We start from the raw sequence: 57671 nt of genomic DNA on the forward strand, positions 1-57671 counted from the left end.
AACTGGAAAAAAATGCCAGAGTGCAGCTCTCAAACATTAGTACTGATGAAGTTTCTCCCGATGGACGTTTTCGTGCCCGTGTCGAGAAAGCTATACGAAAAGGACTCAGGCCACTGGGATATTATGAGCCTACAATTGAATTCACTTATCAGGAAAATACGCCTCCTTCCCGTCCGGTTTTAACAGCAAAAGTCACTTTAGGAGAACCGGTTCGGATTGCCGGTGTTAAGGTTGATTTGGAAGGTGGAGCCAGAACCGATCCTGATTATGCTGCAATGATCAAAAAAAATATGCCGAAAGATGGGACGATCCTGAATCATGGTGAATATGAAAGTTTTAAGAGTGCGCTGAATAATCTTGCTCTCAGGAAAGGATATTTTGATGCCGAAATGAAAAAAAGTGAGCTGGAAGTCTCTAAAGAACGGCATGTATCTTACTGGGATTTTGATTTCGATAGCGGGCAGCGTTATCGTTTTGGCCCTGTTAAATTTCAGGGTTCACAAATCCGCGAAAACTACCTGAATAATCTGGTGCCATTTAAAGAAGGTGATTACTACTCTTCGGAAGAGCTGGCAGAGCTTAACCGTCGGTTGGCAGATACCGGCTGGTTCAATTCGGCAGTTGTCGTACCTGATTTTAAAACGGGTCGCGAGAGTAAAGATAAAATATTACCACTGGATGCTTCACTAGTTCCCCGCTCTGCCAACTATGTTGAGTTAGGTGGAGGGTATGCAACAGATGTCGGTCCCCGTGTTCAGGTAAAATGGAAAAAACCGTGGCTGAATTCCCGGGGGCATAGTTTAAGCACCAGTATCAATGTTTCCAGACGTGATCAGGTGATTGATGCGTCTTATAAAATGCCACTTAAGGCTAACCCGCTTGAGCAGTACTACGAATTGCAAACCGGTTATAAACGTAAAGAACTTAACGATACCACTTCTGATACAGCAACTTTAAACCTCTCCCGCAACTGGGATCTCTCCACCGGCTGGCGGTATGGTGTCAACCTGCGCTGGAGCCTCAGTCACTTTACGCAGGCTAATGTGACAAACACCACTGCGTTGCTTTATCCGGGAGCTAATATCAGCCGAATCCGCCAGCGTGGAGGCACGATGCCTTACTGGGGGGATAGCCAGCGCTACTCAATTGATATCTCTGATACAACCTGGCATTCAGATGTCGACTTTATGGTTTTACAGGCTCACCACGTCTGGGTCAGGACGTTACGTGATAAACATCGTTTTGTTGTGCGCGGCGATCTTGGCTGGATAGAAACCAATCAATTTGAGAGAGTGCCACCTGATTTGCGTTTCTTCGCTGGGGGCGATCGTAGTATTCGTGGTTACAAGTATCAGAAAATTTCACCTAAAGACAGTGATGGTAAATTGACGGGTGCATCAAAACTGGTTATTGGCTCGCTGGAGTATCAATACAATGTTCATGGTAATTGGTGGGGAGCTATGTTTGTGGATACCGGCGAAGCAGTCAATGATATCAAAAGGAGTAACTTCAAAACCGGTGCAGGTATTGGCGTGCGCTGGGCTTCTCCCGTCGGGCCGATTAAGTTCGACCTTGCTTCTCCTGTAGGGGACAAAAATAATCATGAGGTTCAGTTTTACATTGGCTTAGGGGCTGAACTATGAGGTGGGTAAAAAGAGTTAGTATTGCTTTCCTGCTGATTGTTGGCCTGTTGCTCATCACAGTTGTGGGATTGGTGACTACACAAACCGGCCTGCATTTTATGATCAACAGTGCAACGCGTTTGGTTCCGGGGCTGGAGATAGCAAATGTCAGTGGCGGCTGGCGTGATTTAACACTGAAAGGCATTAAATATAAGATGCCGGGTATTGATGTTAATGCTGATAATTTTCACCTCTCACTACGGCTTTCCTGTTTACATCGCAGCCATATCTGCGCCAATGCCCTGACAACGGAAGGCGTATCTGTTCTGGTTAATACCGCTGAACTCCCGCCGTCAGAAAAATCGCCGGATTCTGAGCCATTAACTGAATTGAAAACGCCGTATCCTATCGAGTTGGATCTCCTTTCTTTAAAGAATATCCACGTCCAAGTCGACGATATCGCGATTGATTTAGGTGAATTTAATGCAGGAGCACAGTGGCAGGAAAAGCATCTGACGTTAAAACCAATACAAATCAGTAATCTTTTGATTGCACTACCTAAAAAGCCTATTGAGCCTACTGAACAAAAACCCCGGCCAAAAACTGAATCTGAACAATCATTGGGTGAAGTTTTAAAGACGCTGTTTGCCAAGCCACTTTTGGCAGACTTGCCTGCGGTTCCTATTCCTCTTGATATCACAGTAGAAAATATTCACGGCCGCCAGCTTCGTTTGGCGGGAGATACTGATATCACCATCAATGATGTGGAGCTGAAAGCCAGTAATCAGGGGCAGGATGTAGATATCAAAAACTTTAGCGTGAGTGCGCCGGAAGGCTCTCTGGTAATACAGGGGACGGCAAAACTTGCTGAACAGTGGCCGGTTAAATTGTCAGTTAAGGGTAGTACTACGCTGGAACCCGTAAAAGGACAACATTTTCAGGCAAAACTGAATGGTGCTTTGCTACAGCAACTTAATCTGGCATTAAAGCTTGCAGGGCCCGTGGATGCGGATCTGAATGTTCAGACGGAATTAGCTAAAGCAAATCTGCCTATGCGCCTGACACTGGTAAGTCATCACCTACAGTGGCCATTGACGGCAAAAGCAGAATATCAGCTGAATGATGTCAGGTTACACCTGAATGGTAAAGCCAGCGATTATGACCTTTCCCTGCGTTCTGATATTAAAGGGAATGAACTTCCTCCGGCCTTATTGGTTCTGGATGCGAAGGGAAATGAGGAGCTGCTCCGGCTCACTCGTTTGCGCCTGTCTGCATTACAGGGCAATGCCGAACTCACTGGTGTGGTTGACTGGAGTAAAGCCATTAGCTGGAATGCTCAGTTGCACCTGCATGGTATTGATACTGAAAAACAGTGGCCGGAATGGCCTGCCAGAATAGATGGCAAGGTAGCGGTTCGAGGTAGCTTATATGGCGGGAGCTGGCAGCTTCAGCTTCCTGAAATCGCCCTTGATGGTCATGTAAAACAGAACAGCATCAAAATGCATGGCAAAGTTTCCGGCAATGCAGCGGGGCAATGGGATATCCCCCAATTTAACGTCATATTTGGTCGTAATACGCTGGATGTTAAAGGCCGTCTTACTGATGAAAAATGGGAGTTGGATGGTGATATTCATGCACCACAACTAAATGGCCTGTTGCCGGGGCTGTCTGGTGTGGTTATGGGGGATTTGAAACTCCGTGGCAACCTAAAAGCACCTCAGGTCGTTGCAGACTTAAACGCGCGTGGTGTGCGTTGGCAAAATGATTTGTCGGTAGATAGCGCGGTTATTAAAGGTGATTTACGGTCAACGGATCAAATTGAAGGCCGGTTATCAGTCACTATTCAGCAGCTGAAACAGGCCGATTTGGCCATCAATAATCTGGAGCTTAACGCCAAAGGCACAGAAAGACAGCATGAGCTGCAATTACGGGTGGATGGAAACCCTGTATCAGGCCGTTTGGCCCTGAATGGCAGTTTTGACCGCAAACAGGAACGCTGGAAAGGTAATATCAATAATACCTATTTTGATACACCTGTTGGCGAGTGGCGTTTAAGTAAAGCACTGACGTTTGATTACCAAAATGCACAGCAGAAAGTGATCGTTGGTACTCACTGTTGGCTGAATCCGAATGCTCAGCTCTGTATTCCGAAACCGATAGAAGCAGGTAGCAGCGGACAGGCTGATATCGTACTGGAGCATTTTGATCTTGCTATGATCCAGCCATATCTGGATAAGACAACTCAGCTAAAAGGGATATTCAGTGGTAATGCTAATGTTAAATGGACGGAAGGGCATCAATTACCGCAGGTAAAAATGGCGCTTGAAGGTGATGGGGTTCAGCTTCGACAGGTTGTGGAAGGTTCTACGTTACCCGTTGATTTCGAAAGGCTGACTCTGAATGCGGGCCTGAAAAACGGAAAGGTTGATTTATCGTGGTTGTTTAAACTGGTCGGTAATGGTCAATTAGATGGTCATGTTCAGATAGATGAACTGGATGGACGGCGTAAATTATCTGGTAATGTCGATGCCCGTTTTCTTTCTCTTAATCTGATTAAGCCCATTTTGGATAAAGGTGAAAAAGCTGACGGAACTTTGAATGCAAACTTGAATCTTGGCGGGAGTGTCAAGAATCCATTGTTATATGGTTTTCTGAAGGCTGATGTTTTTCAGGTTAATAGCCACTGGTTGCCATTTGATATTAACCAGAGTCAGTTATCCGTTTATTTTGATGGTGTTCGTTCTGGTTTAGAAGGGGTCATTAAAACGCCTCAGGGACAGCTTAATCTCCATGGGAATGCAGACTGGCGTAATTTAAATGCCTGGTCTGCCAGAGTCGCTGCTTATGGGGATAAACTGCGGGTTACTGTGCCACCCATGGTTAAAATAGATGTAAGTCCTGATTTGGTTTTTGAGGCAACACCTCATTTATTGAAACTCAATGGTAGTGTGGGTATCCCATGGGCCCGGATTACTGTACAAGAGTTACCTGAATCTGCTGTAGGTATTTCTTCTGACGAAGTAATGTTGGATAAAAATCTTCAGCCGATAGAAAAGAAAAAATCTTCCATTTTGATTCAAAGTGACTTAAATATTCACATAGGTAATGATGTTCGCTTGAATGCATTTGGCTTGAATGCCCAGTTGAAAGGAGATCTGAAAGTTATTCAGGATCAACAAGGTCTGGCGCTGAATGGTCAAATTGATATTCCGGATGGTCAATTTCGTGCTTATGGGCAGGATTTACAGGTGCGCAAGGGGCTGATTATGTTCTCTGGCCCACCGGATCAACCACTGTTGAATATTGAAGCAATCCGCAATCCTGAATCGACAGCGAATAATGTCATCGCTGGGGTGAGGGTAATGGGGCTGGCAGATAAGCCTAAAATTGAAATTTTCTCTGAGCCGGTTAAATCGCAACAGGAAGCACTTTCTTACTTGTTGCGTGGTGAAGGCTTAGAAAAGGGAGGCTCTGACAACTCCCAGATGACTTCTATGTTGATCGGCCTCGGCGTTGCCCAGAGCGGTAAATTAGTAGGCAAAATAGGTGAAACCTTTGGTGTCTCTGATCTGGCTCTGGATACACAGGGAGTTGGTGATAAATCGCAGGTTGTTGTGAGTGGTAAGATTACCAACGACTTACAGGTGAAATATGGTGTTGGGATTTTTGACTCACTGGCAACTCTGACCCTACGTTATCGGGTGATGCCAAGATTGTATCTGGAAGCGGTATCTGGTATTGATCAGGCTTTAGATCTGCTCTATGAGTTTGAGTTTTAACGATGCGAGTTATTGTTTATGGTAGCCTGAGGCGCAAACAAGGCAATCACCACTGGATGACCTATGCCCAACTTTTAGGAGAGCATCGGCTTGAGGGGTATGAAATTTATGACCTGGGGCATTATCCCGCGGTAGTCCGCGGCGAAGGCACTCTTGAATGTGAAGTTTATCGCATTACATCATCCATTTTGACTGAACTGGATGATTTGAAAAAGAACACTCAGGAATATCAAAGGGAATTGATCAAAACCCCCTACGGCAGTGCATGGATTTATTTGTATATGTTATCTGTCGAGGGGCTTACCCGAATAGAAAGTGGTGACTGGCTGAAACGTCACGAAGAAAAATAACGATCTGTATAGTATTTTTTAGGATCACTTTAATTGACTAACTAAAAAAAAGCCTCTGTGCCGATAAGAACACAGAGGTTTTTTACGATCAAAACTTGCTGTTATCCGTCAGGATTATTTTTTGGCAGCACGTTCGAAAGAAGTCAGGATTTCAGCTTTAGCGGCTTCAACATTTTCCCAGCCGTCAACTTTTACCCACTTGCCTTTTTCCAGATCTTTGTAGTGTTCAAAGAAATGGGTAATCTGGGAGCGCAGCAGTTCTGGCAGATCGTTCACATCTTTAATGTGATCGTATTCTTTGCTCAGTTTAGTATGAGGAACAGCAACCAGTTTAGCATCTTCACCGGATTCATCGGTCATTTTCAGCATACCAACTGGGCGGCAGCGGATAACGGAGCCTGGCTGCAATGGGTATGGAGTTGGAACCAGTACGTCAACCGGGTCACCATCAAGGGACAGAGTATTGTTGATGTAACCGTAGTTGCACGGATAGAACATAGCCGTTGACATGAAACGGTCTACAAACAGAGCGCCGGAGTCTTTGTCGACTTCATATTTAATTGGATCAGCATTTGCTGGGATCTCAATGATAACGTAGATGTCTTCTGGCAGTTCTTTACCCGCCGGTACGTTGTTCAGGCTCATAAAAGGTTTCCTTCAATTTCAAACCAAAATGGAGTGCGGGGTATTATAGCCAAAACAGGCCTAAAGTAATTCCATTTTTCTGATTCGTAGAGTGAACCATAATTTATGAAAGGTGTATTTCTTTATAAAGAAGAGACGAAACACGCCTCTTCAATTAACCATTTAATAAATCGATTTATTCTTCGGGAAATTCAGCCATAAAACTTTCGGCTTTTTCCACCATCGATTTGGTTCCGACAAACAGTGGAACGCGCTGGTGCAACTCGCTTGGTTTGATATCCAGTATCCGGCTTGTACCGTCACTGGCTTTACCGCCAGCTTGTTCAGCCAGGAATGCAATCGGGTTGCACTCATACAGCAGACGTAATTTACCGGTCGGATGGCTGGCTGTACTTGGGTAAATGTAAATACCACCTTTCAGCAGGTTGCGATGGAAGTCAGCAACCAGTGAGCCAACATAACGGGTAGTGTAAGGACGCTGAGTTTCTTCATCCTGCTCCTGACAATATTTGATGTACTTTTTCACACCCAGAGGGAATTTAATGTAGTTCCCTTCGTTAATGGAGTACATATTGCCTTTTGCCGGGAACTGAACTTTTTCATGAGTCAGGCAGAAGACACCCAGAGAAGGATCATAAGTGAAGGTATGAACACCACAGCCAGTGGTGTAAACCAACATGGTGGATGAGCCGTAGACGACATAACCAGCCGCAACCTGACGATGGCCCGGTTGCAGAAAATCTTCTTCAGTCACCGGTTGCCCGATCGGTGTAATTCGGTGATAAATGGAGAAAATAGTACCGACGGAAACGTTTACATCAATATTCGAAGAACCATCCAGTGGGTCCATCAAAACAACATATTTTGCATTTTCTGCCCGGTCGCCATCAAAGATGACGATATCGTCTTCTTCTTCAGAAGCGATACCCGCTACTTCACCGCGAGCTTTCAGTGCTGCCTTGAGTTTTTCATTGGCATACAAGTCCAGCTTCATCTGAACTTCACCCTGAACATTTGAAACACCGCTGGTGCCCAGAATATCCACGAGACCCGCTTTATTGATGTCCCGATGAATGATCTTGGCACCCAGTTTGATAGCAGAAAGTAATGCGGTCAATTCACCTGTAGCATGAGGAAAGTCGTGCTGTTTTTCGACGATGAATTCGCCTAATGTTTTCATGACGAAGGCCCTGATTTGGTTATGATTTTAAAAGAGTGCATCACATATGTGTTGCACTTAAGTGCAGGCAGTTTAGCTAAAGAATAGAATGATTGATAGGTCATTGCATTTCTAATCTATGATTTGATGGTTAGAATAGTGATACACTTCATGATATCGGATAGAAATAAATGCGTATTCATATTCTTGGCATCTGCGGAACTTTCATGGGAGGGCTGGCCATCCTCGCTCGCTCGTTAGGCCACGAAGTGACCGGTTCCGACGCCAATGTGTATCCTCCTATGAGTACTCTGTTGGAAAATCAGGGTATTGAACTGATCCAGGGATACGATCCTTCACAACTCAATCCTGTGCCAGATATGGTGATCATCGGTAATGCCATGACACGGGGCAATCCTTGTGTTGAGGCGGTTTTGGATCGTGGTATTCCTTATACATCCGGTCCGCAATGGCTGCATGATCATGTTTTGCCGGAGCGTTGGGTTCTGGCGGTTGCAGGAACACATGGCAAAACGACAACAGCCGGAATGCTGGCATGGATTCTGGAAGCTTGTGGTTATAAACCGGGGTTTTTGATCGGCGGCGTACCGGGTAATTTTGAAGTTTCAGCACAACTGGGTGAAAGCCCGTTTTTCGTAATTGAAGCGGATGAGTATGATTGCGCTTTTTTTGATAAGCGTTCAAAATTCGTTCACTACAGCCCCCGCACGCTCGTTATGAACAATCTTGAATTCGATCATGCTGATATATTCGAAAATTTGGCTGCGATTCAAAAACAATTCCATCATCTTGTCAGAGTCGTGCCGGGAACCGGTAAGATCCTGGCCCCCGACCATGACATTAATCTGAAACAGGTTATCGGCATGGGATGTTGGAGTGAACTGGAATATACCGGTGAAACAGGGAGCTGGCAGACAAAAAAAACGACTCAGGACAGCAGCACTTATCAGGTGTTCCATCATGGTGAGTTGGTCGGTGAAGTTAGCTGGTCATTAGTGGGTGAACATAATATGCATAATGGCTTGATGGCCATTGCAGCAGCTTACCATGTTGGAGTGCAACCTGCGGACGCTTGTCAGGTATTGGGTGACTTTATCAATGCTCGTCGCCGTCTGGAGTTAGTAGGTGAGGTGAATGGCATCTCGATTTACGATGATTTTGCCCATCACCCAACAGCAATTCTGGCAACGCTGGAAGCGTTGAGAAGTAAGGCCGGGGGTATGGCTCGTATCCTTGCTGTTCTGGAACCTCGCTCAAATACGATGAAACTCGGCATGAGCAAAAATGAGATAGCTCCTTCTCTGGGCCGTGCAGATGAAGTATTCCTGTTTCAGCCTGGTAATATTCCGTGGCAAGTTGCTGAGATTGCTGAACAATGTATTCAACCCGCCCGTTGGTGTTCTGATATCGATGCGTTGGTACGGATGATCGTTGAATCAGCACAGCCCGGCGATCATATATTGATTATGAGCAACGGTGGTTTTGGTGGTATTCATGAGAAATTACTGGCGGCGTTGAACAAAAAGGAACAGGCGGCCTGATTGTTCATGTGAGAGGATCGCAATGATCGGGCGATCCTCTGTGTGGCTAAACAGCGTTTGATCTATTATTAATTTACAGTTCTTGATCAAACAAATTGAGTATAGCTTCATAGAGCTGTGCCGTTGTAACAGCCTTTGTCGGGGTAGAAAAAACCGTATCATCCCCTGCTATGCTGCCAAGTATCCCTTCCGCTTTACCTAATGAATCCAGTAAGCGTGCAATCAACTGAGCTGCGCCGGGGCTAGTGCGAATAACCACGACTGAATGATTATAATCGACATCCAATACCAGATTTTTTAATGGGCTGGTGGCAGTAGGAACGCCTAATTCAGCTGGCAGACAGTAGACCATTTCCATTTTTGCATTGCGGGTTCTGACTGCACCAAATTTTGTCAGCATTCTGGAAACTTTAGACTGGTTAATGTTTTCAAAGCCTTCTTCCTGAAGTGCTGCAACAATCTCACCCTGAGAACTGAATTTTTCTTCTTTCAGTAATGCTTTGAACGCTTTTACCAAATCTTCCTGTTTCGAAGGAATTCGCATATTTCACCATCGTTAAATCCGTTATGAAGTCAATATTATGCAAAAGTGTGAATTTTTATGCAAGGAAGGGACGGAAAGACCGTGACAGGATGCATAATTACATGATTGAACAAGGTAAATGTATTGTTAATAAAATGGAATCACTAGCAGTAAAAGAGAAGAACAGATTAATTAACTCATTAATTCATAAGATAGCAAGAATAATTCCTAAAAAAGTGCCCGTTATCTCATTAACAGATAAGCATTTTGTCTAAAATAAAGAACTTTGGTGTTCCATCCTCAGGCTATTAGGTAGATAATCTGGCTGTTAACAGATTGTTTTTAATACGTAGTGATGAGTAAGGCAGAAGGCTTATCCCATACCTGTATTGAATAGGGTAAATTGAGCCTCTTAACCAGACAGATTTCAGTTTATTACAGCACTTAATTTTTAAAGGAGTATCAGGATGAAAGTTGCAGTTCTCGGTGCAGCCGGTGGTATTGGTCAGGCACTTGCCCTTCTACTCAAGACCCAGCTTCCTTCAGGTTCAGAACTTTCTTTGTATGACATTGCCCCAGTAACCCCAGGCGTTGCTGCCGATCTGAGCCATATCCCGACAGCAGTGAAGGTCACTGGTTTTGCGGGTGAAGATGCAACTCCTGCATTGGCAGGCGCAGATGTTGTATTGATTTCTGCTGGTGTAGCGCGTAAACCTGGTATGGATCGCTCTGATCTATTTAACATTAATGCAGGCATTATCCGTAATCTGGTTCAGCAGATCGCTAAAACATGCCCGAAAGCATTAATCGGAATTATTACTAACCCTGTGAACACGACTGTAGCAATCGCTGCTGAAGTTCTGAAAAAAGAGGGTGTGTACGATAAAAACCGTCTGTTTGGTATAACAACACTGGATATTATCCGCTCTAATACCTTCATTGCCGAACTGAAAGGTAAGAAACCAGAAGAGCTGGAAGTTCCTGTTATTGGTGGTCACTCTGGGGTAACTATTCTGCCATTACTGTCTCAGATTCCTGGTGTTAGTTTCACTGATGAAGAAGTTGAAGCTCTGACAAAACGTATCCAGAATGCCGGTACTGAAGTTGTTGAAGCAAAAGCGGGTGGCGGATCTGCAACTTTGTCTATGGGACAAGCAGCTGCCCGTTTCGGCCTCTCCCTGATCCGTGCTTTGCAGGGTGACAGCAATGTTATCGAATGCAGCTATGTAGAAGGTGATGGCAAACACGCTCGCTTCTTCGCACAGCCTATTCGCTTAGGTAAAAATGGTATTGAAGAACGTTTAGATATTGGTCAGCTGAGTGAGTTTGAACAAAACGCACTGAATAATATGTTAGACGTTCTGAAAAAAGATATTGAATTAGGCGAAAAATTTATTAATGGTTAATTCAATTAATTTTTAATTTATTAATATACGAATTAACTTAAATATATTAGATAACTAAAACCGCTAACTTAAATACAGTTAGCGGTTTTTCTTTTCAATAAATATATTGATAGCTAATTATTCTTTTTTCTCTCTGATTTTCCTTTCTAATAATTCTCCGGTATGAGGGTCGAAATAACGGCTGGGCCATATTTCAGACGGATGAATACCTAAATAATTTGCTATTATCCATTCTCCCTTGGGCCATGGGCGAGAAAGAGTATTCGCCAAAGTTGATGAGCTTAATCCTGATTCACGGGAAACAGCGGCCAGAGTTGTTCCACGTTTACGTAAAGCAGCAATAATATCAGCAGGATGCCAATCCGATTTCATAGAAATCATTTTTTTAATCCTTTCCTATTAAATTTAGAGCCACATTAGTGGTATAACTAAAGCGTTAGAGTGAAATTAATAACGAACATGGATCTGTTATTAAGAAAATAAAATAACATTATTTTTTCTAAAAATATTTCTAATTTTTTCTTAATAACTTCTTTTTTGAACTTGGTTACAAAAATAGAGAAACATTATGAAAAAAGAGTGGTATACGGCAATGGAGTTGACCGGTGTAGGTGAGTTACCTAGATCACCACAAGGAGTGAATGCCAGAGCGAAACGTGAAGAATGGATGAGACAAAAGCGAGCGGGTGTTCAGGGTAGGGCAATTGAATATCACTATTCTTGTTTTCCTGAAACAACATTAGCCGCTCTGGAACTTAATGAAATATCGCCTGAATATCAGGTTCAGAAACAAGACCCTCTATCTATTTGGGTAAGTGCATTTAATTTACTCACGGATGAAGAAAAGGAGGTAATTACAGAAGTGATACTAAGAGATGGTATAAGAAGTTTTTTGGAAAAAATTCTAGCTACCTGAGCCAGCTTTTGAAAAGCCAAATTGAAAAACAAAGGGTATAAAATTTGGTTTTCTCTTTACTGCTCCGGTAATAAGCGAGGAGAGAGAGATGAAAAAAGAATGGTATTCTGCAAAGGAGCTCATTGGCCTCGCTGGTCTGCCATCATCCCCTCAGGGGGTAAACTTGATGGCAAGACGTGAAGGTTGGGAACAGCGTCGTAAGCGTGGGGTGCAGGGAAAAGCGCTCGAATATCATGTCAACAGCCTGCCTGAAGATGTTCTGAATGTACTGGCCGTGAGTGAAAGCTCGGTTGAGTATTACCGGAACAAACGGCAAGATCCGTTTATGATTTGGGTGGAAGCTTATTATCAACTGACCAAGCCCGAAAGGGAGCGCATGGTTAAGTTCATTTTACGGAAAGGACTAGCCAGTCTTGTCCAATACACAGGAATTCAAGAAGTTGAAAACAAAGGCAGTATCTCAGACTGAATAGTCTGAGATACTGATTGCATAAGCTCAGGAAAGTCGCTGCACAGCGATATGGGCAAGTCCCACAAGGGCCGCTTTGTATGGAGACTCATCAAGTACTTGTAACGCTGAAATTGCCTTATCAGCTTCTTCCTCGGCCCGTTGGCGGGTGTAATTGAGTGAACCACACTGTTTCATCGTTGTAAGCACAGTATCCAGCAAATGGCGGCCATTACCTTTTTCAATCGCCTCGCGGATCAATGCTGACTGCTCAGGAGTTCCGTGATTCATCGCATGTAAGAGCGGAAGAGTCGGCTTACCTTCATTCAGATCATCCCCGGTATTTTTTCCGAGCGTGTTATCATCGGAATCGTAATCTAAAAGATCATCGATCAACTGGAATGCAGTACCAAGATAGCGACCATAATCGCGTAGTGCTGCTTCCTGTTCCGGGGTTGCATTGGACAGAATAGCGGAAGAATGTGATGCCACTTCAAACAGGCGCGCCGTTTTGCTGTAAATGACGCGCATGTAATCATCTTCTGAAATATCCGGATCATTACAATTCATCAACTGCATCACTTCGCCTTCTGCAATGACATTCGTGGCATCGGACATCAGTTTCAGCACGCGCATTGAGTTGAGATCAGTCATCATTTGAAACGAACGGGTATAGATAAAATCACCGACCAGTACGCTGGCTGCATTGCCATACATGGCATTAGCCGTTGCCCGACCGCGACGCATATCGGATTCATCTACGACATCATCATGAAGCAGGGTTGCTGTATGAATAAATTCTATCAGGGCAGCAACTTTGATATGTTTCTCTCCCTCATGACCCAGTGCCTTAGCGACCAGCACGGCAATCATTGGGCGAATGCGTTTGCCACCGCCACTAATAATGTAATAGCCAAGCTGGTTGATAAGCGCAACATCAGAATTTAATTGGTTAAGAATGGTTTCATTAACCGCTGCCATATCATCAGCTGTAAGTTTAATTATCGATTCTAAGTTCATGTTTTGGCTTCGGACTCTGATTCAGAGCTGTGCTCATTAATTAGTATATCAATAGATATCACGTTTTATTGATTGTACTTGAAAAACCGTTCAAATAAATGACAATCGAAAAACTCCGCTTTTTTCTCATCTGTTCTAATTCTGCTCTTGTCTTCCAAACGGTTTTTGCGTAGAATTCGCGCCCTATTGTGAATATTTTATAGCGCGCTCTGGAAAGAATTTTAGGGGGTGCGCGGAAAGCGGAGTTTATATGTACGCGGTTTTCCAAAGTGGTGGTAAACAACACCGAGTAAGCGAAGGTCAGACAATTCGCTTGGAAAAGCTGGACATCGCAACAGGTGAAACTGTTGAGTTTGACCAGGTTCTGATGGTCGCTAATGGCGAAGATATCCAGATCGGCGCTCCAGTAATCGAAGGCGTTAAAGTTAAAGCTGAAGTAGTTGCACACGGTCGTGGCGAGAAAGTTAAAATCGTTAAGTTTCGTCGTCGTAAACACAGCCGTAAGCAGCAGGGCCACCGTCAGTGGTTCACTGAAGTTAAGATCACTGGCATCGCTTAAGATATTAGGAGAGCAGATAAATGGCACACAAAAAGGCTGGCGGCTCGACTCGTAACGGTCGCGATTCCGAAAGTAAACGTCTGGGTGTAAAACGTTTTGGTGGTGAGTCTGTATTAGCAGGTAGCATCATCGTTCGTCAACGTGGTACTAAATTCCACGCAGGCAACAACGTAGGTTGTGGCCGTGACCACACCCTGTTCGCATTAGCTGACGGAAAAGTTAAATTCGAAGTTAAAGGTCCAAAAAACCGTAAATTTATCAGCATCGTAGCTGAATAAGTTTTTTGAACTTCGATAGAATCGGAAGCCCTGCAATGTGTGTTGCGGGGCTTTTTATATTTTGGATTACGCCATCTCTGGGTACGATCTGCCATCCAGCTTTATAGTGGCTATCCTACGGAGAAAAGTGATGAAATTTGTAGATGAAGCCAGAATACTGGTTGCAGCGGGAGATGGTGGCAATGGCTGTGTCAGCTTCCGTCGTGAAAAATATATTCCAAAAGGTGGGCCGGACGGCGGTGACGGTGGTGACGGTGGTGATGTCTACCTGCTGGCAGATGAAAACCTTAATACCCTGATTGACTACCGGTTTGAAAAATCCTTCCGCGCTGAGCGTGGGCAAAACGGTCAGAGCCGTGATTGCACCGGCAAACGTGGTCAGGATATTACCATTAAAGTTCCGGTAGGAACCCGTATCCGCGATATCGCTACAGGAGAGATTCTGGGTGATATGGTGCGTCATGAACAACGTCTGATGGTTGCCAAAGGCGGCTTCCACGGGCTGGGTAACACCCGTTTTAAATCCTCGGTTAACCGTGCTCCGCGTCAAAGAACAATGGGAACACCGGGAGAAACTCGTGACCTGATGCTGGAGCTGATGCTGCTGGCTGATGTCGGTATGCTTGGCATGCCGAATGCGGGTAAATCCACCTTCATTCGAGCGGTTTCAGCAGCCAAACCTAAAGTGGCTGATTATCCATTTACTACGCTGGTACCAAGCCTTGGCGTTGTACGTATGGATAATGAGCAGAGCTTCGTAGTCGCTGATATTCCCGGCCTGATTGAAGGTGCATCAGAAGGTGCAGGTTTAGGTATCCGTTTCCTGAAACATCTGGAGCGTTGCCGTGTTCTGTTGCATCTAATTGATCTGTGCCCGATCGATGAATCTGATCCAGTAGAAAATGCTCGTATTATTATCAACGAGTTGCATAAGTACAGTGAGAAACTGGCTGAAAAACCACGTTGGCTGGTATTCAATAAAGTTGATCTGACTGATCCAGAAGAAGCTAAGCTGAAAGCGAAAGCAATTGCGGATGAACTGGGTTGGGAAGGCGATTACTACATGATTTCAGCCGTGAATCGTCAGGGTGTGAAAGAACTCTGCTGGGATATCATGGAATTCATTAAAGTTCAGCCTCGCCAGATGAATGCTGAAGAAGGCGCTCAGCCGGAAAAAGTTGAATTCATGTGGGATGACTATCATAAGGAACAGTTGCAGCAGGTATCTGAGGAAGATGATCTGGATGACGACTGGGACGAAGAAGATGAAGAAGGCATTGAGTTTATTTATAAACGCTAATCGCTTATTTCAGATGCTTTAATGATGAAAAAGGGTGCTGTTAAAGCGCCCTTTTTTCTTTCTGGAATTCCCTTTTTATGAATTAATTATACCTTATGGATTGCGAGTTGCTTCGCGGCGGCAAGGGAATGACAAATTCGTCGGGAACGAATTTGCCCAGCCAAAGGCTGGCCTCCGGTGAGAGGCAGGAGCCTCTCAGTAATCCCCGGGAGCATAGGTACCGTATTTTTATAAAAACGGTGACCGGGTTGAGTGAGCGTAGCCAACAAAGAGGCAACTTGAAAGACGACGGGTATATCAATTATTCTGGTATAGAGATTTATATAAATGATGCTCGAAACGAACCAGAGGAGCCCGACGATTCCGTAGATTTTCTGGGGTAACAGAGTAAGATGAAATAAATTGGACGAAAGCAATCTGTTGCCCACTAGCCGCTGTCATAAAGCCAGCAAGATTATACACCCCTTGCAATGAACCTGTTTTTGCAAATACCTTACCATCCACACCCGCAGTATGAAGTCCCGGACGATAGGCTAACGTGCCGTCAAAACCTGCTTTAGGTAACATAGAGATGATATCCAGCTCATTGTTGTGTTGCGCAATGAATTGCAGGATTTCCATCATTGTTGAAGGAGTGATGAGATCGTGACGTGAAAGACCAGAGCCATCAACGATGACCGCATTACCGATGTCAATACCGGCTTTTTGTTTTAGAATTTGGCGGATAGCATCAGAACCGGAACGCCATGTACCGGGAACATTAAAGTAATAATGGCCGAGAGTACGATAAACCGTATCTGCTATCATGTTATCTGATTTTTTTAGCATCACCTTGAGCAAATCAGGTAAAGGTGCCGATTGATTCATTGCCAGCGTTTTTTCGGGCTGTTGAGGAAATGATTGGCGCCGTAGGTGGCCTTTCAGTTCAATTCCCGCGAGGCGTAATTCATTTTTCAGAATAGTTCCAACATAGCTTGCCCCATTCTGGACAGCAAATGCCAGTGGCAAGGGTTCATCGCGCTGAGTCAGGCAGCCAGTCAGGGTATATCGGTTTAATTCTCCTGTGGTGACATCAAGTTCACAGTATTTTGCTTCCGATGAGCCTTTAGCGAGCGTTTTAACTTCGCTGAAGACGTTGACGGGATAATAAGAAGGCGTGTGAACAATAGCTGGTTCATTAGCCTGTTCTGCACTATAGAGTAAGACAGAAAAGCAGTTTTTATCGACAATGGCAGCTCCGGGCGGCGCGCTGAAACATTGGGTCATATCATTCCATACCCATCCTGGCGCTTTATCGTGGCTGGAAAAAATAGAAATGTCGATGATGAGATCGCCGTTAATCTGCTGTATACCGGACTGCTTCAGCTTCTCAACCATATTGCGTAGTTGCGTGCGCGTCAGTGATGGATCGCCGACAAAGCGGGCAATAAGGTTACCCTTTAATTTGCCATCTTCAATATTGGCATTGCTCTCCAGAGTTGTGACAAAACGAAAATCTTTGCCAAGCTGTAATAAGGCAGCTAATGCTGTCACTATTTTCTGAGTACTGGCCGGTAATGCCAGTTGTTGCCCACGATAATCAATAATTGGTGCTTTTTCACCGATTTTTTGGGCGATAAATGAAACGTTGACCCCTGCTGGCAAATATTCAATATTCTTCTCAATTGAAGAAGCATTTGCACTAAAAACGCTCAGGCTCAGACTGAGCAGACAAGCTATTTTGCTGGTAACTTTTAAAAGAGCCATAGATCTCGCATATAAATGTGGGTGTATTTCAATAAAATTTGTATTAATAATACTAAGACGCAATTCAGGAAAAAGTAAACGATGATCCATCACCAACTCTACGTTAAAATGATAGATTAGCAGGTAGAATGTGTATGTGAACTATCAGACTATTCTGTAGTTTACGCCCCTTTTATTGTCTGGAAGCCCGCCTGATAGGGTGTGCTCATTGTGTTGCAATATATTGCAATCTACTGTTATTGCAAAATAAGTTAACTTTTTGCAAAAATCAGGAAGATGTTGTCTGGGCTTAGGATTGATTTAGAGGTTTAATAAATGAAACAAATTCCGATGACGGTACGTGGCGCGGATAAATTGCGCGAAGAATTAGAACATTTGAAAAATGTACGTCGCCCTCAAATTATTGCTGCAATCGCTGAGGCACGTGAACACGGTGATTTGAAAGAAAATGCCGAATATCATGCTGCCCGTGAGCAACAGGGGTTTTGTGAAGGCCGTATTCAAGAAATTGAAGCTAAACTTTCTAATGCGCAGGTGATAGATATCACGAAGATGACCAACAATGGCCGCGTGATTTTTGGTGCGACGGTAACGGTGCTGAATGTTGATTCTGATGAAGAACAGACTTACCGCATTGTGGGTGACGATGAAGCGAATATCAAAGAAAATCTGCTTTCGGTTAATTCACCTATTGCCCGTGGCTTAATTGGCAAAGAAGTGGATGATGTCGCTGTGATTGAAACACCTGGCGGTAAAGTGGAATATGAAGTTCTGAACGTCGAGTATGTTTGATATTCAGCTGAAAAGCTAAGCTTTCCTTCCCACACGATGGTGCGGGAAGGAAAATGGTAAGTGGTCATAATACCGGTAATGATAATGAAAAGGCCCGATGAGGTCTTTTTTTGTCATGATAAAATGGCACTTTTGTATAAAGATATCGAGATTATTTCGGTAAACTAATCTTACGCTCTTCAGAAGGGCGATAGAGAACTAGCATTTTTCCAATAATTTGCACATTATATGCACCAGTTTCACGAACAATAGCTTCCGCGATCAAAGTTTTGATTTCACGGTCTTCGCCTGCAACTTTGACTTTGATAAGCTCGTGATGCGAAAGGGTTTGTTCGATTTCGGCCAATACGCCTTCAGTCAGTCCGTTGTTACCGATCATGACAACAGGCTTTAATGAATGAGCGAGACTTTTCAGGTATTGCACTTGTTTCTTGTTAAGAGTCATCGTTTTTTTGCTTAGTTGGGATTGAAAACGACCTATTCTACCGCCATCTCTTATCTATCACCATAAGTGTGTGGTGTGGTTTGATAAGAGAGTGAAAAAAATAAGACTCTCTGTTAGTAACAGTTGGAAAGAACAATGGCCAATAAAAAACGCTCAGCAAGCTCAAGTCGCTGGTTACAAGAACATTTTAGTGATAAATATGTTCTTAAGGCGCAGAAAAAAGGGCTTCGCTCCCGCGCTTGGTTTAAACTTGATGAGATACAGCAAAGCGACAAAATATTTAAACCGGGCATGACCGTTGTTGATTTAGGCGCTGCTCCAGGTGGGTGGTCTCAATACGTAGTCGGTCAGATTGGTGGACGTGGTCGGGTCATTGCCTGCGATCTTTTACCAATGGATCCCATTGTCGGCGTTGATTTTCTGCAAGGGGATTTTCGTGATGAGCAGGTATTGAAAACATTACTTGAGAGAGTTGGTGATAATAAAGTCCAGGTCGTCATGTCGGATATGGCTCCCAATATGAGTGGAACCCCCGCGGTCGATATTCCTCGATCCATGTATCTGATTGAATTAGCATTAGATATGTGTCGTGATGTGCTGGCCCCTGGGGGCAGTTTTATTGTCAAAGTGTTTCAGGGAGAAGGCTTTGATGAATACCTGAGGGAAATACGCTCCCTTTTTACGAAGGTTAAAATTCGTAAACCGGACGCTTCGCGGGCACGTTCGCGTGAAGTATACATTGTAGCGACGGGGCGGAAAGTATAGTACCCTGCTGCTATTTGTTAACACAGTTGTAATAAGAGGTTAATCCCTTGAGTGACATGGCGAAAAACCTGATTCTCTGGTTAGTCATCGCAGTTGTCTTGATGTTATTGTTCCAGAGTTTTGGTCCCGGCGATTCTAGTGGTCGTAGGGTGGATTACTCTAACTTCATCAGTGAGTTATCACAGAATCAAATAAGTGAAGTACGTATTTCTGGTCGTGACATTGATTTCACTAAGAAAGACAACGGTGGAAAATACAGCACGTATATGCCAGTTCCAGATGAGAAGCTGCTGGATACACTGCTAAACAAACAGGTAAAAGTTGTTGGTGAACCACCAGAACAACAGGGCCTGTTAGCGTCTATCTTTATTTCATGGTTCCCAATGCTGCTGCTGATTGGCGTTTGGATCTTCTTTATGCGTCAAATGCAAGGTGGTGGCGGTAAAGGAGCAATGTCTTTCGGTAAAAGCAAAGCTCGTATGCTGACGGAAGATCAGATCAAAACGACATTTGCGGACGTTGCTGGTTGTGACGAAGCAAAAGAAGAAGTGGGTGAGCTGGTGGAATACCTGCGTGAACCCGGCCGTTTCCAGAAACTGGGTGGTAAGATCCCGAAAGGCATCCTGATGGTTGGGCCTCCGGGTACAGGTAAGACCCTGCTGGCGAAAGCAATTGCAGGTGAGGCTAAAGTACCATTCTTTACCATTTCTGGTTCTGACTTCGTTGAAATGTTTGTTGGTGTTGGTGCTTCCCGTGTTCGTGATATGTTCGAACAGGCGAAAAAAGCCGCTCCTTGTATTATCTTTATCGATGAAATCGACGCGGTAGGCCGTCAGCGTGGCGCTGGTCTGGGTGGTGGACACGATGAACGTGAACAGACACTGAACCAGATGCTGGTTGAGATGGATGGCTTCGAAGGTAATGAAGGTATCATCGTTATCGCTGCAACCAACCGTCCTGATGTACTGGACCCTGCACTGCTGCGCCCTGGTCGCTTTGACCGTCAGGTGGTTGTTGGCTTGCCAGATGTCCGTGGTCGTGAACAAATTCTGAAAGTTCACATGCGTCGTATCCCGCTGGATACCGACATTGATGCCTCCATCATTGCCCGTGGTACACCTGGATTCTCGGGTGCCGATTTGGCAAACCTGGTGAACGAAGCTGCTCTGTTTGCTGCTCGTGGCAACAAACGTGTCGTTTCAATGGTGGAATTTGAGAAAGCCAAAGATAAGATCATGATGGGCGCAGAACGTCGCTCAATGGTCATGACGGAAGAGCAGAAAGAATCTACTGCTTATCATGAAGCAGGGCACGCCATTATTGGTCGTCTGGTTCCTGAACATGATCCGGTTCATAAAGTGACGATTATCCCACGTGGCCGTGCGTTGGGTGTGACTTTCTTCCTGCCAGAGGGTGATCAAATCAGCGCCAGCCGTCAGAAACTGGAAAGCCAGATTTCTACTTTATACGGCGGACGTCTTGCAGAAGAGATCATCTACGGCCCAGAGAATGTTTCTACTGGTGCATCCAACGATATCAAAGTAGCAACATCCATTGCTCGCAATATGGTCACACAGTGGGGCTTCTCAGAAAAACTGGGGCCATTACTGTATGCGGAAGAAGAGGGTGAGGTTTTCCTTGGTCGTTCGGTTGCTAAAGCGAAACACATGTCGGAAGATACTGCTCGCTTAATTGATCAGGAAGTTAAGGTTCTCGTTGACCGTAACTACCAGCGCGCACGTCAGATTCTGATGGATAATCTGGACATCCTGCACTCAATGAAAGATGCGTTGATGAAGTATGAAACCATTGACGCACCTCAGATTGATGACCTGATGAACCGCACTACCGTCCGTCCACCGGCAGGCTGGGAAGGCGATAACAGAAATGGCGGTAATAGCAATAATAGTAATAACCGTCAGGATACATCGTCTCAGCAGCAGTCTGCGAAACCTGCGGATGGTAACCCAACCGCATAATCTACTCAAACCAAAGGCAACTATAAGTAACACAGGTTGCCTTTGATTTTGACAGACCGTACTGATTAAACCCCGGGGCAAACCTGGGGTTTTTAATATTAAGGCTCCCTATCAATGAAACTGACAGCCAGAGGAAGTATCCTTGATCTTTCCCATCCACAGGTTATGGGGATTTTGAATGTCACTCCTGACTCCTTCTCAGATGGTGGTACACACAATACCCTAGATACAGCCTTACGCCATGCTGTCAGCATGATTGGAGAAGGTGCCACTATTATTGATGTCGGCGGGGAATCGACACGCCCCGGTGCAGATGAGGTCAGTGAACAGGAAGAACTGGATCGTGTTGTGCCCGTAATAGAAGCTTTGTCCCGGCGTTTTGATGTCTGGATATCGGTTGATACTTCAAAAGCTATCGTAATACAGGAAGCAGCAAAAGCCGGTGCTCACATTATCAATGATATCCGCTCATTACAGGAGCCGAATGCTCTGGAAGAGGCAGCCAAAACAGGCTTACCCGTTTGCTTGATGCACATGCAGGGACAGCCCAGAACGATGCAGGCAGAACCGCATTACACCGATGTTATAGCGCAAGTAAAAGCATTTTTGGAAGCTCAGATTGAGCGCTGTATCGCGGCCGGTATTGCAAAAAATAACCTGATAATCGATCCGGGCTTCGGTTTTGGTAAGAATTTATCGCATAATTATCAATTATTGGCTCAGTTAAAATCATTCCATCATCTTGGTGTGCCCATCTTGGCTGGCATGTCGCGTAAATCAATGATTGGGCAGTTACTTCATGTACCCCCTCAGGAAAGAGTCACGGGAAGTGTTGCCTGTGCTGTCATTGCAGCAATGCAAGGCGCTCAGATTATTCGTGTGCATGATGTAAAAGAAACTGTGCAGGCAATGCAGATTGTTCAGGCAACTTTGTCAGAGAAAAATACGCTGTCAGCAACAGGCAATTTGTGAACAAAGAATGATCTGTGAACAAAGAATACGTTCAGCAAAGGAAGAAAGAAGTTTATGAGTAACCGTAAATATTTTGGTACCGATGGTATCCGTGGCAAAGTCGGCAACAGTCCGATTACCCCTGATTTTGTTTTAAAACTTGGCTGGGCTGCGGGGAAAGTACTGGCGCGCCATGGTTCTCGCAAAATTATTATTGGTAAAGATACCCGTATTTCTGGTTATATGCTGGAATCTGCTCTGGAAGCAGGCTTGGCAGCTGCCGGGTTATCCGCCTCATTTACCGGCCCGATGCCAACACCTGCCGTGGCATACCTGACACGCACTTTTCGTGCAGAAGCGGGAATTGTGATTTCTGCTTCCCATAACCCTTACTACGATAACGGGATTAAATTTTTTTCCATTGATGGCACTAAACTTCCTGATGATGTGGAAGAAGCTATCGAAGCCGAAATGGAAAAACCACTGACTTGCGTAGAATCTGCTGAGTTAGGGCGTGCTAATCGGATTGTTGATGCGGCTGGTCGTTATATTGAATTCTGTAAAGGTACATTCCCTAGTGAACAAAGCCTGAATGGATTGAAGATTGTACTGGATTGCGCTAATGGTGCGACTTACCACATTGCGCCAAATGTTCTCAGAGAACTGGGTGCTGAGGTGATAGCCATTGGTTGCGAGCCAAATGGCATTAACATCAATGAAGAATGCGGTGCAACAGATGTCCGCTTATTACAGAAGCGGGTACTGGAAGAACAGGCTGATGTCGGTCTGGCATTTGATGGCGATGGTGATCGCATTATCATGGTTGATCACCTGGGTCACAAAGTGGACGGAGACCAGATACTTTACATCATTGCACGTGAAGCATTACGCCAAGGACAACTACGCGGTGGAGCCGTTGGTACTTTGATGAGTAATATGGGGCTGGAGCTGGCATTGAAGCAGCTTGGCATTCCATTTGAACGTGCAAAAGTGGGTGACCGCTATGTATTGGAAAAATTACAGGAAAAAGGCTGGCGTCTGGGCGCGGAAAACTCAGGCCATATCATCTTGCTGGATAAAACCACTACAGGTGATGGTGTTGTTGCTGGTTTGCAGGTATTGAGCGCAATGGTACGTAATGACATGACCCTGCATGATTTGTGTAGTGGAATGAAGCTGTTGCCTCAGGTACTGGTCAATGTGCGTTTTGCGGGCAATAACGACCCACTTCAATCAGAACAGGTACTGGAAGTAGTTAAAGAGGTTGAAAACGAGTTAAATGGCCGAGGCCGTGTTTTGCTGCGTAAATCAGGCACTGAGCCTCTGATCCGCGTTATGGTGGAAGGGGAAGACGAAGAACAGGTCACTACATTGGCACATCGTATCGCTGATTCAGTGAAAGGGATGAGCTGATTTGTTGATTTTTTCCTCAATCAGCGTCAGTATTTAAAATTAACCTTGCTTGTCTGAGACGCTTTGGTTAGTATTCACACCCGCTCAATCAGTTAATTTTTCTAATTGAGTGGGTGATGCAGAATAACGTTACCGTAGTATAACGTCACAGTTATGGTAAATCCCACGAGGAAACGGGTACAACATATGTATGAAGCTCTTTTAGGTATATTCTTGCTGGTCGGTATCGGGCTAATTGCTCTGGTTCTGTTGCAGCAGGGGAAAGGTGCTGATATGGGTGCTTCCTTTGGTGCGGGTGCGTCTGCAACAATATTTGGTTCATCGGGTTCTGCGAATTTCATGACCCGTATGACAGCGGTTTTTGCAACACTGTTTTTTGTTATCAGCCTGATTCTGGGAAATATGACCGCGAATAGGACTGGTTCAAGCGGAAAGTGGGAAAACCTTGCTGAGCCTGTGAAAACTGAAAAACAGGCAGAGACTCCAGCAATACCGGCAGCTCCAGCTAAACCAAATAGTGATATCCCTCAGTAATTTTTGGTAGAAAATTTTCTGTCAGAAATAGTCAGTAAAAGAATTGAAGTAGGGTTGTTTATTTAAACAGTTATTATTAGCCGATTAAGATAACAGTCCTATAATCAGTGCCGAGGTGGTGAAATTGGTATACACGCTACCTTGAGGTGGTAGTGCCTAAACAACGGGCGTACGGGTTCAAGTCCCGTCCTCGGCACCATAAATCTAGAAACTTGCGTTTTTAGTATTATCAGCGTAAGATTTGCCACGTTTTCGAACGCGGGATGGAGCAGCATGGTAGCTCGTCGGGCTCATAACCCGAAGGTCGTCGGTTCAAATCCGGCTCCCGCAACCACTTCTTAACAACTATGTACCTTTTCAAACAGTTATAAGCTTAGCGACCATAGAGGTATTAACCCTGATTTGACAGGTTGCTTCATGAGGTATAGCTTTGATAGGTATTACAAGAAGTTGGTTGAGACCACTGGCAGTAAACAGGGTCCAGTTGCATAAAGCCCCGCGTATCGGGGTTTTTTGTTATTTGACAGCAGAACTACTGGGCTAATATAGCCCTTTTTTTATGTCTTGGGGGTGGGCTTGTCCACATTAGAGCAAAAATTAACAGTGATGATTTCAGCACCAGTTGAAGCTTTAGGTTATGAATTAGTGGGCCTGGAGTTTATTCGCGCACGCGTATCGACACTGCGAGTCTATATCGATAGTGAGGAGGGTATCACTGTTGATGATTGTGCTGATGTTAGCCATCAGGTCAGTGCAGTACTCGACGTCGAAGATCCGATCCCAGGGCTTTACAACCTGGAAATATCTTCTCCGGGGCTTGATCGTCCACTGTTTAAGGCTGAACACTACCAGCGTTTCATGGGGGAAGAAATCAGCCTGATGTTACGCATGGCAATGCAAAATCGTCGTAAATGGCAAGGTATTATCAAAGCCGTTGATGGTGAAATGATTACGGTTACGGTGGATGGAAAAGACGAAGTGTTCGCACTGAGCAACATCCAGAAAGCGAACCTGGTACCCCACTTTTAAAGTTCGGATGAGGCAACTAGGATGAATAAAGAAATTCTGGCTGTTGTTGAAGCGGTTTCTAATGAAAAATCTCTCCCTCGCGAAAAAATCTTCGAAGCATTAGAGATTGCACTGGCGACAGCCACCAAGAAAAAATATGAGCAAGAAATCGATGTTCGTGTTTGCATCGATCGTAAATCCGGTGATTTTGATACCTTCCGCCGCTGGGTTGCGGTAGAAGAAGTCACCCAGCCTACCCGTGAAATCACACTGGAAGCGGCAAAATTTGACGACCCGGAAGTTGAACTGGGTGGTTATATTGAAGACCAGATTGAATCGGTAACTTTTGACCGTATCACAACTCAGACCGCAAAACAGGTTATCGTACAAAAAGTACGTGAAGCTGAGCGTGCAATGGTCGTTGATCAATTCCGCGAACAGCAGGGTGAGATCGTGACCGGTCAGGTTAAAAAAGTAAACCGTGAAAACATTACGCTTGATCTGGGTAATAACGCTGAAGCGGTTATTTTGCGTGAAGATATGCTGCCACGTGAAAACTTCCGTCCTGGTGACCGTGTGCGTGGTGTCTTATATGACGTACGTCCGGAAGCTCGTGGTGCACAACTGTTCATCACCCGTTCCCGTCCTGAAATGCTGGTTGAATTATTCCGTATTGAAGTGCCGGAAATTGGCGAAGAGATCATTGAGATCAAAGCTGCTGCCCGTGATCCGGGTTCCCGCGCTAAAATCGCAGTGAAAACTAACGACAAGCGTATTGACCCGGTTGGTGCTTGCGTAGGCATGCGCGGTGCAAGGGTACAGGCGGTTTCCAGCGAGCTGGGCGGTGAAAGAATTGATATTGTGTTGTGGGATGATAACCCGGCGCAATTTGTCATTAATGCAATGGCTCCGGCGGATGTTGCCTCTATCGTTGTTGATGAAGATAACTGCACGATGGATGTTGCCGTGGAAAACAGTAATCTTGCTCAGGCGATTGGCCGTAATGGTCAAAACGTCCGTCTGGCGGCACAATTGCTGAAAAAACATCGTGGTGATGATCAGTGGGAACTGAATGTCATGACTGCGGAAGAGCTGCAAGCAAAACATCAGGCAGAAGCTCACGCTTCTATTGATACATTTACCAAGCATCTCGACATTGATGAAGATTTCGCCACCTTATTGGTCGAAGAAGGTTTCTCTACACTGGAAGAACTGGCCTATGTACCAGTTAATGAACTTCTGGCTGTAGAAGGTCTTGATGAAGAAACCGTTGAAGTTCTCCGTGAACGTGCGAAAGCGGCCTTGACAACGCTGGAACTGGCTCAGAAAGAGAGTCTTGGTGATCAGCAGCCAGCCCAAGATTTACTGGATTTGCCTGGCATGGAACGTGCTTTAGCGTTTAATCTGGCTGCCCGTGGCATCTGTACTCTGGAAGATCTTGCCGAACAGGGTATCGACGACTTATCTGATATCGAAGGACTGAATGATGAGCAAGCAGGAGAACTCATTATGGCAGCTCGAAATATCTGTTGGTTTGGCGATGATGCATAAATAAACTGTAGCAGGAAGGAACAGAATGACAGAGGTAACCGTAAAATTACTGGCAGAAGAGATCCAGACATCGGTTGAACGCCTGATCCAGCAATTCACTGATGCTGGCATTCAGAAAACCGCAACTGACTCTGTTTCCCAGAAAGAAAAAGAAGCTTTGCTGGCCCACCTGAACCGCGAACAAGGCGGTACTGGTGGTCAGCCAGGTAAATTGACACTACAGCGTAAAACGCGCAGTACACTGAACGTCCCTAGCACCGGTGGCAAAAGTAAATCGGTAGCGATTGAAGTCCGCAAAAAACGCACATATGTGAACCGTGACGCGATTGAACAGGCTAAAGCGGAAGAACAGGCGCAGCGTGAAGCGGAAGAGCAGGCTCGGCGCGAGGCAGAAGAGAAAGCGCGGCTTGAAACTGAAGCGAAGAAACTCGCGGAAGAGCAAGCTCAACGTGAAGCGGAAGAACAGGCAAAACGCGAAGCAGAAAAGCAAGCTAAACGTGAAGCAGAAGAAAAAGCCAAACGTGAAGAGGCTGAAAAGGCTCAGCGCGAGGCAGCGGAAAAAGAAAAAGTGACTACTAAGCAACATACCGAAACCAAGTCTAAATCAGTGCAAACTGAGGCAGCAGCGCAAAATGAAAAAGCGCGCCGTGAAGCTGAAGCAGCAAATTTAAAACGCAAAGCTGAAGAAGAGATGCGCCGTAAAGTTGAAGCAGAAGCAAAACGTGTAGCAGAAGAAGCACGTCGCATGGCAGAAGAGAATAAGGATAAATGGTCCAACGATGCTGATGTAAATGACAACAGCAACAGTGACTACCATGTAACAACTTCCCGTCATGCCCGTGATGCGGAAGATGAGAATGACGCCAAAGTTGAAGGCGATCGTCGTACCCGCAGCCGCGGTGGTAAAAACACCCGCCAGAAGAAAAATAACAAACATTCTGAGTCGAAAGCTGATCGTGAAGAAGCACGTGCAGTTGGCCGTACTAAAGGTAAACAGCGTAAGCCTAGTGCTTTGCAACAGAGCTTTAATAAACCTGTCGTCGCCGTTAACCGTGATGTTGTGATTGGTGAAACCATCACTGTTGCTGAATTGGCTAACAAAATGGCAGTAAAAGGCTCTCAGGTTATCAAAACCATGATGAAGATGGGCGCAATGGCGACTATCAATCAGGTTATTGATCAGGAAACCGCTCAGCTGGTTGCTGAGGAAATGGGTCACAAAGTTATCCTGCGTCGTGAAAACGAGCTGGAAGAAGCGCTGATGAGTGATCGTGACACTGGTGAAACTCAGGCTGAACCACGTGCGCCTGTAGTGACCATCATGGGCCACGTTGACCACGGTAAAACCTCTTTGCTGGACTATATCCGTTCAACCAAAGTGGCATCTGGCGAAGCAGGTGGTATTACTCAGCACATCGGTGCATACCATGTGAAAACTGAGAAAGGTATGATCACCTTCCTGGATACTCCGGGCCATGCTGCATTTACCTCCATGCGTGCTCGTGGTGCTAAAGCGACCGATATCGTTGTTCTGGTTGTTGCGGCGGATGACGGCGTGATGCCTCAGACCATCGAAGCTATCCAGCACGCTAAGGCTGCGAATGTGCCGGTTGTTGTTGCGGTTAACAAAATCGATAAGCCAGAAGCTGATCCGGATCGTGTGAAAAACGAATTGTCACAGTACGGCATCATTCCGGAAGAATGGGGCGGCGAGACTCAGTTCATGCATGTATCAGCCAAAGCTGGCCTTGGTATTGATGAATTGCTGGAAGCTATCCTGCTACAGGCTGAAGTACTGGAACTGAATGCAGTTCACTCTGGCATGGCAAACGGCGTGGTTATCGAATCCTTCTTGGATAAAGGCCGTGGCCCGGTTGCTACCATTCTGGTGCAGTCCGGTACGCTGAACAAAGGTGATATCGTTCTGTGTGGCTTTGAATATGGCCGTATCCGTGCGATGCGTAACGAACTTGGTCAGGAAGTCATGACTGCGGGCCCATCTATTCCTGTGGAAATCCTGGGTCTGTCCAACGTACCGTCTGCGGGTGATGAAGCGACTGTTGTACGTGACGAGAAAAAAGCACGTGAAGTTGCTCTGTATCGTCAGGGTAAATTCCGTGAAGTGAAACTGGCTCGTCAGCAGAAATCTAAACTGGAAAACATGTTTGCGAACATGGAAGAAGGTAAGGTATCTGAACTGAACATCGTTCTGAAAACTGATGTTCAGGGTACATGCGAAGCAATTTGTGACTCACTGCTGAAACTGTCTACTGACGAAGTTAAAGTGAAGATCATTGGTTCTGGCGTAGGTGGTATCACTGAAACTGACGCAACACTGGCGGCAGCTTCTAATGCTATCATTCTGGGCTTCAACGTACGTGCTGATGCTTCTGCACGCCGTATCATCGAAAACGAAAGCGTAGACCTGCGTTACTACTCTGTTATCTATAGTTTGATTGATGAAATTAAACAGGCGATGAGTGGTATGCTGGCGCCAGAATACAAACAGCAAATCATGGGACTGGCAGAAGTCCGTGATGTCTTCAAATCACCTAAATTTGGTGCGATTGCTGGCTGTATGGTGACAGAAGGTAACATCAAGCGTAATAACCCAATCCGTGTACTGCGTGACAACGTGGTTATCTACGAAGGTGAGCTGGAATCCCTGCGTCGCTTTAAGGATGATGTCAACGAAGTCCGTAATGGTATGGAATGTGGTATCGGTGTGAAGAACTACAATGATGTTCGCGTTGGCGATATGATTGAAGTCTTCGAAGTGGTTGAAGTGAAACGCTCCATCGATTAAAAACCACAATTGACCCGTTAAATTTCAGGTTATTCCTAATCAGGCGGTAACCTGAATAAACAGGGTAGAGATTCATTCCATTCTTGGGGGGCTTCATGCCCCCCAAAATGTCAGGAGATAAAACAATGGCAAGAGAATTCAGTCGTACTCAGCGCGTTGCTCAGGAAATGCAAAAAGAGATTGCCATCATTTTACAGCGTGAAATGAAAGATCCCCGCATCGGTATGGCAACTGTTTCAGGTGTTGAGGTTTCCCGCGATCTGGCTTATGCCAAAGTATTTGTAACTTTTTTGAATGCATTAGTGGACGGACACGATTCAGAGAAAGTTAACCTAGGTATCAAAGCATTGAATGAAGCTTCCGGTTTTATTCGTTCACTGTTGGGTAAAGCGATGCGTTTGCGTGTTATTCCTGAACTGACGTTTTCTTACGATAGTTCTTTGATCGAAGGGATGCGCATGTCAAATCTGGTCACCAACGTCGTGAAAAGTGACGAACAGCGTCGTGCTTCTACGGATCACAACGAGGAAAAATAATGGGGCGTCGTCGTAGGGGTCGTGCGATACACGGCGTACTGTTGCTGGATAAGCCGCAGGATATTTCCTCCAATGATGCTTTACAGAAAGTAAGGCGGGTCTTTAATGCCAGTAAAGCGGGCCATACCGGTGCGTTAGACCCGCTGGCAACGGGAATGCTGCCAATTTGCCTTGGTGAAGCGACTAAATTTTCCCAGTTTTTGTTGGATTCAGATAAACGTTATCGGGTCATTGCCCGTCTGGGGCAGCGTACTGATACTTCCGATTCACACGGTAAAATTATTAGTGAACGTGAAGTTCAGGTGACTTCCTCCCAGCTTGATGCAGCACTGGAAACATTCTGTGGGGATACTATGCAGGTTCCTTCCATGTACTCTGCATTGAAGCATCAGGGAAAACCGCTGTATGAATATGCCCGTCAGGGTATTGAAATTGAGCGGGAAGCCCGCCCGATTACTGTTTATGAATTACAGTTCATTCGCTGGGAAGGTGATGAGCTGGAGCTGGAAATTCATTGTTCCAAAGGAACCTATATCCGCACCATCATTGATGATTTGGGTGAATTGCTGGGCTGTGGTGCTCATGTTATTTATTTGCGCCGTTTGCAGGTAGCTAATTACCCTAATCACCGCATGGTGACACTGGAACAGCTCTATGAGTTAAAAGAACGGGCTGAAGAACAGCAGATTGAAGCAGGAGAATTGCTCGATCCATTATTATTACCGATGGATACCGCTGTAATGCATTTTCCGGTTATTCAATTGTCATCTGTTGTTGCTGCTTATTTTAAGCAGGGCCAGCCGGTTCGAAGCCAACATAGCCTGCCATCTGGCGAATGGGTGCGGGTTAATGAAGGTGATGAAAATAAATTCATCGGCATTGCTGTTATTGATGATGATGGCCTGGTAGCTCCGCGTCGGTTGGTTGTAGAAACTACCGAAGATGGTGAAATGCATTAAAAGTAGCATTTATGGGGTTATCTTGCGCTTCATCTATTTGCAGCGTAGAATAATGCGCCTGTATATGGGTGGCTGAATTAGAGATCGGCACTCATCATTTTTAAACTATATTTGGAGTTATACTATGTCTCTAAGTACTGAAGCAAAAGCGCAGATTATTGCTGATTTTGGCCGTGGCGCTAACGACAGTGGTTCTAGCGAAGTTCAGATTGCCCTGCTGACTGCACAAATTAACCATCTGCAAGGTCACTTTGCAGAGCACAAAAAAGATCACCACAGCCGTCGTGGTCTGCTGCGTATGGTTGCACAGCGTCGTAAACTGCTGAACTACCTGAAGCGTAAAGATCTGGCATCTTACACCACGCTGATCGAGCGTCTGGGACTGCGTCGCTAATCGATGAGTTTCAGTGGAAAGGGGCCTATCTGGCCCCTTTTCTTCTAGAAAATGGAGATTAAGAAATCTTAAGTTCCATTTTTAACTAGTTGAACCTCTTCAGTTACAGTGACTCGCGCGGCTAATGAGAGTACTTAAAAAGACATTTTTGGAAGATTTCAGGTTACACCGCAGCTATTAACGCTGCTACTTGAAAGGTAAAGGGCCTAAGTACTGTCATTAGTCGTGAGGGTGTAGCGAAGAGAACATCCATTGTTGCTGATATTTAAACGTAGCAACACAAACGAAGGAATATTATTTTGCTGAATCCGATTGTTCGTAAATTCCAGTATGGTCAGCACACTGTGACCATCGAAACTGGCATGATGGCGCGTCAAGCGACAGCCGCTGTTATGGTTAATATGGATGACACCGCGGTATTTGTTACCGTTGTTGGTCAGAAAAAAGTGAAACCAGGTCAGGATTTCTTCCCACTGACTGTTAACTATCAAGAACGTACTTATGCGGCTGGCCGTATTCCAGGAAGTTTTTTCCGTCGTGAAGGCCGCCCGGGTGAAGGCGAGACTCTCGTTGCCCGTCTGATCGACCGTCCACTGCGTCCTCTGTTCCCTGAAGGTTTCCTGAACGAAGTTCAAATCATCGCAACCGTTGTTTCCGTAAACCCACAGGTTAACCCGGATATCGTTGCTATGATCGGTTCTTCCGCAGTATTGGCACTGTCTGGTATCCCGTTCAATGGCCCGATTGGTGCTGCGCGTGTTGGTTATATCAATGACCAGTATGTGCTGAACCCAACCAGCGATGAACTGAAAAACAGCCGTCTGGATTTGGTTGTTGCAGGTACAAATAACGCTGTACTGATGGTTGAATCTGAAGCAGAACTGCTGACAGAAGAACAAATGTTGGGTGCGGTTGTATTCGGTCATGAGCAACAACAGATTGTGATTGATAACATCAACGCACTGGTTGCTGAAGCAGGTAAAGAGAAGTGGGATTGGTCACCTGAGCCAATTAACCAGTCTCTGCATGAGCGTGTAGCTGAGCTGGCAGAAAGCCGTCTGGGTGATGCTTACCGTATCACTGAGAAACAAGATCGTTATGCTCAGGTTGATGCTATCAAAGAAGAAGTAGCTGCAATCATTCTGGCAGAAGCAGCAGAAAAAAATCTGGAGCTGGAAGAGTCAGAGGTTTTTGACGTACTGGCTGTTCTGGAGAAAAACGTTGTTCGTAGCCGTGTTCTGCGTGGTGAACCACGTATTGATGGCCGTGAAAAAGATATGGTTCGTGCACTGGATGTTCGCACTGGCGTCTTGCCACGTACTCATGGCTCATCTTTGTTCACCCGTGGTGAAACTCAGGCGCTGGTTGCAGCAACTCTGGGTACTGAGCGTGATGCACAGGTTATCGACGAACTGATGGGTGAGCGTACAGACCGCTTCCTGTTCCACTACAACTTCCCTCCATACTCTGTAGGTGAAACCGGTATGGTTGGTTCACCAAAACGTCGTGAAATCGGTCACGGTCGTTTGGCGAAGCGTGGTGTTCTGGCGGTAATGCCTAGCATTAATGAATTCCCGTATACCGTGCGTGTCGTTTCTGAAATTACTGAATCCAATGGTTCTTCTTCTATGGCTTCCGTCTGTGGTGCTTCTCTGGCACTGATGGATGCAGGCGTGCCGATTAAAGCCGCAGTTGCTGGTATCGCTATGGGTCTGGTGAAAGAAGGTGAAAACTTTGTGGTTCTGTCTGATATTCTGGGTGATGAAGATCATCTGGGCGACATGGACTTTAAAGTTGCGGGTAGCCGCGATGGTATCAGCGCATTGCAGATGGATATCAAAATTGAAGGTATCACCCGTGAAATCATGCAGATTGCTCTGAATCAGGCTAAAGGTGCCCGTTTGCACATTCTGAGCGTGATGGAACAGGCTATCCAAAGCCCACGTAATGATATCTCTGAATTTGCACCACGCATTCACACTATTAAGATCAATCCAGACAAGATCAAAGATGTGATTGGTAAAGGCGGTTCAGTTATCCGTGCACTGACAGAAGAAACCGGTACAACCATCGAGATCGAAGATGATGGTACTGTGAAGATCGCAGCAACTGACGGCGACAAAGCTCGTCATGCTATCAGCCGTATCGAAGAGATCACTGCTGAGGTTGAAGTTGGCCGCATTTATGCTGGTAAAGTGACTCGTATTGTTGACTTCGGTGCATTCGTTGCTATCGGTGGCGGTAAAGAAGGTCTGGTACATATTTCTCAGATCGCCGACAAGCGCGTAGAGAAAGTGACTGACTATTTGCAGCTTGGTCAGGAAGTTCCGGTTAAGGTACTGGAAATCGATCGTCAGGGTCGTATCCGCCTGAGCATGAAAGAAGCTGTAGCTAATACTGCCGCTGAAGCACCACAATTACCGGAATCATCAGTAGAATAAGTTTGACGTAATGAACGGCGTCCTGTAAAAAGGGCGCGGCTTACCCTGATATATTTCTGCTCACCTCTGGTAGGTGGGCTGAAAAATAAACGGTAAGCCAATTTTTCTGGCAGGATGCCAGAAATAAACAATGTGGGGTGGAGCAACAGGGCATTCTGATTAATGTCTGACTTCGGGAGTAGGAAATGAATTCTTTTCTGCGCTGGTGTTACGTTGCAGCTATTTTTCTCCTTGTGGGATGTGGTGGCAGCACAGGGTGGCGTAAAAATGAAGTTTTTGCTATTCCACTTCAACCGACATTGCAACAAGAGGTTATTCTGGCACGCATGGAACAAATACTTGCGAGCCGTTCTCTCAAGGAAGATGAGTATGCACAGCTTTTATATGAAAGAGGTGTGCTGTATGATAGCCTTGGGCTGAGGGCATTGGCACAGAATGATTTTTCAGTGGCTTTGTCTATCCGTCCTGATATTCCTGAAGTTTTTAACTATTTAGGGATTTATTTTACGCAGGCAGGCAATTTTGATGCTGCCTATGAAGCGTTTGATTCTGTTTTAGAGCTTGATCCAACTTACAACTACGCGCGAATGAATCGCGGCATCGCATTGTATTACGGCGGCCGTTATCGTTTAGCGCAGGATGATCTGCAGGCGTTTTATCAAGACGATCCAAATGATCCCTTCCGTTCGTTGTGGTTGTACCTTGTGGAAGAAAAACTCGATCCCAAGGTTGCAATGACTAGCTTGTCAAATCGTTTTGACAAAGCGAACCGGGGGCTATGGGGCTGGAATATCGTTGAATTCTATTTAGGTAAAATCAGTGAAAAAACACTGATGGAACGATTGAAGCAGGATTCGACAGATAACACTTCGCTCGCTGAGCATCTCAGTGAAACTGACTTCTATTTAGGTAAACATTACCTAAGTCTGGGGGATGAGGATAGCGCGGTTGCGTTATTCAAGCTGACGGTAGCTAACAATGTCCATAACTTTGTTGAGCACCGCTATGCATTGTTGGAATTGGCGCTGCTAGGCCAAAGACAAGATGACTTATCGGAATCGAACCAACAATAGCTGACGAACATTTTCACGACAGATTTTTAAGTCCACATCTTAAGGGGTGGGGGCTTGTTTGTTCGTTTAATAACATAATTTGAGCCAGTTCACATTTTAAATGAAAATGACAGAAATTCTTTTCACTGTGTTATGTAGACTGGCCGCCACGATTAATGAGGCACCATTACATGACCACTGAGACTGAAATCTCTTTTGCTGATTTAGGGTTATCAGCACCAATTCTTTCTGCGTTGCAAGACATGGGCTATGAGAAGCCTTCTCCAATTCAACAGCAATGCATTCCTCACCTGTTAAATGGTCGTGACGTGCTGGGTATGGCACAGACTGGTAGTGGTAAAACTGCGGCATTTAGCTTACCTCTACTGCATAATATTGATGCTGAGCTTAGAGCTCCACAGATCCTTGTGTTAGCACCGACCCGTGAACTGGCGGTACAGGTTGCTGAAGCATGTTCAGATTTTTCTAAACACATGCGCAGTGTGAATGTTGTCGCACTTTATGGTGGACAGCGTTATGACGTTCAGCTTCGTGCTTTGCGTCAGGGGCCACAAGTTGTTGTAGGTACACCGGGTCGTCTGCTGGATCACCTGAAGCGTGGTACGCTGGATCTGTCTAACCTGAAAGGGCTGGTACTGGACGAAGCTGACGAAATGCTGCGTATGGGCTTTATCGAAGATGTTGAAAACATCATGAGCCAGATCCCGGCAGAACATCAGACTGCGCTGTTCTCAGCAACTATGCCTGAAGCGATTCGTCGTATTACTCGTCGTTTCATGAAGGAACCACAGGAAGTTCGTATCCAGTCCAGCGTAACCAACCGTCCGGATATCAGCCAGAGTTACTGGTCTGTTTACGGTGGTGTACGTAAAAACGAAGCACTGGTACGTTTCCTTGAAGCAGAAGATTTTGATGCAGCGATTATTTTCGTACGTACCAAGAATGCAACTCTGGAAGTGGCAGAAACTCTTGAGCGTAATGGCTATAACTCTGCGGCACTGAACGGTGACATGAATCAGGCTCTGCGTGAGCAGACTCTGGAGCGTCTGAAGAATGGTCGTTTGGATATTCTGATCGCGACTGACGTTGCGGCTCGTGGTCTGGATGTTGACCGTATTAGCCTGGTTGTTAACTACGACATCCCAATGGATGCGGAGTCTTATGTACACCGTATCGGTCGTACAGGCCGTGCAGGCCGCGCAGGTCGCGCGCTGCTGTTTGTTGAGAACCGCGAACGTCGTCTGCTACGTAACATTGAACGTACAATGAAGCTGACAATCCCAGAAGTAGAACTGCCGAATGCAGAACTGCTGAGTCAGCGTCGTCTGGAGAAGTTTGCTGGTAACGTTCAGCAGCAGCTGGAAAGCAGCGATCTGGATCAATACCGCGCTCTGCTGTCTAAGCTGGGCACCGGTGAAGAGCTGGATATGGAAACACTGGCAGCAGCACTGCTGAAAATGGCACAGGGTGAACGCCCACTGATCCTGCCACCAGATCCTGTTCGTCGTCCTCGTCGTGAATTCAATGATCGTGGTGATGACCGTCGCCGTAATGGTAATGGCTTCGGTGAGCGTGATCGTGGTGACAGAGGTGACAGAGGTGACAGAGGCGACCGTGGTGATCGTCCTCGTCGTGAACGTCGTGATGTTGGCGACATGGAACTGTACCGCATTGAAGTGGGCCGTGATGATGGTGTTGAAGTTCGCCACATTGTTGGTGCGATTGCTAACGAAGGTGATATCAGCAGCCGTTACATCGGTAACATCAAACTGTTCGCAACTCACTCTACTATTGAGCTGCCAAAAGGCATGCCGGGAGACCTGCTGTCACACTTCACTCGTACCCGTATCCTGAACAAGCCACTGAATATGCAGCTGTTAGGTGATGCACAGCCATTTGAACGTCGTGAGCGTCGTGGTGGTGGTCGTAACGGTGGTAACGGCGGTAACGGTGCACGTCGTGATCGTGACGGTTTTGGCAACGGCAACGGTGGTGGTCGTCGCTTTAATAACAATGAACGTCGTGGTGGCGGTGAGCGCGGTTCTTTCCGTGGCCGTGGCAATGACGATTTCAACGGTGGTCAGCGTCGCCGCCAGCAACCAAGCAATGGTAACGTGTAATACGCCATTGAGAGTTGCTTTGTGTTAGCTGTAACACATTGAAAAATTGATATAAAGAAGCCCTTTCTTCTTACTGGAGAAAGGGCTTTTCTTTTTTTATTCGGACTATTTTCGATCCAGCAAATCTTTAACTTCTACATCTGAAAGTAAACACTCACCTTGATGGATAATCATTTTTTGGATAATTGCTCTGGAGACAACGTAAGTGATTTCCAGTAATACCCGTTCTTCTACGGAGCAAAGGCCACCTTCGGATTGTTCCAATGGATGAATAAGTAGCCGATGTCTGCGCCCAAGAAATCTCTCAATAAATCGCATCAGACCATGTTGTTTAAACAACGAATCCAATTGCAGCTTTGCATCATAGAAATCCCCAACCAATAAGCGAGAAGTGCTGAAGTTTCCTGTAATACTCAGTTCTTTTTGATTATTGAGATTTTTCAGGGTCATTTGATTGGTTTTAATTTTCAGGTAGAGATCGACCATACATATCCTTATTTTATTTTGGCTTATACACTTCGTCTTTCAAGTTGCCTTTTTGTTGGCTACGCTCACTTACCCCAGTCACCGTTTTTATAAACATACGGTTAGCTATGCTCCCGGGGATGAGTTCCCTTGCCGCCGCGACGCATTTTGAAATCCATTGTGTATAGATAGGGTGCAGACAAAATGATTAATTCAATCCCAGTTCCTCTTTGAGAGGTTTTAAATAACGGCGGCTGACGGGAATACGTGCATCATTGCGTAAAACTAATTCTGCGTGACCATTTTCCCCGAAAACAATTTCCCGCAGATGGGTCATATTGACCAGATACTGGCGATGGCAGCGGGTCAGGGGAGTACGGGTTTCCAGTGTACGCAGAGTTAACTCCGTAAAACCTTCTTGCCCGTTGGCGTTCATCACATAGACACCACTCATGCGTGAGGTGATGTATAACACATCATCCAGTTGCATCAGCCATATCCGGCTATGTCCTGTGCAGGGGATATATTTCAGCTGCTCATTTTCTGGCTGTAAGTCTGCCAGATGCTGTTTTTGATAGCCTGAACGCAGTCGCTGTAATGTTTTGCTCAACCGCTCTTTTTCCAACGGCTTTAGCAGATAATCAAAGGCGTGTTCCTCAAATGCTTGTATAGCATACTCATCAAAAGCAGTGAGAAAAACGATATAGGGGCGGTGCTCCGGGTCGAGCATACCCACCATTTCCAGCCCGGTAATGCGGGGCATTTGAATATCAAGGAAAACCACATCCGGTTTCAGGCGATGAATAGTACCAATTGCTTCTACTGCATTGGCACATTCACCAATGATTTGAATATCCGTTTCTTCTGCCAGCAGGCAGCGTAGATTTTCGCGGGCCAGTGGCTCATCATCAACAATCAATACATTCATATTTACGTTTTCTTATCAGCTTCTTCTTCCAATGGTAAACACAAAATGACACGGGTAAACTCTTCCGGCTGGCAATCAACACGGACACCATAGTGCTCACCGTAGCGAAGTCGCAGCCGTTTATCTACCAGACTCATCCCAAGTCCATCCCCCAATTTTTGTGGGCAATACAGCCCTGCATTATCTTCAATTTCAACCAATAACAAATGAGTTTGCTGGTAGGCTCTAATCGTAATTCTTCCCGTATCCAGTAACTGTGATGTGCCATGTTTAATTGCATTTTCGACCATAGGTTGCAGGGAAAATGCGGGTAATCTGGCGTAGCGCAGTGATTCAGGGATATCTATGGTTATCTGGAGGCGTTCACAGAAGCGCGCTTTCTCAATCTGTAAGTAAGCATTCACATGCTCTATCTCATTTTGCAGTGTGGCAATGTCTTCCGGACGTTTCAGATTTTTGCGGAAAAATGTTGAGAGGTACTGTACGAGCTGGCCTGCCTGATGGCTGTCACGTCGTATTACGGCCTGCAATGTATTCAGGGCATTAAATAAAAAGTGAGGATTCACTTGCGCGTGAAGCAGCTTCACTTCTGATTGCAGCAAAGATTGTTTATTCCGCTCATATTGCCCGGCAAGAATTTGGGCTGAAAGCAGGCTGGCAATCCCTTCCCCTAACGTCCGGTTGATTGAACTGAATAAGCGGTTTTTGGCTTCGTACAATTTGATTGTGCCGATGACTTGCTGATTCTCACCCCGAAGAGGGATAACCAATGCTGAACCCAGCTTACAAGTGGGGTTTAGAGAGCAACAATAAGGGATTTCATTACCATCGGCATAGACGACCTCATTATTGGCTATTGCGCGATGTGATTGCTCGGAGGCAATGGGAGTGCCCGGCAGATGATGGTCTGAGCCAATCCCAATAAACGCCAGTAACTTATCCCGATCTGTAATTGCCACAGCACCGATTTCTAGTTCCTGATAGATGACTTTTGCCACACGCATACTGTTAATTTCATTAAATCCCTTCAGTAATATACCTTCGGTACACACCGCAATTTTCAACGCCTGAGCAGAAAAGGCGCTGGTATATTTTTCAAAGATAGCCCGCCTGTCCAGCAAGATACGGATAAACATGGCAGCACCGATACTGTTGGCGATAATCATCGGAGCGGCAATATTTTTTACTAACTGGAGAGCTTCACTGAAGGGGTTAGTAAACAGCAGAATAATTCCCATTTGGGCACATTCTGCAAAAAAAGTCACAATAGCCGCAGTCCATAAATTAAGTAATTTATTGATCCTGCCTCGCTTCATTAAATAAATATGGACAAGGCCGCCAAGTACACCCTCTATGATTGTTGATACCATACAGCTGAATGCTGTCATTCCACCAAGAGAATAGCGATGTAATCCCCCGGTGAATCCGACCATTGCCCCAACAGTCGGCCCACCAAGTAAACCACCGAGTACAGCACCGATAGCGCGGGTATTGGCGATAGAATCATTCACATTCAGGCCAAAATAGGTTCCCATCACGCAGAAGATGGAAAAGATGACATAACACATCAGCTTATGAGGTAAGCGAACACTCACTTGCAGTAGAGGAATGAACAGAGGTGTTTTACTCAGCAGCCAGGCAATCACCAGATAAATGCACATCTGCTGGAGAAGTAATAACACGAGGTTAAATTCATACATTTTTTTTCACAGTGGATTTAATAATTATAAATAAATTTATACAGTTATTATCAAAGTTTGAATTTAACATCGTCAATAGAATAGCGGGAATTAACGTAGTTTTGGATGAGAAGAAGGTAATCCGCCCTGAATAGGGCGGATTTTTGCTCATAAAGTGAGCAGAAGGATTATATACAGATAACGTAATCGGTCACTGTTTCGTTGATAACATGCGCTGTTCCGTCATCAATATTGACGGCATAATGGGCTTTTTTGCCGTCGTCATCTATTCCTGAAGTTGAAGAGCGATAAGAACGGAATTGTGGCCATCCGTACAGATCATGCATTTCATTCTTCTGGTGGATTTGGTACAGATTGAGTAGATCTTCTTTTGTCGGTAATTCTTTATGTATTTTATGGCAATACCACATGGCTCCCCGATAAATACGGCGCGGCCAGTGTTCACCATTTTCGGTGTATGTAGTCATTCCATGCATCCCCATAGCATCCAATTCTGCTTGTAGCAGAGGTCGGCTAAAGACACGTCCATTCGCCCCTGTCGCTGTATCGGCCATATGTCCCCAGAAATTCGCATATTGAGAATCAGGACTGGTTGCAACGGTAAAGATGACATTCTCAGTTTGCGGTGCTGAAACTCCATACCCTGCTACTTGTAACGTTGTTTTGACACCCAGACCATGTGGATCAGTGAGGGGAAGGGATAATGTGCCATTATCACCAGTGACTCCCTGGTAGTGACCGGCATTACCATTGACTTGTAGTGTTACCGCCTGATGAATGTTCTGACGATTCAGTGCCTCAGTGGTTTTTACCTCTACCGGCACATTTCTTACGGGGTGACCGTGATTGAATGTCTGTACACTCAGAGTAATTGTTTCGCCTTTTTTAGCTTTGCCAGTATTGGCGGTGACTTTCAGATTATCTGCAATGCCCTTGATTTTGCCGCCTTCTGTACCGCCATAGGTATAATTACCCTGTTCCTGGCCCATACTGGTATCAATCGTTTTTGTGTTTCCAGTAATATGAAGCCCGTTTTGTGCCTGAACAACGAGTGCCTTGACTCTGCCTGCATCTTCCAGTGTCAGTGTATAAGCGGGGATTTTACCTGATTCAGTAATTGTTGAGCCTTTAGTAATATCAACATTTCCTTTATCTCCCCACTCATAGCGCGACTTGTCTGTACTTTCGCCATTATTGGCATTGAAGGTATAGGTCGCTTTAAGCGTATGGCCCATTTCCAGTCGGCCAGACATTCTGACATCTTTAATGATGGGTTTATCAGGATGGAAGAACGTGATTTTTATTGGTGTGAAATTCAGCTTTTTGAATTTAGCAGTTACTGTCAGTACACCTATTTTTTCTCCAGCAGTGAGTAATGCTTCATAGGTGCCCGGTTGAGTTTCTTTGATTTTTCCAATCGTTGGTGCTTCGCCTTCTCCACTTAATTCGCTGCTGACGAATTTGAGATCTTCGGCAGAATCAGGAATCGGGTTGCCATTGCCATCTTTTAGCATCAGTTTAAGGGTGGTGCTGGAATGACCATCGGCGGACAGCTCGTGATCTCTTGCTGTGAATGTCGATTTATCAACACTTGCCTCTGCTTGTAGCACCTGAATCTGAGTCTCTGCCCGTTTGGAAGCATTATCGTGTTCATCATAAGCAATCGCGCTTATGGTATAAGCATTGTTACCACTATGGTGATACTTAGGTAGTGTCAGCAGGTAAAGCTTGTCACTTTGGCGTTCAATTTTACCGCCATTGGCGAGTAGGTTTGCTGCATCCCACTGAATCGTTTTCAATCCATACTTGCTGTTTACACTAATATGAATCGGTTTTATTTCACCGGCATGACCGGAAATCAGGCTATCTAATGTCAGGCGGATAACTTCACGTTTACGGTATTCCAGAACGATTTGGTTATTACGATCAACGAGATCATATCGGCTACCCTGTAGAGTATGACTGAAACCAACGGCATCAGGATTAGTTTGTTTTGACCACGGAGTGCCGATTTCATAATTCATTTCTAAATTGAACTGCGTATCTCCATTGCCGGACATATCCTGTTTGCGGTCGATACCAAAAGTCAGTAGTGGGATAGGGGTATAGTTAATGCCAGCGGTAAACGCAGCCGGGTTTTTCCCGCGGTGATCTTTATTTATTAATCCGACTTCATGGCCGAAATATTGTTCATATACCAGCTTACCACCAAACTGCGGCAGAGCGGGGATATAACCCTGTGCTCTCAGATCGAACCCATTAGCAGGACGCTCATCATAATCTTTCAGGAAGCGTGATTCTCTCCAGTTACTTAAACGTAAATAGCCGTTCATTCCTAGTTTCAGATAATTGCGAGTATATTCTGCACCGAGGCCAAACCGGGTATTATTTCCGGTAAAATCGTGATCCAGAAAAGCGTTATATCCCAACATCCAGCCATCAAAAAATTGTCGTTGCCCGACTCCGAAATTAATGGTGTTGCGTTTATCAATACGACGTAGGCCAAACTGAGTAAAATTCATTTTACTCTCGCTATCATACAGAGGCAGCAGCATATCAAGCTGACTGCCATCCAGGTGACCGCGTCGATCAATATTAGCCTGTACCCGTGCTGTACCGTAATGTCCCAACCAATTCTGGAGTTGTTGATTGGCTTCGCCTACAGCCAGATTACTTAACTGATTAATTGCGCTGTTGCCTACGTTATCGCTGCTCAGTATTTCTCCGATGCGAGTGGCGGAATTTGCCAGAGAGCTGCCGGTATCATCGGTTTCGGGGAACTGCCCTGATTCCATCTGTCCGGATTCAACCGGCCTTGATACAAATTGTGCCGATGAAAAGTAATTGAAGGGTAAATACTTATTAGGACGAGGTTTGGGAACGTTAATCTCATCACCTGCGTTAAGTTCTGAAAATGGCTTATGGAAAGCGCGTAACTGATTTATTTCTTTAAGTTGATCAATAGTGAAACTATAGCGTTTAGCAATTGTGTAAATAGTTTCTCCTGGTTTCAGGATATAAGACTCTGTCGGTATTGCTATCAAAGGAGCATATTGAGAAGTCGTCGGTGTTTCAGCCATGGCGATAGTGGGAGCAAATGCGCCAGCCAGTGGAAACGAAAACTGGGCGATAATGTTTACCCAGGCTACTCGTTTCAGCACAGCTTGCTGATTTTTTACCCACGGCTCATCAAGTTTTTTATACATAAATATTAGACCTGTAACAGTAAAAGCGTCAGGTGATGACGGTATAAAAGAATGGCAAAGTGGCATTGCCTTATTTAAGGCACCACAAATGAGCTAGCAAAAATTCTGCTAGACAATTAACGCATGGATTATTTATCTGGAATAAATAATATATGTGGTTTTTTATTCCAGCATAAATTTATTTTTTGGTCAACACTACTTTCTATATTAGTCGTTTAAAATAAAAAAAGAGAGCTAGAAATAGAATAATTAAGAAGTAATTTATACCTGTCTCATTATTTTTCAACACTATGATTTTATTGATTATATCAATTGATTCATAGCGTTGCAGAGTGCTTATTTACATGATGGGAAATTATCTGATGAAGGAATGAAATAATTCTAAATATAATGAAGTTTTTGACAATTAAATATCTATTGCTAATTATTACTGGTTTTTGTTTTCATTTTCATTTTATTAAGTATTGCTACTTTGATTTATTATCGAAATGTATTTAGATGCAAAGCAAATAAGAGCGATTCTTTTATTTATAATAAAATATTAATTAATAAATTAATTTTAATTATAAAAAGTATTAAGTAAGGCAATTCGACTCTGAAAATTGATTAATTTCCTTCCATGCCGCCCCTAAAAATTGATTAGGTATATAATGTTATAAATGATTGAGCAAAGTATTTAACTTTTGTCAATGATGAAGCGCACGAATTTCTAAAAAGGATTTGTGAAAATAGTGTCACACTAGGCAACTAATCGTCATTCGATAAGAAACAGATCATAGAGATTAAGGGTTAAAACGACAAATTAAGACCATGTTGTTGCATGGGTTCAGTTAAACTTAATGCCGTAAATCTCCGACGAGTTTTGTTCGGGTAGTATGTTTGGAGCTTACAAAACATAATGAAGAAAAGAACACTTTTCACAATATTGCTGATTATTTTTCTGACAGCAATGGCTGTACTCTTTCGTTCACATCATCAGGATTTATTGTTACAGGGAGAAGTTGACGCTCCTGAAGTGATCATTACGTCCAAAGCATCCGGACGTGTAGCTGCGCTTCACGTTAGGAGAGGTGACGATGTTAAAGCAGGGCAATTGCTGATTAGTCTTGATGGCCCTGAATTGGCTGCAAAAGTTGCCGCTGCTCAGGCAGCCCGTGATCAGGCCAAAGCAAAACTCGATTTATCCATCAGTGGTACACGGGAAGAGAATATCCGCAGTCTGGAGGCTGCATTTTTGCAGGCAGAATTTGGCTATAAAAATGCAAAGCGTGAATTTGAGCGGCTGAGCAATATTTCAGTCAAAGGCTATTCATCTGCCAGTGAACTGGATAATGCCCGAAATGCCCGCGATATCGCCTATCAGAAAATGTTGGCAGCGAAAGCAGATCTGGACGCGGGAAAAAATGGCGATCGTATTGAACTGAGGCAACAGTATCAGGCTGCACTGAATGAAGCGGAAGAAAAATTACAGGAATTAAAAATTCAGAGTAATGATTTACAGGTAACAGCCCCTGTTGCTGGTGAAATCGGGCCACTTCCGGCAGAAGTCGGTCAGCTTTTTAATGCCGGCAGCCCACTGGCAACCCTCGTACGTATTCCCGAAACCTACTTCGTCTATAACCTGCGTGAAGATATTCTGGCGAAAGTTCGCAAAGGTGACAAAGTTAAACTGCGTGTACCGGCGCTGGATAACAAAGAGATTGAGGCAGAAGTGCGTTATATCGCGCCAATGGGAGATTACGCGACAAAACGTGCAACCCGCGCGACAGGGGACTTCGACCTGAGAACATTTGAAGTACGTTTATACCCATCACAACCGATTGATGGTCTGCGCCCCGGTATGAGTGCGTTATGGCTCTGGGGTCGCTAAGGTGGCAGGCTGATGAACAAAAAAGGTGGATGGTTTGGTGTTAAGTGGAGCAGCTTTGGATGCAATAGTTTTAGATGGCATGCTCATGAATGGAATATCTTTAAGCAGGCCTTTAATAAGGAACTGAAGGTTGCATCTCGTAGCCCGGTTTTTCACTGGCTGAGTTGGTTGTTTCCGTTGTTGCTGTTTATCTTAATCAGTGCCACCTTTTCGGAAGGGACGCTGTTAAACCTGCCTGTTTCAGCAGTGGATAATGATCACAGTTCCTTATCACGATCGTTGATCCGTAATCTGAATGCAGCACCCCATGCAAATATCAAAACTTATGATGGTGGTCTGGCTGAGTCCTTAGAGCGTCTGGGCAGCGCAGAGGATTATGCTCTGCTCTATCTTCCCTTTGATCTTGAAAAAGATGCGCTGAGTGGGAAACAGCCAACGGTGAGGATGTATTACAATGCGCTGTTTTATGGTGCAGGTCGTTATGCATCTGTGGATTTTAGTGGGCTGATGGCAGAAACGAATGCTAAATATCGTAGTGTCATCGCATCTGAAATTGGCCGTCAACTCCCTCCGCTTGCCAGAGCGACCATGTCTTATGACAGTCTGTTCAATGCCAGTGGCAGTTATATTTACTACCAGCAATTTGCTGCAACCATCCACTTATTACAGCTTTTTGTTGTAACCGGTACGATTTATACCATGGCGAGAGGTAAACATCTCCTGAGCGAAAAATCATTTGTACCGGCTTTAATAGGGAAACTGGCTCCGCATACATTGATTTTCACTCTGTTGCTGATGGTAGAAATTATGGCGCTGGTGGCATTTTCTGATGCCAAAGTTGCAGGTAACCCGCTCTATATGCCTGTGGTTGGGTTTTTCTATGTGATCGCGGCTCAAAGTATTGGCCTGTTACTGTTTACTTTTACCAACAGTGCAATAACGGCTTATACCCTTATTGGGATGCTGGTGAGTATCGCAATGTCGTTTTCCGGTATGGTTATGCCTGAATTATCAATGGTGTGGCCAGCAAGACTTATTTCAAATCTGGAACCGTTAACCCATGCTTTAAATGCTATGTTCGATATTTTTTTACGGGAAGTGTCATTAAAAATCATCGTCTACGTTTGCATGTTACTGGCAATTTACCCTTTGGTTTGTGCCTTACTGGTTCGCAATCGCCTGTGGAAACGGCTTAGTCAGTCTGGGGAGAGCCTATAATGCGGGAAGTCGGAAAATGAATAACTGGAAAATGTACTGGCAGACTTTCCGTACGGTATTGTTGTCAATGTTGGAAAAACCCATGTGGCTGATGTTGATTGTTTCTCTGTGCGTCATGAGTCTGGTTTACGTTAAACCCACATTATGGGATCTGCCCGTCGCGGTTATTGATCAGGATAACAGCCATATGAGTCGTGCATTGATCCGTCACGTTGATGCGACAGCAAAAGTAGAAACCAAAAATTATGCCAGTCTCGAGGATGCCCGTGCTGACATGCTGCATCGGGAAATATTTGCCATTATCATTATCCCGACAGATTTCGAGAAGCGTCTTTTAGGCGGGAACAATGTGACAGTTCCGGTTTATGGTGATGCGACTAACCGTCTGGCTAACGGGGAGATTCAACAGGATTTAATACTGGCTTATCAAAAGTTACTATCAGAATACAATACAAAATTACTTTTGAAGTCGGGGTTCAGCACAGAACAGGTGAAGGTTCTGTTACAGCCAATTAAAGGAGAAACAGTCGGATTATTTAATCCTGGGGTGAGTTATGCCGCCATTGTCTTCCCCGGATTATTAGTCATGCTTTTGCAGCACTCCCTACTGATAGCCAGTGTACGTGTCAGCATCGCTATACGTGAAACCCCCAAAGGCAAGCCCCCGCTACCTGTCTATCTGGGAGCGCTGTCCGCACTGTTGCCTATCTGGTTGTTTTTATCTGTCATCTTTTTTGTGCTATGGCCGTGGGTACTGGGATACAGGCAGGATGCGCCAGTCTATCAATTGTTGTTGATGACTTTTCCATTCCTGCTGGCGGTACTGGGGCTGGGCAAACTGGTTACAGAGTGCTTACGCAGTGTGGAAATGATTTATCTGACACTGGCGTTTATTACCACTCCGGTGTTCTATATTTCCGGCACAACCTGGCCCATACAGGCAATGCCAGATTGGGTAAGGGCAATCTCATCCGCTTTACCATCCACATGGGCAACTAAAATTATTGCGGGTATAAACCAAATGAATATGCCTCTGCAAAGTATGCTGGGGGATATTGCGATGATCTTACTCCTTGGTGTTATCTATATGATCCTGGGGATCTTGGTTGGGATGCTACGTAATGGTGAATTACGGGAGCTGAGAGGATTTATGAAACACCTGAGAAGGAAATAATAATAATCTCGAATTATCGTCAGAGAGATAGTGAAAATATATTGATTTGGGGCAGGTTCCGTGTAAAGGTTTCAGATGCTGATTTACTGCATCTCAATGTCAGTTTTTATGACGGATTTTTGAGATAGCATCAGGAAATATCACAGTATTTTGGCAGAATAACAAATTCCTTTTTATGAAAAAGGAACTGGCTTGTATTAGGTTAAATCCACTCTCCATTTTGATTTGTTATAGTTAGCTGAATTTATCAAAATGGAACAGAAAGAGGGCGCTGATCAGCACGATCGCGCGTTATCGTCATGTTAATCAGGGTCGAAATTCCGGTTGATGCTATGGGGATTGATCGCTTGTTGCGGGAATCCTTTGAGACATCGGCAGAAGCTGAGTTAGTCCACAAGCTAAGAGAAGATGGCTTGTTGACACTGGGTGTTGTTGCGACTGACGATGAAGGTCACGTGATTGGCTATGTTGGTTTTACACCGGTTGATGTCAATGGACAGGATCATAACTGGGTTGGGTTAGCGCCATTGGCGGTGGCCGAATCGTACCGTCGTCAGGGGATTGGCGAGAAGCTGGTGTATGAAGGCTTGGACAGCCTGAATGAATTCGGCTATGGGGCAGTGGTTGTACTTGGTGAGCCTGAATATTATCAGAGATTTGGTTTCAGGCCCGCTGAAGAGTATCAACTACATTGCCAATGGTCTGGCTGTGAACGATATTTTCAGGTTTACACTCTGGCAGATGTCTCTCTGGATGATTGCCATGGTCTGGTCACGTATCCCCGTCATTTTGCTGACGTATGACATGTTACCGGTATTCTGATGGCAGCATGTAAGTGAACAAAACTCAGTTAACAGAACCTATGATAGGTAGGTAACTATACAGACAGGCTGGGCAGTCACCAGCCTTTCTTTTTGCTGCTTACTCAGTTGTTTTACCCGATATTCCAGTCTTAAAGCCGTACTCCTGTCTGGCATTGCGCTGTGATAGACCAACGTTAATGGCCCTTTTCCTTTCAGCGCTTTTGCTCCTTTTCCGGCTGTATGCTGAGCCAGACGGCGAGAAACATCTGTCGTAATTCCAGTATATAATGAACCATTCCGCGTTTTTATCAGGTAAAGATACCAATCAGATTCTTTAATATTCATTATTTTTCTTAAGTTATTTCCAATGTATCAATCACAATAAAAATTAATACATTGTTTGTCTATCATCCTAATGATTATATTTCTACAATTATAACTTATGGATTATATTAAATTATATGTCTATTCACCGTAGGTGATCATTTTTTCAATTCAAAATTATTGAATAAGAATAGCAGTAATTGCTAATTATCATTTTTCTGATAAGCGTATAAATTGATCCGCATCACAAAGGGTAACTCCTATATTTACAAGTAGTCAGAGGATTTAAAGATGAAAAATGTGAAATTTATTGCTGCCGTGTTGTCATTAAGTGCTATTTCATTTGGTTCATTTGCAGCAACTGAGGTCAAAAGTGCTGCTGGAGAGAAAATTGGTGTGGTTTCTGTAGCAGGAGCGGAAACCCTGGATAGCCTGACTGAGGCATTATCCAAAAAAGCTGATAAAGCTGGAGCACAATCTTTCCGTATTATTTCTGCAACCGGCAAAAATAAATTGTATGGTGTTGCTGAAATCTATAAATAACTTATAGTTATCCCAGACTATACTTATTTATTAGATAAATATCAGAACACGTCACTGGAAGCTATCTAACGTGTTCTGATTAAAAGGCAGAAATATAACGGTATATAAATAGATGGAATCGGATAAAGAAAAATTAATAATATCTCAGTATATTGCCAATCAACATGTCTTCACACTTTGTACTTCTTCACCTCAGGATCTCTGGTGTGCCAGTTGTTTTTATCTCTTTGACGCTGAAAAAATGGTTCTTTGGTTTATGACCGAAGCTGATACGCGTCACGGTAAAATAATGCAGGAAAATGCCATCGTTGCGGGAACGATTGCAGATCAAACGCACAATATTTCTCAGATCAGAGGTATTCAGTTTCGTGGTGAGGTGGTTGCGCTGACAGGTAAAGATGAAACCATTGCCAGAGCGGCTTATTGCCACCAGTTTCCTGTTGCGATAACGGCAAAAACACCTATTTGGCAATTGAACCTGAATGAGATCAAAATGGTGGATAATTCGTTTGGTTTTGGCAAAAAATTATACTGGCAGCGTTAATCTCAGCGCAGATAGTGAATCACCTGATTACGGCTGCCCCGCCAGATCAGCATCGGCTCTTGTTGCTCCTGTTCAAATTTCCCGTCAACTAATACATTAATATGGCTGACAATCTCCTGCTGAAGTTCATTTAATTCGTTGAGAACATAGCCTGTCCATAGCCAGATATCTTTATCCGGGCACTCTGTTTTGACCCGTTTGACCAACCTGAGAATCGCTGCTGTGTTATCGGGATGAAGTGGATCGCCACCGGATAATGATAGCCCTTGTCGCCTGATACGATGATCATTCAGATCAGCGATGAGCTGATTTTCAACTGCCAGAGTAAAAGGACGACCGGAATCAGTCCGCCACGTTGTCTGGTTATAGCAGCCACGACACTGATGGGAGCAACCCGCGACAAACAGAGTGCAGCGGGTTCCGGGGCCGTTGACCACATCGACTGGATAATATTGATGGTAATTCATGGTATTAGCCAATATTCCCATTATTGAGATGTTTAATGCGGCGTTTTACCTCTTCCTGTTTACCCGTATTAAATGGGCGGGCATCAGGGCTGCCAAGATATCCGCAAACCCGTCTTATCACGGAAACCTGAGCTGAATCATGATTACCACAAGCAGGGCAGGTAAAGCCTTTACTGGTACAGGAAAATTCTCCGGTAAAACCGCATTGATAGCATTCATCAATCGGGGTATTGGTTCCATAATAAGGAACCCGGGAATAACTGTAATCCCACACATCTTCCAGTGCCTTTAAATTATGTTGTAGGTTGGGATATTCGCCGTAGCAGATAAAACCGCCATTCGCTAACGGAGGGTATGGTGCTTCAAAATCCAGTTTATCGTAAGGATTGACCTTCTTCTCTACATCCAGATGGAAGCTGTTTGTGTAATAGCCTTTATCTGTAACTCCACTGATTACTCCGAACTCAGCGACATCAAGACGACAAAAACGGTCACATAAACTCTCGCTTGGCGTACTGTATAAGCTGAAGCCATAGCCGGTTTGCTGTTTCCATTCATCGATGGCTTTACGCAGATGTTCAACGATAGCGAGTGCTTTTTGGCGGCGCTGTTCATTATCAAATAGATGAGTATGGTCACCATATAATGCATTAATCGTTTCATGGATACCGATATACCCTAACGAAATAGAAGCCCGCCCATGTTTGAAGATTTCGGCAATGCTGTCATCTTCTTTTAGCCTTACTCCACAGGCTCCTTCCATATAGAGAATAGGGGCGACCCGTGCTTTGGTACTTTCCAGCCGCTCAATGCGCGTCATTAATGCTTTTCTGGCAACCAGCAAGCGTTGATCTAATAACTGCCAGAAGCGCATTTCATCACCCTTTGCTTCAATTGCAATGCGGGGAAGATTCAGGCTGATAACGCCTAAATTATTGCGCCCGGCATGAATCTGCTGACTATCCTCTTCATAAACGCCCAGAAAACTTCGGCAACCCATCGGGGTTTTGAATGAGCCGGTGACTTTTATCACCTGATCGTAATTAAGAATATCGGGATACATACGCTTGCTGGCACATTCCAGCGCCAATAATTTGATGTCATAGTTGGGATCACCAAACCGGTGATTCAGCCCATCACGAATGGCAAAAACCAGTTTCGGGAATACTGCCGTTTTGCGGTTTTTACCCAGACCAGCGAGTCGATTACGTAAAATAGCCGTCTGAATTAAACGGGATTCTTTTGATGTACCCAGCCCAAATCCGAATGTCACAAACGGCGTTTGCCCATTGGCGGTATGCAGCGTATTCACTTCATATTCCAGAGACTGGAACGCGTCGTAACATTCTTTTTCCGTGCGGGCTTCTGCGTAAGCTTTCTTATCTGTGATTTGCCACTCTTCAGCAATAATCAGGTGCTTGTGATAGCTGGCTTTAACAAAGGGAGCAAGCACTTCATCAATGCGGTCAATGGTTGTGCCGCCATAAATATGACTGGCGACCTGAGCAATAATTTGGGCTGTGACGGCAGTCGCTGTGGAGATAGACTTTGGCGGCTCAATCTCGGCATTTCCCATTTTAAAGCCGTGGGTCAGCATCCCTTCTAAATCGACCAACATGCAGTTAAACATCGGGAAAAATGGAGCATAATCTAGATCATGGTAGTGAATTTCGCCTTTCTCATGTGCCAGAACAACATCACTCGGCAGCATATGCTGTTTGGCATACTGTCTGGCAACGATCCCCGCCAACAAATCACGCTGAGTAGGGATCACTCTGGCATCTTTATTCGCGTTTTCATTGAGTAAAGGCAGGTCGCTTTGTTCGAGCAGACCGCGTATTTCCTGATCCAGACGATCATGCCATCCGTGGAGAGTATTTTCCTCGGCGTTAACCAGATGGTCATTACGCTGCATCACAACCGTTTTCACAATAGAATTCCTCAGTATGTTATCCACCAGATAAATCGTAACGACTATTGCTGTGCCTATCACAATGACAGTTGCATAATGGCTAGTTTTTAACTTTATGTGGATAACCTTGTGCATAAGCACTATATGTAGTGGTTATTTTATATTTAAGCACAATATGTGGAGTATTGAAGCGAATATACCGCTCAATAAATTGATCTGAGACAAAGAAAGGGGAAGTTGTTCCACAAAGAGATATACACAAAAAAGAGCAACCAACCCCAATATTGAGCCTATCAGGGTTGATAACGCTATGAATTAGCTACGTACTGCAATCGCTTCGATTTCGATTTTTACATCTTTTGGCAGACGCGCCACTTCAACACATGAACGAGCAGGGAATGGCGCGTTATGTTCAGTGAAGAACGCTTCATAAGCAGCATTTACAACAGTGAAGTCATTCAGGTCTTTAACAAATACAGTTGTTTTCACAATATTGGCAACTTTCAGGCCAGATTGCTCAATGATGGCTTTAACGTTTTCCAGTGACTGGCGAGTTTGCGCAGTAATATCTTCAGAAACAGCACCTGTTTTTGGATCAACAGGGATTTGACCGGAAGTAATAACCATGCTGCCCAGATCAACACCCTGAACATAAGGGCCGATTGCGGCTGGTGCATTTTCGGTATGAATGGAACGTGACATTAGGGGAACTCCTGTTTAACGTCAGAATTAAAGATACCCGTCGTCTTTCAAGTTGCCTCTTTGTTGGCTGCACTCGCGCACCCCAGTCGCATAGTTATCTATGCTCAGGGGATTTTCTCTTTTGCCGCCGCGATACAACTCGAAATCCATAGGGTATATGTTGAGAAGGCTTTATTATAGTGTCACTCGGCTTGGCATCAACTGCGGGATCTTAATCGTTGTTGATAACAGCCTGACGATCAAACTCTTTCTCACAGTACTTACAGCGAACGATAACATCATTTGCCGTTTCCATCACATGGAAGCTGCTTTCTACAGGCTCATTATGGCTGATACAGTTACCATTAGGGCAGACAAGGATACCGTCAATCTGTTCTGGCAGGTTGATTGGCATTTTCTTCACAACAACATAATTTTCAATGTTATTGACGGTTGCATGTGGTGCATACATAGCGAGCTGGTTTGCCTGCTGGGCTGTCAGGAAGGTATTTTCGAGTTTGATCAGATCTTTCTTCCCTAAGTGATTGGAAGGCAAATTCAGGCCAATAGTAATACGCTGATCAGTTTCTGTGAGTTTGAAGAGAGACAATAATTTAAAACCGATCTGAGCCGGAATATGGTCGATAACTGTGCCGCATTTAATGGCTTCTACTTGCAACTGATGGTCTTGTGGATGCTCTTGAGTCATGTTGTGTTGTGAATACCGTCTGGTATTCTTCCTCCGAATATTAGGGGATACCGCCACATATTTTGTCATATAAGATTTGGCATTGCATCTTGTGTAACCGACACAATTTTAAATGGTATTTAACCGGTTCAACAGAAAGAAAATTAAAATTTGATAGCTTTTAACTTTGTTGCTAGTCTGTAAATACCTTGTTATTTTCAAATAAATTAAATTAATGATTAAAGTCTCTTTTATTTAACTAATTAATAAAGTTTATTTAAATATAACTAAGTGAAAACAAAAAAGAATATGAAGGTTAATATGCTGCATTCTTTTACTGAGCGTAAAATTAGTACAAAAAAGCTTTTTGACTGGGAAAGCATTAATAAAATATCTATTAATGAATGTCATGAACCTTTAGAAATTATTTATGAAACGGATAAAATAAAACTGAAACCGGTTTATTTTCTTGCTGGTATCAATGGTGCTGTTGAATATTGTGCATTAAGAAAAAGCGTGGCTGAAAAATTAATACAGGCTTCACAATTATTACCTTCTCATTTAGGGCTTTTAGTTTTGGATGGGTGGCGTTCACGAGAAACTCAGCTTGCATTGCAGGAGAAAACACAGGCTACCATTGCGCAGCAGTACAGCTACTTATCCATTGAAGAACAAAAAGAATTGCTGGAGCAGTTTGTGGCACCGGCCCCGACTGAGCAAAATCCGGTGAGTCCTCATCTGACAGGGGGTTCAGTGGATGTGACGCTGTTTGATATTGCCTCCGGTACCGCATTGTTTATGGGCACAGAATTTGATGAAGTAGATGATCTGTCTTACACCGCAGCCTTAGAACAAGCATCGGATACAAACATGCCGGCAGTATTATACCGTCGGATATTGCATCACATTATGGTTCAGGCTGGCTTTACTAACCTGCCGACTGAATGGTGGCATTACGATTATGGTAATGCTTTATGGGCATTCTATAAAAATGCTCAGGCTGTTTATGGTGCAGTGGAAGGCATCAGGGGATCAGACAGCACAATATAGAATATTATCGGTCTGAACATAATAAGAGGTTAAATTACATAATGAAAAATACCTTAATTGACGCTGATAATTCATTAATGCTGTGGGCTTTTATTATGATTGCGGTAGCGGCTGCAATTATGCTGGAGCAAAAATATAAATGGGCCACTAAAATACCGGGCGCTGTTATTGCTCTGGTCATCGCTATTTTTGCTTCTAACTTACATATTATTCCGACCGAAGCTCCCGCTTATGATGTTGTCTGGGAATATATTGTCCCTTTAGCCATTCCGCTACTGTTATTTAAAACCAATTTACATAATCTGATTACCGGCAGTTGGCGGTTATTTATATTATTTTTGATTTCCTCTGTCGCGACGATGATTGGCACAGTTGTTGCCTTTCATTTACTCAGAGGATATATCCCAGAGCTGGATAAAATCAGTGGGATGATGTCTGCATCTTATACGGGGGGTGGGGTCAACTTTGCCGCAATGGCAGCCAAATTAGCACCATCTGAAAGTATGACGGCATCCACTATTGTTGCTGACCATATGATGATGGCCGCTTATTTTATTATCCTGATGTTCATATCCGGCTGGTCAGTGGCAAGGAAATTCTGGGGAAGCCCTTATTCTGATGCGATTGACAATAATCCTGAACTGGATAAATCGCGGACTTTAGCTGCTGCTTACTGGAAACCAAAAAATATTGCTCTGAAAGATATTGCTTTGGCACTGGCATGGTCAATTTTTATTGTGGCGCTGTCATTCCATCTTTCATCATGGTTAAAGGCGTTGTTCGGGCAGCCTGACAGCATCTATCAGGAACTGGTTTTCAGTTTGATATCAGATAAATATCTACTTCTTACTACAGTGACATTTATTCTGGTATCGATATTTAAAAAAACATTCAGCAATCTTAATGGCACGCAGGAATTAGGTACTTACGCTATTTATATGTTTTTTGTTGTTATCGGCATACCGGCTTCTGTCCACGCTATTATCAGTAATGCACCATTGCTGTTTGTCTTTGTTTTTATTATTGCCATGATTAACCTGTTGATCACTTTCTCAGCAGGGAAAATATTTAAATTCAGTCTGGAAGAAAATATTCTTGCCTGTAATGCCAATATTGGCGGGCCAACCACAGCGGCGGCAATGGCAATCAGCCGTGGCTGGAATTCCTTGGTCGGGCCGATTATGGTCATTGGTACAGTTGGTTATGTTATTGGTAATTATGTCGGCACGTTTGTTTATTTTGTGGTGGAGAATATGTGATAACCGATGAAATTCAGTCTGTCAGGAAAGTGTCATCTTCCTGAGCATACGGTTCACAATAATACGGTGTGCAAGAGCTACCGGGATCATATACATTTTCCCAAAAAAATTATGGGTAATAACGGATGCTGTGACAGTGACTTTATAGCCTTTTCCCTGATTATCATTTGATAAAACGTTCAGGGAAACTAGAACGGTTAAGTGTATATCTTCTGATAACAGACATAATTCATCATCATTGATATGGATAATCTTAAAAAAATCAACAGAGCTTCCTTCACGCACATTTTCTTCTGAATGCCCGCCAGAGAACCCATTGATTTTTTCAACACCTGCGAGACTTGATATTTTATCTCTTATTGCAAAAGACAAACGTATCCATAATGGTGTTTTCTTTGTCATTTCATTATAAACAGTCAGGGCAGTGGCTTTATTTTTAATAAAAGTATTTTGCTGGCTGTAATAGTCTAATTTATCTTTTTTATTTAAAAGCAAAAAACCAAAATCATCACGGTAGTACATATGACACCAATTTATTATTTTTCCTAATATACACTTCGTCTTTCAACTTTCCCCTTTGATAAAGTATAAAAAATGCTCACAATTGAATTAAAAATGAACAATACTTTATCTTGCTAACGTCTTATCATTGCATTTATTTTCACCAACTCAAATATGCCATCTGACAATGTGATATCCATCACATGGCAGGTTACAGTATCAACAGGAAGATAATTCGGTTTTCTCGTTGTATAAGAACGGAATAAGTATCACAATAAATCTGTTCGGCGTTCCTGATTCATCTGCCAATCCGTGGCCAATTCTTTGACCACCAGGTTAAAAATAGAGATTGTTATGAAATTCAAATCAAAAATAAAACCCTATCACGCCGCGGCGGGAGGTTGGGGGTCATTGGAGGCAACAACACGTTTTGTCTTTGATAGTAAACAAGTATTAAAGAATATGGTTAATCTGATGCGCATGAACAAACCCAGAGGCTTTGACTGCCCGGGATGTGCATGGGGTGATGATAACAAAAGCCTTTTCAGCTTTTGTGAAAATGGCGCGAAAGCAGTTACTTGGGAAGCCACCCGGCGTTATGTAGACCGGGAGTTTTTTGCCACACATAGTGTTAGCAAACTCTACGAACAAAGCGATTACTTTCTGGAATATCAAGGGCGCGTTATTGAACCGATGCGCTATAACCATGAGACAGATCACTATGAGCCTATTAGCTGGGAGCAGGCTTTTTCTTTGATCGCCAGACACATTAATAGAATGGAAAACCCGAACCAACTGGAGCTGTATACTTCCGGTCGGGCCAGTAATGAAGCCTCATGGCTGTATCAGCTATTTGGCCGGGTACTGGGGACGAATAACTTTCCTGATTGCTCAAATATGTGTCATGAAGCCAGCGGTTACGGGTTACTGAAAAGTCTGGGAGTGGGTAAAGGAACGATTCGTCTGAATGATTTTGATCATGCAGATGCCATTTTTGTCTTTGGGCAGAATCCCGGTACAAACCACCCACGGATGCTGCATAGCCTGCGGCACGCGGCAGAGCACGGAGCCAGAATTGTCACCTTCAATACATTGCGTGAACGCGGCTTAGAGCGTTTTGCTGATCCACAAAAACCCCTCGAAATTGTTACTCCAATGGCAGGCAATATCAGCCACCGTTATTATCAGCCTAAATTAGGCGGAGATATGGCTGCTGTGCGGGGGATGGTCAAAGCGTTGTTGGAAGTTAATAACGCTC

51 protein-coding genes and 2 tRNA genes (2 of these 53 running past the window's edge) are annotated in these 57671 nt (G+C 44.5%); 36 read left to right on the forward strand and 17 right to left on the reverse strand.

Annotation, left to right across the window (positions count from 1 at the left end; genetic code table 11):
* The 3 genes in view from tamA to AACS92_RS20500 are tightly spaced (at most 2 nt apart) and all read left to right on the forward strand, a layout consistent with a single transcriptional unit that may run on beyond the window.
* A protein-coding gene (gene tamA, locus AACS92_RS20490; protein WP_099109379.1) for an autotransporter assembly complex protein TamA crosses the window boundary here: on the forward strand, window positions 1-1643 show its 3' portion. It extends 100 nt beyond the left edge of the window; the window shows 1643 of its 1743 coding nt (coding positions 101-1743); its start codon lies beyond the left edge, outside the window; its stop codon occupies window positions 1641-1643.
* Complete coding sequence (tamB, locus tag AACS92_RS20495; protein ID WP_099109380.1) at window positions 1640-5401, forward strand: autotransporter assembly complex protein TamB; 3762 nt, start codon at window positions 1640-1642, stop codon at window positions 5399-5401. Before tamA ends, tamB begins: the two co-directional genes overlap by 4 nt.
* 2 nt (window positions 5402-5403) lie before the next feature.
* Window positions 5404-5751 carry a gamma-glutamylcyclotransferase family protein gene (locus AACS92_RS20500; protein ID WP_099109381.1) on the forward strand — a complete coding sequence of 116 codons (348 nt, stop codon included), beginning with the start codon at window positions 5404-5406 and terminating at the stop codon, window positions 5749-5751.
* A gap of 114 nt (window positions 5752-5865) precedes the next feature.
* Here AACS92_RS20500 and ppa read toward each other — a convergent pair whose 3' ends face one another.
* Both ppa and fbp read right to left on the reverse strand, forming a co-directional pair.
* Complete coding sequence (gene ppa, locus AACS92_RS20505) at window positions 5866-6396, reverse strand: inorganic diphosphatase (protein ID WP_099109382.1); 531 nt, start codon at window positions 6394-6396, stop codon at window positions 5866-5868.
* Between the two features lie 175 nt (window positions 6397-6571).
* Window positions 6572-7576, reverse strand: a complete 1005-nt coding sequence (gene fbp / locus AACS92_RS20510; protein ID WP_099109383.1) for a class 1 fructose-bisphosphatase — start codon at window positions 7574-7576, stop codon at window positions 6572-6574.
* Window positions 7577-7746: 170 nt separating this feature from the next.
* Between fbp and mpl the strand changes: the two genes are divergently transcribed.
* Window positions 7747-9117 carry a UDP-N-acetylmuramate:L-alanyl-gamma-D-glutamyl-meso-diaminopimelate ligase gene (gene mpl / locus AACS92_RS20515; protein ID WP_099109384.1) on the forward strand — a complete coding sequence of 457 codons (1371 nt, stop codon included), beginning with the start codon at window positions 7747-7749 and terminating at the stop codon, window positions 9115-9117.
* A 73-nt stretch (window positions 9118-9190) separates the two neighbouring features.
* Here mpl and argR read toward each other — a convergent pair whose 3' ends face one another.
* On the reverse strand, window positions 9191-9661 hold the full coding sequence (gene argR, locus AACS92_RS20520; RefSeq protein ID WP_099109385.1) for a transcriptional regulator ArgR: 471 nt from the start codon (window positions 9659-9661) through the stop codon (window positions 9191-9193).
* A gap of 446 nt (window positions 9662-10107) precedes the next feature.
* Between argR and mdh the strand changes: the two genes are divergently transcribed.
* A complete protein-coding gene (gene mdh, locus AACS92_RS20525) occupies window positions 10108-11046 on the forward strand; it encodes a malate dehydrogenase (protein ID WP_099109387.1) in 939 nt (312 codons plus the stop codon).
* 117 nt (window positions 11047-11163) lie between these two features.
* Here mdh and AACS92_RS20530 read toward each other — a convergent pair whose 3' ends face one another.
* Entirely contained in the window at window positions 11164-11427 is a 264-nt protein-coding gene (locus AACS92_RS20530) for a helix-turn-helix domain-containing protein (RefSeq protein WP_086955129.1), read from the reverse strand.
* Window positions 11428-11614: 187 nt separating this feature from the next.
* Here AACS92_RS20530 and AACS92_RS20535 point away from each other — a divergent pair, with 187 nt between their 5' ends.
* Together AACS92_RS20535 and AACS92_RS20540 are read left to right on the forward strand one after the other, a co-directional pair.
* Window positions 11615-11962 (forward strand): DNA-binding protein, encoded by a 348-nt coding sequence (locus AACS92_RS20535; protein WP_099109388.1) that lies wholly within the window; start codon window positions 11615-11617, stop codon window positions 11960-11962.
* An 88-nt stretch (window positions 11963-12050) separates the two neighbouring features.
* The gene (locus tag AACS92_RS20540; RefSeq protein ID WP_099109389.1) at window positions 12051-12431 is read left to right on the forward strand and encodes a DNA-binding protein; all 381 of its coding nucleotides are present in this window, start codon (window positions 12051-12053) and stop codon (window positions 12429-12431) included.
* Window positions 12432-12458: 27 nt separating this feature from the next.
* On the opposite strand, the gene ispB is transcribed toward AACS92_RS20540, so the two are convergent.
* Window positions 12459-13430 (reverse strand): octaprenyl diphosphate synthase, encoded by a 972-nt coding sequence (gene ispB, locus AACS92_RS20545; protein WP_099109390.1) that lies wholly within the window; start codon window positions 13428-13430, stop codon window positions 12459-12461.
* A gap of 250 nt (window positions 13431-13680) precedes the next feature.
* On the opposite strand from ispB, the gene rplU reads away from it, so the two are divergent.
* The 3 genes from rplU (at window position 13681) to cgtA (ending at window position 15567) form a co-directional block, all read left to right on the forward strand.
* On the forward strand, window positions 13681-13989 hold the full coding sequence (gene rplU, locus AACS92_RS20550) for a 50S ribosomal protein L21 (RefSeq protein WP_099109391.1): 309 nt from the start codon (window positions 13681-13683) through the stop codon (window positions 13987-13989).
* Window positions 13990-14009: 20 nt separating this feature from the next.
* The gene (gene rpmA, locus AACS92_RS20555) at window positions 14010-14267 is read left to right on the forward strand and encodes a 50S ribosomal protein L27 (protein ID WP_038261469.1); all 258 of its coding nucleotides are present in this window, start codon (window positions 14010-14012) and stop codon (window positions 14265-14267) included.
* Between the two features lie 130 nt (window positions 14268-14397).
* On the forward strand, window positions 14398-15567 hold the full coding sequence (gene cgtA / locus AACS92_RS20560; protein WP_099109392.1) for an Obg family GTPase CgtA: 1170 nt from the start codon (window positions 14398-14400) through the stop codon (window positions 15565-15567).
* 297 nt (window positions 15568-15864) lie between these two features.
* Here the strand turns inward: cgtA and dacB are convergent, their stop codons facing one another.
* A complete protein-coding gene (gene dacB / locus AACS92_RS20565) occupies window positions 15865-17313 on the reverse strand; it encodes a serine-type D-Ala-D-Ala carboxypeptidase (protein WP_193756897.1) in 1449 nt (482 codons plus the stop codon).
* Window positions 17314-17628: 315 nt separating this feature from the next.
* Between dacB and greA the strand changes: the two genes are divergently transcribed.
* On the forward strand, window positions 17629-18105 hold the full coding sequence (gene greA / locus AACS92_RS20570) for a transcription elongation factor GreA (protein ID WP_099109394.1): 477 nt from the start codon (window positions 17629-17631) through the stop codon (window positions 18103-18105).
* Window positions 18106-18256: 151 nt separating this feature from the next.
* Here greA and yhbY read toward each other — a convergent pair whose 3' ends face one another.
* Window positions 18257-18550: a ribosome assembly RNA-binding protein YhbY gene (gene yhbY, locus AACS92_RS20575; protein ID WP_038261477.1), complete on the reverse strand. Its 294-nt coding sequence runs from the start codon at window positions 18548-18550 to the stop codon at window positions 18257-18259.
* A 135-nt stretch (window positions 18551-18685) separates the two neighbouring features.
* Between yhbY and rlmE the strand changes: the two genes are divergently transcribed.
* The 16 genes from rlmE to AACS92_RS20655 all read left to right on the forward strand — a co-directional run bounded on the left by rlmE (window position 18686) and on the right by AACS92_RS20655 (window position 37080).
* Window positions 18686-19315, forward strand: a complete 630-nt coding sequence (rlmE, locus tag AACS92_RS20580; protein WP_099109395.1) for a 23S rRNA (uridine(2552)-2'-O)-methyltransferase RlmE — start codon at window positions 18686-18688, stop codon at window positions 19313-19315.
* Between the two features lie 47 nt (window positions 19316-19362).
* Complete coding sequence (ftsH, locus tag AACS92_RS20585) at window positions 19363-21294, forward strand: ATP-dependent zinc metalloprotease FtsH (protein WP_169926585.1); 1932 nt, start codon at window positions 19363-19365, stop codon at window positions 21292-21294.
* 114 nt (window positions 21295-21408) lie between these two features.
* Window positions 21409-22266 carry a dihydropteroate synthase gene (gene folP / locus AACS92_RS20590; RefSeq protein ID WP_099109397.1) on the forward strand — a complete coding sequence of 286 codons (858 nt, stop codon included), beginning with the start codon at window positions 21409-21411 and terminating at the stop codon, window positions 22264-22266.
* 54 nt (window positions 22267-22320) lie between these two features.
* The gene (gene glmM, locus AACS92_RS20595; protein ID WP_099109398.1) at window positions 22321-23658 is read left to right on the forward strand and encodes a phosphoglucosamine mutase; all 1338 of its coding nucleotides are present in this window, start codon (window positions 22321-22323) and stop codon (window positions 23656-23658) included.
* A gap of 186 nt (window positions 23659-23844) precedes the next feature.
* Window positions 23845-24192 carry a preprotein translocase subunit SecG gene (secG, locus tag AACS92_RS20600; RefSeq protein ID WP_099109399.1) on the forward strand — a complete coding sequence of 116 codons (348 nt, stop codon included), beginning with the start codon at window positions 23845-23847 and terminating at the stop codon, window positions 24190-24192.
* Window positions 24193-24301: 109 nt separating this feature from the next.
* Window positions 24302-24391, forward strand: a tRNA-Leu gene (locus AACS92_RS20605).
* Between the two features lie 58 nt (window positions 24392-24449).
* A tRNA-Met gene (locus AACS92_RS20610) sits at window positions 24450-24526 on the forward strand.
* 242 nt (window positions 24527-24768) lie between these two features.
* The gene (rimP, locus tag AACS92_RS20615; protein WP_153044756.1) at window positions 24769-25221 is read left to right on the forward strand and encodes a ribosome maturation factor RimP; all 453 of its coding nucleotides are present in this window, start codon (window positions 24769-24771) and stop codon (window positions 25219-25221) included.
* Between the two features lie 21 nt (window positions 25222-25242).
* Window positions 25243-26751 carry a transcription termination factor NusA gene (nusA, locus tag AACS92_RS20620; protein WP_099109401.1) on the forward strand — a complete coding sequence of 503 codons (1509 nt, stop codon included), beginning with the start codon at window positions 25243-25245 and terminating at the stop codon, window positions 26749-26751.
* A 25-nt stretch (window positions 26752-26776) separates the two neighbouring features.
* On the forward strand, window positions 26777-29557 hold the full coding sequence (gene infB / locus AACS92_RS20625) for a translation initiation factor IF-2 (protein WP_099109402.1): 2781 nt from the start codon (window positions 26777-26779) through the stop codon (window positions 29555-29557).
* A gap of 125 nt (window positions 29558-29682) precedes the next feature.
* The gene (gene rbfA, locus AACS92_RS20630; RefSeq protein ID WP_099109403.1) at window positions 29683-30093 is read left to right on the forward strand and encodes a 30S ribosome-binding factor RbfA; all 411 of its coding nucleotides are present in this window, start codon (window positions 29683-29685) and stop codon (window positions 30091-30093) included.
* The gene (gene truB, locus AACS92_RS20635; RefSeq protein WP_099109404.1) at window positions 30093-31052 is read left to right on the forward strand and encodes a tRNA pseudouridine(55) synthase TruB; all 960 of its coding nucleotides are present in this window, start codon (window positions 30093-30095) and stop codon (window positions 31050-31052) included. The genes rbfA and truB overlap by 1 nt, the downstream gene beginning before the upstream one ends.
* Before the next feature lie 124 nt (window positions 31053-31176).
* Complete coding sequence (gene rpsO, locus AACS92_RS20640) at window positions 31177-31446, forward strand: 30S ribosomal protein S15 (protein ID WP_099109405.1); 270 nt, start codon at window positions 31177-31179, stop codon at window positions 31444-31446.
* Between the two features lie 299 nt (window positions 31447-31745).
* Complete coding sequence (pnp, locus tag AACS92_RS20645; RefSeq protein WP_099109406.1) at window positions 31746-33887, forward strand: polyribonucleotide nucleotidyltransferase; 2142 nt, start codon at window positions 31746-31748, stop codon at window positions 33885-33887.
* A 185-nt stretch (window positions 33888-34072) separates the two neighbouring features.
* Window positions 34073-34960 carry a lipoprotein NlpI gene (nlpI, locus tag AACS92_RS20650; RefSeq protein ID WP_099109407.1) on the forward strand — a complete coding sequence of 296 codons (888 nt, stop codon included), beginning with the start codon at window positions 34073-34075 and terminating at the stop codon, window positions 34958-34960.
* Window positions 34961-35130: 170 nt separating this feature from the next.
* On the forward strand, window positions 35131-37080 hold the full coding sequence (locus tag AACS92_RS20655) for a DEAD/DEAH family ATP-dependent RNA helicase (protein WP_099109408.1): 1950 nt from the start codon (window positions 35131-35133) through the stop codon (window positions 37078-37080).
* A 105-nt stretch (window positions 37081-37185) separates the two neighbouring features.
* Here AACS92_RS20655 and AACS92_RS20660 read toward each other — a convergent pair whose 3' ends face one another.
* The 4 genes from AACS92_RS20660 to AACS92_RS20675 form a co-directional block, all read right to left on the reverse strand.
* A complete protein-coding gene (locus AACS92_RS20660; protein WP_099109409.1) occupies window positions 37186-37566 on the reverse strand; it encodes a hypothetical protein in 381 nt (126 codons plus the stop codon).
* Window positions 37567-37753: 187 nt separating this feature from the next.
* Complete coding sequence (gene btsR, locus AACS92_RS20665) at window positions 37754-38473, reverse strand: two-component system response regulator BtsR (RefSeq protein ID WP_099109410.1); 720 nt, start codon at window positions 38471-38473, stop codon at window positions 37754-37756.
* 2 nt (window positions 38474-38475) lie between these two features.
* Window positions 38476-40173, reverse strand: a complete 1698-nt coding sequence (locus AACS92_RS20670) for a sensor histidine kinase (protein WP_099109411.1) — start codon at window positions 40171-40173, stop codon at window positions 38476-38478.
* A gap of 167 nt (window positions 40174-40340) precedes the next feature.
* A complete protein-coding gene (locus AACS92_RS20675; RefSeq protein ID WP_099109412.1) occupies window positions 40341-43379 on the reverse strand; it encodes an inverse autotransporter beta domain-containing protein in 3039 nt (1012 codons plus the stop codon).
* Window positions 43380-44277: 898 nt separating this feature from the next.
* On the opposite strand from AACS92_RS20675, the gene AACS92_RS20680 reads away from it, so the two are divergent.
* From AACS92_RS20680 to AACS92_RS20695, 4 genes are all read left to right on the forward strand, one after another.
* Entirely contained in the window at window positions 44278-45249 is a 972-nt protein-coding gene (locus AACS92_RS20680; protein ID WP_099109413.1) for an HlyD family secretion protein, read from the forward strand.
* Window positions 45250-45261: 12 nt separating this feature from the next.
* Window positions 45262-46467 carry an ABC transporter permease gene (locus tag AACS92_RS20685; RefSeq protein WP_099109414.1) on the forward strand — a complete coding sequence of 402 codons (1206 nt, stop codon included), beginning with the start codon at window positions 45262-45264 and terminating at the stop codon, window positions 46465-46467.
* 16 nt (window positions 46468-46483) lie between these two features.
* Window positions 46484-47641 (forward strand): ABC transporter permease, encoded by a 1158-nt coding sequence (locus tag AACS92_RS20690; protein ID WP_099109415.1) that lies wholly within the window; start codon window positions 46484-46486, stop codon window positions 47639-47641.
* A 299-nt stretch (window positions 47642-47940) separates the two neighbouring features.
* Complete coding sequence (locus AACS92_RS20695) at window positions 47941-48444, forward strand: GNAT family N-acetyltransferase (protein WP_099109416.1); 504 nt, start codon at window positions 47941-47943, stop codon at window positions 48442-48444.
* 57 nt (window positions 48445-48501) lie between these two features.
* On the opposite strand, the gene AACS92_RS20700 is transcribed toward AACS92_RS20695, so the two are convergent.
* On the reverse strand, window positions 48502-48789 hold the full coding sequence (locus AACS92_RS20700) for a GIY-YIG nuclease family protein (protein WP_141554487.1): 288 nt from the start codon (window positions 48787-48789) through the stop codon (window positions 48502-48504).
* Window positions 48790-49059: 270 nt separating this feature from the next.
* On the opposite strand from AACS92_RS20700, the gene bhsA reads away from it, so the two are divergent.
* Both bhsA and AACS92_RS20710 read left to right on the forward strand, forming a co-directional pair.
* The gene (gene bhsA, locus AACS92_RS20705; protein WP_099109417.1) at window positions 49060-49311 is read left to right on the forward strand and encodes a multiple stress resistance protein BhsA; all 252 of its coding nucleotides are present in this window, start codon (window positions 49060-49062) and stop codon (window positions 49309-49311) included.
* A 112-nt stretch (window positions 49312-49423) separates the two neighbouring features.
* Entirely contained in the window at window positions 49424-49855 is a 432-nt protein-coding gene (locus AACS92_RS20710; RefSeq protein ID WP_169926586.1) for a YhbP family protein, read from the forward strand.
* Between the two features lie 2 nt (window positions 49856-49857).
* Here the strand turns inward: AACS92_RS20710 and nrdG are convergent, their stop codons facing one another.
* The 4 genes from nrdG to pyrI all read right to left on the reverse strand — a co-directional run bounded on the left by nrdG (window position 49858) and on the right by pyrI (window position 53624).
* Window positions 49858-50322: an anaerobic ribonucleoside-triphosphate reductase-activating protein gene (gene nrdG / locus AACS92_RS20715; RefSeq protein WP_099109427.1), complete on the reverse strand. Its 465-nt coding sequence runs from the start codon at window positions 50320-50322 to the stop codon at window positions 49858-49860.
* A gap of 4 nt (window positions 50323-50326) precedes the next feature.
* A complete protein-coding gene (gene nrdD, locus AACS92_RS20720) occupies window positions 50327-52369 on the reverse strand; it encodes an anaerobic ribonucleoside-triphosphate reductase (RefSeq protein WP_099109418.1) in 2043 nt (680 codons plus the stop codon).
* 180 nt (window positions 52370-52549) lie between these two features.
* Window positions 52550-52936, reverse strand: a complete 387-nt coding sequence (ridA, locus tag AACS92_RS20725) for a 2-iminobutanoate/2-iminopropanoate deaminase (protein ID WP_086955166.1) — start codon at window positions 52934-52936, stop codon at window positions 52550-52552.
* A 211-nt stretch (window positions 52937-53147) separates the two neighbouring features.
* Window positions 53148-53624, reverse strand: coding sequence for an aspartate carbamoyltransferase regulatory subunit (gene pyrI, locus AACS92_RS20730; protein WP_099109419.1), 477 nt, complete (start codon window positions 53622-53624; stop codon window positions 53148-53150).
* A gap of 300 nt (window positions 53625-53924) precedes the next feature.
* Here pyrI and AACS92_RS20735 point away from each other — a divergent pair, with 300 nt between their 5' ends.
* Window positions 53925-54653, forward strand: a complete 729-nt coding sequence (locus AACS92_RS20735; protein ID WP_193756898.1) for a M15 family metallopeptidase — start codon at window positions 53925-53927, stop codon at window positions 54651-54653.
* A 41-nt stretch (window positions 54654-54694) separates the two neighbouring features.
* On the forward strand, window positions 54695-55912 hold the full coding sequence (locus AACS92_RS20740) for a DUF819 family protein (RefSeq protein WP_099109421.1): 1218 nt from the start codon (window positions 54695-54697) through the stop codon (window positions 55910-55912).
* Window positions 55913-55933: 21 nt separating this feature from the next.
* On the opposite strand, the gene AACS92_RS20745 is transcribed toward AACS92_RS20740, so the two are convergent.
* Window positions 55934-56407 carry a DUF2867 domain-containing protein gene (locus AACS92_RS20745; RefSeq protein ID WP_193756899.1) on the reverse strand — a complete coding sequence of 158 codons (474 nt, stop codon included), beginning with the start codon at window positions 56405-56407 and terminating at the stop codon, window positions 55934-55936.
* 360 nt (window positions 56408-56767) lie between these two features.
* On the opposite strand from AACS92_RS20745, the gene AACS92_RS20750 reads away from it, so the two are divergent.
* Window positions 56768-57671, forward strand: partial view of an FdhF/YdeP family oxidoreductase gene (locus AACS92_RS20750; protein ID WP_099109423.1) — the start only. 1415 nt of this gene lie beyond the right edge of the window; only the first 904 of its 2319 coding nucleotides appear in the window; its start codon is at window positions 56768-56770; its stop codon lies beyond the right edge, outside the window.

It is taken from the genome of Xenorhabdus sp. KJ12.1 (assembly GCF_963876495.1).
Taxonomy (GTDB): domain Bacteria; phylum Pseudomonadota; class Gammaproteobacteria; order Enterobacterales; family Enterobacteriaceae; genus Xenorhabdus; species Xenorhabdus stockiae.

What these genes read in the sequence shown, in the direction of transcription:
- ispB (WP_099109390.1), bottom strand. Translation starts at nt 13,430, where the DNA reads ATGAACTTAGAATCGATAATTAAACTTACAGCTGATGATATGGCAGCG.
- rbfA (WP_099109403.1), top strand. Translation starts at nt 29,683, where the DNA reads ATGGCAAGAGAATTCAGTCGTACTCAGCGCGTTGCTCAGGAAATGCAA.
- truB (WP_099109404.1), top strand. Translation starts at nt 30,093, where the DNA reads ATGGGGCGTCGTCGTAGGGGTCGTGCGATACACGGCGTACTGTTGCTG.
- AACS92_RS20500 (WP_099109381.1), top strand. Translation starts at nt 5,404, where the DNA reads ATGCGAGTTATTGTTTATGGTAGCCTGAGGCGCAAACAAGGCAATCAC.
- rplU (WP_099109391.1), top strand. Translation starts at nt 13,681, where the DNA reads ATGTACGCGGTTTTCCAAAGTGGTGGTAAACAACACCGAGTAAGCGAA.
- btsR (WP_099109410.1), bottom strand. Translation starts at nt 38,473, where the DNA reads ATGAATGTATTGATTGTTGATGATGAGCCACTGGCCCGCGAAAATCTA.
- AACS92_RS20530 (WP_086955129.1), bottom strand. Translation starts at nt 11,427, where the DNA reads ATGATTTCTATGAAATCGGATTGGCATCCTGCTGATATTATTGCTGCT.
- AACS92_RS20685 (WP_099109414.1), top strand. Translation starts at nt 45,262, where the DNA reads ATGAACAAAAAAGGTGGATGGTTTGGTGTTAAGTGGAGCAGCTTTGGA.
- AACS92_RS20690 (WP_099109415.1), top strand. Translation starts at nt 46,484, where the DNA reads ATGAATAACTGGAAAATGTACTGGCAGACTTTCCGTACGGTATTGTTG.
- yhbY (WP_038261477.1), bottom strand. Translation starts at nt 18,550, where the DNA reads ATGACTCTTAACAAGAAACAAGTGCAATACCTGAAAAGTCTCGCTCAT.
- AACS92_RS20700 (WP_141554487.1), bottom strand. Translation starts at nt 48,789, where the DNA reads ATGAATATTAAAGAATCTGATTGGTATCTTTACCTGATAAAAACGCGG.
- rpsO (WP_099109405.1), top strand. Translation starts at nt 31,177, where the DNA reads ATGTCTCTAAGTACTGAAGCAAAAGCGCAGATTATTGCTGATTTTGGC.
- nrdG (WP_099109427.1), bottom strand. Translation starts at nt 50,322, where the DNA reads ATGAATTACCATCAATATTATCCAGTCGATGTGGTCAACGGCCCCGGA.
- AACS92_RS20675 (WP_099109412.1), bottom strand. Translation starts at nt 43,379, where the DNA reads ATGTATAAAAAACTTGATGAGCCGTGGGTAAAAAATCAGCAAGCTGTG.
- secG (WP_099109399.1), top strand. Translation starts at nt 23,845, where the DNA reads ATGTATGAAGCTCTTTTAGGTATATTCTTGCTGGTCGGTATCGGGCTA.
- AACS92_RS20735 (WP_193756898.1), top strand. Translation starts at nt 53,925, where the DNA reads ATGCTGCATTCTTTTACTGAGCGTAAAATTAGTACAAAAAAGCTTTTT.
- rlmE (WP_099109395.1), top strand. Translation starts at nt 18,686, where the DNA reads ATGGCCAATAAAAAACGCTCAGCAAGCTCAAGTCGCTGGTTACAAGAA.
- glmM (WP_099109398.1), top strand. Translation starts at nt 22,321, where the DNA reads ATGAGTAACCGTAAATATTTTGGTACCGATGGTATCCGTGGCAAAGTC.
- mdh (WP_099109387.1), top strand. Translation starts at nt 10,108, where the DNA reads ATGAAAGTTGCAGTTCTCGGTGCAGCCGGTGGTATTGGTCAGGCACTT.
- folP (WP_099109397.1), top strand. Translation starts at nt 21,409, where the DNA reads ATGAAACTGACAGCCAGAGGAAGTATCCTTGATCTTTCCCATCCACAG.
- tamB (WP_099109380.1), top strand. Translation starts at nt 1,640, where the DNA reads ATGAGGTGGGTAAAAAGAGTTAGTATTGCTTTCCTGCTGATTGTTGGC.
- ridA (WP_086955166.1), bottom strand. Translation starts at nt 52,936, where the DNA reads ATGTCACGTTCCATTCATACCGAAAATGCACCAGCCGCAATCGGCCCT.
- greA (WP_099109394.1), top strand. Translation starts at nt 17,629, where the DNA reads ATGAAACAAATTCCGATGACGGTACGTGGCGCGGATAAATTGCGCGAA.
- rpmA (WP_038261469.1), top strand. Translation starts at nt 14,010, where the DNA reads ATGGCACACAAAAAGGCTGGCGGCTCGACTCGTAACGGTCGCGATTCC.
- fbp (WP_099109383.1), bottom strand. Translation starts at nt 7,576, where the DNA reads ATGAAAACATTAGGCGAATTCATCGTCGAAAAACAGCACGACTTTCCT.
- AACS92_RS20740 (WP_099109421.1), top strand. Translation starts at nt 54,695, where the DNA reads ATGAAAAATACCTTAATTGACGCTGATAATTCATTAATGCTGTGGGCT.
- ppa (WP_099109382.1), bottom strand. Translation starts at nt 6,396, where the DNA reads ATGAGCCTGAACAACGTACCGGCGGGTAAAGAACTGCCAGAAGACATC.
- AACS92_RS20670 (WP_099109411.1), bottom strand. Translation starts at nt 40,173, where the DNA reads ATGTATGAATTTAACCTCGTGTTATTACTTCTCCAGCAGATGTGCATT.
- AACS92_RS20695 (WP_099109416.1), top strand. Translation starts at nt 47,941, where the DNA reads ATGTTAATCAGGGTCGAAATTCCGGTTGATGCTATGGGGATTGATCGC.
- nrdD (WP_099109418.1), bottom strand. Translation starts at nt 52,369, where the DNA reads ATGCACAAGGTTATCCACATAAAGTTAAAAACTAGCCATTATGCAACT.
- AACS92_RS20535 (WP_099109388.1), top strand. Translation starts at nt 11,615, where the DNA reads ATGAAAAAAGAGTGGTATACGGCAATGGAGTTGACCGGTGTAGGTGAG.
- argR (WP_099109385.1), bottom strand. Translation starts at nt 9,661, where the DNA reads ATGCGAATTCCTTCGAAACAGGAAGATTTGGTAAAAGCGTTCAAAGCA.
- AACS92_RS20540 (WP_099109389.1), top strand. Translation starts at nt 12,051, where the DNA reads ATGAAAAAAGAATGGTATTCTGCAAAGGAGCTCATTGGCCTCGCTGGT.
- cgtA (WP_099109392.1), top strand. Translation starts at nt 14,398, where the DNA reads ATGAAATTTGTAGATGAAGCCAGAATACTGGTTGCAGCGGGAGATGGT.
- AACS92_RS20660 (WP_099109409.1), bottom strand. Translation starts at nt 37,566, where the DNA reads ATGGTCGATCTCTACCTGAAAATTAAAACCAATCAAATGACCCTGAAA.
- AACS92_RS20680 (WP_099109413.1), top strand. Translation starts at nt 44,278, where the DNA reads ATGAAGAAAAGAACACTTTTCACAATATTGCTGATTATTTTTCTGACA.
- dacB (WP_193756897.1), bottom strand. Translation starts at nt 17,313, where the DNA reads ATGGCTCTTTTAAAAGTTACCAGCAAAATAGCTTGTCTGCTCAGTCTG.
- pyrI (WP_099109419.1), bottom strand. Translation starts at nt 53,624, where the DNA reads ATGACTCAAGAGCATCCACAAGACCATCAGTTGCAAGTAGAAGCCATT.
- nusA (WP_099109401.1), top strand. Translation starts at nt 25,243, where the DNA reads ATGAATAAAGAAATTCTGGCTGTTGTTGAAGCGGTTTCTAATGAAAAA.
- bhsA (WP_099109417.1), top strand. Translation starts at nt 49,060, where the DNA reads ATGAAAAATGTGAAATTTATTGCTGCCGTGTTGTCATTAAGTGCTATT.
- infB (WP_099109402.1), top strand. Translation starts at nt 26,777, where the DNA reads ATGACAGAGGTAACCGTAAAATTACTGGCAGAAGAGATCCAGACATCG.
- AACS92_RS20710 (WP_169926586.1), top strand. Translation starts at nt 49,424, where the DNA reads ATGGAATCGGATAAAGAAAAATTAATAATATCTCAGTATATTGCCAAT.
- nlpI (WP_099109407.1), top strand. Translation starts at nt 34,073, where the DNA reads ATGAATTCTTTTCTGCGCTGGTGTTACGTTGCAGCTATTTTTCTCCTT.
- AACS92_RS20655 (WP_099109408.1), top strand. Translation starts at nt 35,131, where the DNA reads ATGACCACTGAGACTGAAATCTCTTTTGCTGATTTAGGGTTATCAGCA.
- mpl (WP_099109384.1), top strand. Translation starts at nt 7,747, where the DNA reads ATGCGTATTCATATTCTTGGCATCTGCGGAACTTTCATGGGAGGGCTG.